The 57,671-nt window shown below is 36.2% G+C and carries 53 protein-coding genes and 3 tRNA genes (2 of these 56 only partly in view); 29 read left to right on the top strand and 27 right to left on the bottom strand.

Annotated features, from left to right (window positions below; genetic code table 11):
* The 4 genes from CSP5_RS03970 to CSP5_RS03985 all read right to left on the bottom strand — a co-directional run.
* A protein-coding gene (locus tag CSP5_RS03970) for a transketolase family protein (protein ID WP_148689692.1) crosses the window boundary here: on the bottom strand, nucleotides 1-288 show its 5' portion. 669 nt of this gene lie to the left of the window's left edge; the window shows 288 of its 957 coding nt (coding positions 1-288); its start codon is at nucleotides 286-288; its stop codon lies off the left edge, out of view.
* Nucleotides 278-1,144, bottom strand: a complete 867-nt coding sequence (locus CSP5_RS03975) for a transketolase (RefSeq protein WP_148689693.1) — start codon at nucleotides 1,142-1,144, stop codon at nucleotides 278-280. Before CSP5_RS03975 ends, CSP5_RS03970 begins: the two co-directional genes overlap by 11 nt.
* A gap of 71 nt (nucleotides 1,145-1,215) precedes the next feature.
* On the bottom strand, nucleotides 1,216-2,286 hold the full coding sequence (locus CSP5_RS03980) for a cell division protein FtsZ (RefSeq protein WP_021788648.1): 1,071 nt from the start codon (nucleotides 2,284-2,286) through the stop codon (nucleotides 1,216-1,218).
* 167 nt (nucleotides 2,287-2,453) lie between these two features.
* Nucleotides 2,454-4,058: a long-chain-fatty-acid--CoA ligase gene (locus CSP5_RS03985; RefSeq protein WP_148689694.1), complete on the bottom strand. Its 1,605-nt coding sequence runs from the start codon at nucleotides 4,056-4,058 to the stop codon at nucleotides 2,454-2,456.
* Nucleotides 4,059-4,387: 329 nt separating this feature from the next.
* Here CSP5_RS03985 and CSP5_RS03990 point away from each other — a divergent pair, with 329 nt between their 5' ends.
* The 4 genes from CSP5_RS03990 to CSP5_RS04005 all read left to right on the top strand — a co-directional run bounded on the left by CSP5_RS03990 (nucleotide 4,388) and on the right by CSP5_RS04005 (nucleotide 9,187).
* On the top strand, nucleotides 4,388-6,133 hold the full coding sequence (locus CSP5_RS03990; protein ID WP_148689695.1) for an APC family permease: 1,746 nt from the start codon (nucleotides 4,388-4,390) through the stop codon (nucleotides 6,131-6,133).
* Nucleotides 6,134-6,424: 291 nt separating this feature from the next.
* Nucleotides 6,425-7,351 (top strand): carbohydrate ABC transporter permease, encoded by a 927-nt coding sequence (locus CSP5_RS03995; protein ID WP_241869838.1) that lies wholly within the window; start codon nucleotides 6,425-6,427, stop codon nucleotides 7,349-7,351.
* On the top strand, nucleotides 7,341-8,168 hold the full coding sequence (locus tag CSP5_RS04000) for a carbohydrate ABC transporter permease (RefSeq protein WP_148689696.1): 828 nt from the start codon (nucleotides 7,341-7,343) through the stop codon (nucleotides 8,166-8,168). Before CSP5_RS03995 ends, CSP5_RS04000 begins: the two co-directional genes overlap by 11 nt.
* Nucleotides 8,165-9,187 carry an ABC transporter ATP-binding protein gene (locus tag CSP5_RS04005; protein WP_197685810.1) on the top strand — a complete coding sequence of 341 codons (1,023 nt, stop codon included), beginning with the start codon at nucleotides 8,165-8,167 and terminating at the stop codon, nucleotides 9,185-9,187. The genes CSP5_RS04000 and CSP5_RS04005 overlap by 4 nt, the downstream gene beginning before the upstream one ends.
* 451 nt (nucleotides 9,188-9,638) lie before the next feature.
* Here the strand turns inward: CSP5_RS04005 and CSP5_RS04010 are convergent, their stop codons facing one another.
* From CSP5_RS04010 to CSP5_RS04025, 4 genes are all read right to left on the bottom strand, one after another.
* Nucleotides 9,639-11,054 carry an ABC transporter substrate-binding protein gene (locus CSP5_RS04010; protein ID WP_148689697.1) on the bottom strand — a complete coding sequence of 472 codons (1,416 nt, stop codon included), beginning with the start codon at nucleotides 11,052-11,054 and terminating at the stop codon, nucleotides 9,639-9,641.
* A gap of 102 nt (nucleotides 11,055-11,156) precedes the next feature.
* On the bottom strand, nucleotides 11,157-13,016 hold the full coding sequence (locus CSP5_RS04015) for a glycoside hydrolase family 15 protein (protein WP_021788655.1): 1,860 nt from the start codon (nucleotides 13,014-13,016) through the stop codon (nucleotides 11,157-11,159).
* A gap of 216 nt (nucleotides 13,017-13,232) precedes the next feature.
* Nucleotides 13,233-14,792, bottom strand: a complete 1,560-nt coding sequence (locus tag CSP5_RS04020; protein ID WP_021788656.1) for an APC family permease — start codon at nucleotides 14,790-14,792, stop codon at nucleotides 13,233-13,235.
* Between the two features lie 78 nt (nucleotides 14,793-14,870).
* Nucleotides 14,871-15,287 (bottom strand): metal-dependent transcriptional regulator, encoded by a 417-nt coding sequence (locus CSP5_RS04025; RefSeq protein ID WP_021788657.1) that lies wholly within the window; start codon nucleotides 15,285-15,287, stop codon nucleotides 14,871-14,873.
* Nucleotides 15,288-15,373: 86 nt separating this feature from the next.
* Between CSP5_RS04025 and CSP5_RS04030 the strand changes: the two genes are divergently transcribed.
* The 4 genes from CSP5_RS04030 (at nucleotide 15,374) to CSP5_RS04045 (ending at nucleotide 19,042) form a co-directional block, all read left to right on the top strand.
* Nucleotides 15,374-16,189, top strand: a complete 816-nt coding sequence (locus tag CSP5_RS04030) for a sulfurtransferase (RefSeq protein WP_171970432.1) — start codon at nucleotides 15,374-15,376, stop codon at nucleotides 16,187-16,189.
* Nucleotides 16,190-16,272: 83 nt separating this feature from the next.
* Nucleotides 16,273-17,439 carry an acetyl-CoA C-acyltransferase gene (locus CSP5_RS04035; RefSeq protein WP_077076164.1) on the top strand — a complete coding sequence of 389 codons (1,167 nt, stop codon included), beginning with the start codon at nucleotides 16,273-16,275 and terminating at the stop codon, nucleotides 17,437-17,439.
* Nucleotides 17,436-18,284, top strand: coding sequence for a 3-hydroxyacyl-CoA dehydrogenase family protein (locus CSP5_RS04040; RefSeq protein ID WP_077076165.1), 849 nt, complete (start codon nucleotides 17,436-17,438; stop codon nucleotides 18,282-18,284). Before CSP5_RS04035 ends, CSP5_RS04040 begins: the two co-directional genes overlap by 4 nt.
* Nucleotides 18,281-19,042 (top strand): enoyl-CoA hydratase/isomerase family protein, encoded by a 762-nt coding sequence (locus CSP5_RS04045; RefSeq protein WP_077076166.1) that lies wholly within the window; start codon nucleotides 18,281-18,283, stop codon nucleotides 19,040-19,042. Before CSP5_RS04040 ends, CSP5_RS04045 begins: the two co-directional genes overlap by 4 nt.
* Here the strand turns inward: CSP5_RS04045 and CSP5_RS04050 are convergent.
* A complete protein-coding gene (locus tag CSP5_RS04050) occupies nucleotides 19,031-20,041 on the bottom strand; it encodes a cysteine synthase family protein (protein ID WP_021788662.1) in 1,011 nt (336 codons plus the stop codon). The genes CSP5_RS04045 and CSP5_RS04050 overlap by 12 nt on opposite strands.
* An 87-nt stretch (nucleotides 20,042-20,128) precedes the next feature.
* Here CSP5_RS04050 and CSP5_RS04055 point away from each other — a divergent pair, with 87 nt between their 5' ends.
* Nucleotides 20,129-21,208: a tetratricopeptide repeat protein gene (locus CSP5_RS04055; protein WP_021788663.1), complete on the top strand. Its 1,080-nt coding sequence runs from the start codon at nucleotides 20,129-20,131 to the stop codon at nucleotides 21,206-21,208.
* Here CSP5_RS04055 and CSP5_RS04060 read toward each other — a convergent pair.
* From CSP5_RS04060 to trxA, 3 genes are read right to left on the bottom strand one after another with little or no spacing between them, the layout of a single operon-like run.
* A complete protein-coding gene (locus CSP5_RS04060; RefSeq protein WP_077076168.1) occupies nucleotides 21,198-21,563 on the bottom strand; it encodes a Rieske 2Fe-2S domain-containing protein in 366 nt (121 codons plus the stop codon). The two genes, CSP5_RS04055 and CSP5_RS04060, sit on opposite strands and share 11 nt — an antisense overlap.
* Nucleotides 21,529-22,503 carry an NAD(P)/FAD-dependent oxidoreductase gene (locus CSP5_RS04065; protein ID WP_021788665.1) on the bottom strand — a complete coding sequence of 325 codons (975 nt, stop codon included), beginning with the start codon at nucleotides 22,501-22,503 and terminating at the stop codon, nucleotides 21,529-21,531. The genes CSP5_RS04060 and CSP5_RS04065 overlap by 35 nt, the downstream gene beginning before the upstream one ends.
* Nucleotides 22,504-22,914, bottom strand: a complete 411-nt coding sequence (gene trxA / locus CSP5_RS04070; RefSeq protein WP_021788666.1) for a thioredoxin — start codon at nucleotides 22,912-22,914, stop codon at nucleotides 22,504-22,506.
* 101 nt (nucleotides 22,915-23,015) lie between these two features.
* On the opposite strand from trxA, the gene CSP5_RS04075 reads away from it, so the two are divergent.
* Nucleotides 23,016-23,399, top strand: coding sequence for a helix-turn-helix domain-containing protein (locus tag CSP5_RS04075; protein WP_021788667.1), 384 nt, complete (start codon nucleotides 23,016-23,018; stop codon nucleotides 23,397-23,399).
* A gap of 3 nt (nucleotides 23,400-23,402) precedes the next feature.
* Here CSP5_RS04075 and CSP5_RS04080 read toward each other — a convergent pair whose 3' ends face one another.
* Nucleotides 23,403-24,359, bottom strand: coding sequence for a Gfo/Idh/MocA family protein (locus CSP5_RS04080; protein ID WP_148689698.1), 957 nt, complete (start codon nucleotides 24,357-24,359; stop codon nucleotides 23,403-23,405).
* A 101-nt stretch (nucleotides 24,360-24,460) separates the two neighbouring features.
* On the opposite strand from CSP5_RS04080, the gene CSP5_RS04085 reads away from it, so the two are divergent.
* On the top strand, nucleotides 24,461-25,273 hold the full coding sequence (locus tag CSP5_RS04085) for a DUF929 family protein (RefSeq protein WP_021788669.1): 813 nt from the start codon (nucleotides 24,461-24,463) through the stop codon (nucleotides 25,271-25,273).
* A 19-nt stretch (nucleotides 25,274-25,292) separates the two neighbouring features.
* On the top strand, nucleotides 25,293-26,345 hold the full coding sequence (locus CSP5_RS04090; protein ID WP_021788670.1) for a hypothetical protein: 1,053 nt from the start codon (nucleotides 25,293-25,295) through the stop codon (nucleotides 26,343-26,345).
* A gap of 104 nt (nucleotides 26,346-26,449) precedes the next feature.
* On the opposite strand, the gene CSP5_RS04095 is transcribed toward CSP5_RS04090, so the two are convergent.
* Genes CSP5_RS04095 through CSP5_RS04105 form a run of 3 tightly spaced genes read right to left on the bottom strand, consistent with a single transcriptional unit; the run spans nucleotide 26,450 to nucleotide 29,156 of the window.
* Nucleotides 26,450-28,279, bottom strand: a complete 1,830-nt coding sequence (locus CSP5_RS04095; protein WP_083705254.1) for a chloride channel protein — start codon at nucleotides 28,277-28,279, stop codon at nucleotides 26,450-26,452.
* Nucleotides 28,280-28,327: 48 nt separating this feature from the next.
* Nucleotides 28,328-28,585 (bottom strand): PRC-barrel domain-containing protein, encoded by a 258-nt coding sequence (locus CSP5_RS04100; protein WP_021788672.1) that lies wholly within the window; start codon nucleotides 28,583-28,585, stop codon nucleotides 28,328-28,330.
* A gap of 4 nt (nucleotides 28,586-28,589) precedes the next feature.
* Nucleotides 28,590-29,156 (bottom strand): GMP synthase subunit A, encoded by a 567-nt coding sequence (locus CSP5_RS04105; RefSeq protein ID WP_021788673.1) that lies wholly within the window; start codon nucleotides 29,154-29,156, stop codon nucleotides 28,590-28,592.
* 207 nt (nucleotides 29,157-29,363) lie between these two features.
* On the opposite strand from CSP5_RS04105, the gene CSP5_RS04110 reads away from it, so the two are divergent.
* Both CSP5_RS04110 and CSP5_RS04115 read left to right on the top strand, forming a co-directional pair.
* Entirely contained in the window at nucleotides 29,364-29,579 is a 216-nt protein-coding gene (locus CSP5_RS04110; protein ID WP_021788674.1) for an H/ACA ribonucleoprotein complex subunit GAR1, read from the top strand.
* Nucleotides 29,580-29,588: 9 nt separating this feature from the next.
* Nucleotides 29,589-30,521, top strand: coding sequence for a transcription initiation factor IIB (locus CSP5_RS04115; protein WP_021788675.1), 933 nt, complete (start codon nucleotides 29,589-29,591; stop codon nucleotides 30,519-30,521).
* On the opposite strand, the gene CSP5_RS04120 is transcribed toward CSP5_RS04115, so the two are convergent.
* Complete coding sequence (locus CSP5_RS04120; protein WP_172399400.1) at nucleotides 30,512-30,751, bottom strand: hypothetical protein; 240 nt, start codon at nucleotides 30,749-30,751, stop codon at nucleotides 30,512-30,514. The genes CSP5_RS04115 and CSP5_RS04120 overlap by 10 nt on opposite strands.
* Nucleotides 30,752-31,206: 455 nt before the next feature.
* Between CSP5_RS04120 and CSP5_RS04125 the strand changes: the two genes are divergently transcribed.
* Nucleotides 31,207-32,790 (top strand): YncE family protein, encoded by a 1,584-nt coding sequence (locus tag CSP5_RS04125; protein ID WP_077076172.1) that lies wholly within the window; start codon nucleotides 31,207-31,209, stop codon nucleotides 32,788-32,790.
* A 308-nt stretch (nucleotides 32,791-33,098) separates the two neighbouring features.
* The gene (locus CSP5_RS04130) at nucleotides 33,099-33,869 is read left to right on the top strand and encodes a GNAT family N-acetyltransferase (protein ID WP_148689699.1); all 771 of its coding nucleotides are present in this window, start codon (nucleotides 33,099-33,101) and stop codon (nucleotides 33,867-33,869) included.
* Here the strand turns inward: CSP5_RS04130 and CSP5_RS04135 are convergent.
* From CSP5_RS04135 to CSP5_RS04145, 3 genes are read right to left on the bottom strand one after another with little or no spacing between them, the layout of a single operon-like run.
* Entirely contained in the window at nucleotides 33,866-34,909 is a 1,044-nt protein-coding gene (locus CSP5_RS04135) for a zinc ribbon domain-containing protein (protein ID WP_077076174.1), read from the bottom strand. The two genes, CSP5_RS04130 and CSP5_RS04135, sit on opposite strands and share 4 nt — an antisense overlap.
* Nucleotides 34,906-36,396 carry a hypothetical protein gene (locus CSP5_RS04140; RefSeq protein WP_077076175.1) on the bottom strand — a complete coding sequence of 497 codons (1,491 nt, stop codon included), beginning with the start codon at nucleotides 36,394-36,396 and terminating at the stop codon, nucleotides 34,906-34,908. The genes CSP5_RS04135 and CSP5_RS04140 overlap by 4 nt, the downstream gene beginning before the upstream one ends.
* 42 nt (nucleotides 36,397-36,438) lie before the next feature.
* On the bottom strand, nucleotides 36,439-37,614 hold the full coding sequence (locus CSP5_RS04145) for a hypothetical protein (RefSeq protein WP_077076176.1): 1,176 nt from the start codon (nucleotides 37,612-37,614) through the stop codon (nucleotides 36,439-36,441).
* Nucleotides 37,615-37,790: 176 nt separating this feature from the next.
* On the opposite strand from CSP5_RS04145, the gene CSP5_RS04150 reads away from it, so the two are divergent.
* A tRNA-Leu gene (locus CSP5_RS04150) sits at nucleotides 37,791-37,875 on the top strand.
* A 239-nt stretch (nucleotides 37,876-38,114) separates the two neighbouring features.
* Here the strand turns inward: CSP5_RS04150 and CSP5_RS04155 are convergent.
* A complete protein-coding gene (locus tag CSP5_RS04155) occupies nucleotides 38,115-39,131 on the bottom strand; it encodes a DNA methyltransferase (RefSeq protein ID WP_197685811.1) in 1,017 nt (338 codons plus the stop codon).
* Between the two features lie 180 nt (nucleotides 39,132-39,311).
* Between CSP5_RS04155 and CSP5_RS04160 the strand changes: the two genes are divergently transcribed.
* From CSP5_RS04160 to CSP5_RS04180, 5 genes are all read left to right on the top strand, one after another.
* Nucleotides 39,312-39,593 carry a hypothetical protein gene (locus tag CSP5_RS04160; protein WP_021788682.1) on the top strand — a complete coding sequence of 94 codons (282 nt, stop codon included), beginning with the start codon at nucleotides 39,312-39,314 and terminating at the stop codon, nucleotides 39,591-39,593.
* A 46-nt stretch (nucleotides 39,594-39,639) separates the two neighbouring features.
* Nucleotides 39,640-40,683, top strand: coding sequence for a type IV pilin (locus CSP5_RS04165; protein ID WP_148689701.1), 1,044 nt, complete (start codon nucleotides 39,640-39,642; stop codon nucleotides 40,681-40,683).
* 68 nt (nucleotides 40,684-40,751) lie between these two features.
* Nucleotides 40,752-42,101 carry an adenylosuccinate lyase gene (gene purB, locus CSP5_RS04170; RefSeq protein ID WP_148689702.1) on the top strand — a complete coding sequence of 450 codons (1,350 nt, stop codon included), beginning with the start codon at nucleotides 40,752-40,754 and terminating at the stop codon, nucleotides 42,099-42,101.
* Nucleotides 42,098-42,673, top strand: a complete 576-nt coding sequence (locus CSP5_RS04175) for a hypothetical protein (protein WP_148689703.1) — start codon at nucleotides 42,098-42,100, stop codon at nucleotides 42,671-42,673. The genes purB and CSP5_RS04175 overlap by 4 nt, the downstream gene beginning before the upstream one ends.
* 68 nt (nucleotides 42,674-42,741) lie before the next feature.
* Complete coding sequence (locus CSP5_RS04180) at nucleotides 42,742-43,800, top strand: radical SAM protein (RefSeq protein ID WP_148689704.1); 1,059 nt, start codon at nucleotides 42,742-42,744, stop codon at nucleotides 43,798-43,800.
* Between the two features lie 20 nt (nucleotides 43,801-43,820).
* Here the strand turns inward: CSP5_RS04180 and CSP5_RS04185 are convergent, their stop codons facing one another.
* The gene (locus tag CSP5_RS04185; RefSeq protein ID WP_077076180.1) at nucleotides 43,821-44,468 is read right to left on the bottom strand and encodes a diphthine--ammonia ligase; all 648 of its coding nucleotides are present in this window, start codon (nucleotides 44,466-44,468) and stop codon (nucleotides 43,821-43,823) included.
* Between the two features lie 43 nt (nucleotides 44,469-44,511).
* On the opposite strand from CSP5_RS04185, the gene CSP5_RS04190 reads away from it, so the two are divergent.
* Nucleotides 44,512-44,985: a peroxiredoxin gene (locus tag CSP5_RS04190; RefSeq protein WP_021788688.1), complete on the top strand. Its 474-nt coding sequence runs from the start codon at nucleotides 44,512-44,514 to the stop codon at nucleotides 44,983-44,985.
* 317 nt (nucleotides 44,986-45,302) lie between these two features.
* On the opposite strand, the gene CSP5_RS04195 is transcribed toward CSP5_RS04190, so the two are convergent.
* Nucleotides 45,303-48,374: an MMPL family transporter gene (locus CSP5_RS04195; RefSeq protein ID WP_172399401.1), complete on the bottom strand. Its 3,072-nt coding sequence runs from the start codon at nucleotides 48,372-48,374 to the stop codon at nucleotides 45,303-45,305.
* A gap of 332 nt (nucleotides 48,375-48,706) precedes the next feature.
* Here CSP5_RS04195 and CSP5_RS04200 point away from each other — a divergent pair.
* Nucleotides 48,707-48,791, top strand: a tRNA-Leu gene (locus CSP5_RS04200).
* 61 nt (nucleotides 48,792-48,852) lie between these two features.
* On the opposite strand, the gene CSP5_RS04205 is transcribed toward CSP5_RS04200, so the two are convergent.
* Entirely contained in the window at nucleotides 48,853-52,017 is a 3,165-nt protein-coding gene (locus CSP5_RS04205; protein ID WP_021788690.1) for a fibronectin type III domain-containing protein, read from the bottom strand.
* Between the two features lie 50 nt (nucleotides 52,018-52,067).
* On the opposite strand from CSP5_RS04205, the gene priS reads away from it, so the two are divergent.
* The 4 genes from priS (at nucleotide 52,068) to CSP5_RS04225 (ending at nucleotide 55,265) form a co-directional block, all read left to right on the top strand.
* Entirely contained in the window at nucleotides 52,068-53,198 is a 1,131-nt protein-coding gene (gene priS / locus CSP5_RS04210) for a DNA primase catalytic subunit PriS (RefSeq protein WP_021788691.1), read from the top strand.
* 67 nt (nucleotides 53,199-53,265) lie between these two features.
* Entirely contained in the window at nucleotides 53,266-53,691 is a 426-nt protein-coding gene (locus CSP5_RS04215; RefSeq protein WP_021788692.1) for a rubrerythrin family protein, read from the top strand.
* Between the two features lie 5 nt (nucleotides 53,692-53,696).
* Nucleotides 53,697-54,263, top strand: a complete 567-nt coding sequence (locus CSP5_RS04220; protein ID WP_021788693.1) for a DUF3501 family protein — start codon at nucleotides 53,697-53,699, stop codon at nucleotides 54,261-54,263.
* 102 nt (nucleotides 54,264-54,365) lie between these two features.
* The gene (locus tag CSP5_RS04225; protein ID WP_021788694.1) at nucleotides 54,366-55,265 is read left to right on the top strand and encodes an ABC transporter ATP-binding protein; all 900 of its coding nucleotides are present in this window, start codon (nucleotides 54,366-54,368) and stop codon (nucleotides 55,263-55,265) included.
* 8 nt (nucleotides 55,266-55,273) lie between these two features.
* Here CSP5_RS04225 and CSP5_RS04230 read toward each other — a convergent pair.
* The 3 genes from CSP5_RS04230 to CSP5_RS04240 all read right to left on the bottom strand — a co-directional run bounded on the left by CSP5_RS04230 (nucleotide 55,274) and on the right by CSP5_RS04240 (nucleotide 56,534).
* Nucleotides 55,274-55,345: transfer RNA gene (locus CSP5_RS04230), tRNA-Arg, on the bottom strand.
* A complete protein-coding gene (locus CSP5_RS04235; RefSeq protein ID WP_021788695.1) occupies nucleotides 55,344-55,829 on the bottom strand; it encodes an adenosine-specific kinase in 486 nt (161 codons plus the stop codon). The genes CSP5_RS04230 and CSP5_RS04235 overlap by 2 nt, the downstream gene beginning before the upstream one ends.
* A gap of 48 nt (nucleotides 55,830-55,877) precedes the next feature.
* Nucleotides 55,878-56,534: a hypothetical protein gene (locus tag CSP5_RS04240; RefSeq protein ID WP_021788696.1), complete on the bottom strand. Its 657-nt coding sequence runs from the start codon at nucleotides 56,532-56,534 to the stop codon at nucleotides 55,878-55,880.
* A 133-nt stretch (nucleotides 56,535-56,667) separates the two neighbouring features.
* Here CSP5_RS04240 and CSP5_RS04245 point away from each other — a divergent pair, with 133 nt between their 5' ends.
* Nucleotides 56,668-57,671 carry the 5' portion of an NAD(P)/FAD-dependent oxidoreductase gene (locus CSP5_RS04245; protein WP_021788697.1) on the top strand. It continues 43 nt past the right edge of the window, so the window shows 1,004 of its 1,047 coding nt (coding positions 1-1,004); its start codon is at nucleotides 56,668-56,670; its stop codon lies off the right edge, out of view.

The following is a 57,671-nucleotide window of genomic DNA, read 5'->3' on the forward strand; positions in this document are numbered from 1 at the left end:
ATTATTGTAACAGACTGACTGCCTTATCTGTTCATATGTCCTTGTCAAAAAAATTGCGAATGTTGAAACAAATGGCTTCAAATCACTGAGAGCCATCCCTGCAGCTGTTGTAACCATAGACTGTTCTGAAATTCCCATATTAAAGAATCTATCAGGAAACTCTTTTCCGAATGCCTGAGTCTTTGTTGAACTTGACAGATCTGCATCAAGAACAACAAGATCCTTTTGAACCCTGCCAAGTTCAACCAGTTTCTTTCCATATGCTTCTCTTAAACTTTCACTTTTCATAAATTCTAGCACCTATTTCACTCAAAGCTTGTTCATACTCTTCATTTGACGCAGGGGGAGATCCGTGGTATTTTGGATTATTCTCCATATAACTTACACCCTTACCCTTTACAGTATTGGCTATCAAAAATACTGGCTTATCTGTACTCTTTCTTGCAAAGTCAAAAGCCGCATGTATTTCATTAAAGTTGTGTCCATTAAATTCCATAACATTCCAGCCAAAAGATTTGACCTTTTCGTAAACATTTCCCATAGGCATTATATCCTTGGTGAAGCCATCTAGCTGAACTCCATTCTTGTCAAGTATGGCAACCAGATTATTCAGCCTATACTTACTGCCTGCCATGAGTGATTCCCAAATGCTTCCCTCCTCTATTTCTCCATCCCCAAGAACGGCAAAAACTCTGTAATTTTCCTTTTTGAGTTTTGAAGCAATGGCCATTCCCACTGCCACACCTAATCCCTGTCCAAGGGACCCTGTGGATGATTCAACACCAGGGACTCCTCGATGAACATGACCTTCAAGTTTTGAGTTTAGCTGTCTAAAATCCATTAAAAGTTCCTGAGGAAAATAACCCCTTAATGCAAGAATACTGTACAGTGCTGGAGATGCATGTCCCTTGCTCATTACCAGGCGGTCCCTATTTGGCATCTCCGGATCTTTAGGATCTATAACCATCTCTTTGAAATAAAGGTCTGTAAGAATATCTATTATACTGAGAGAACCACCTGGATGTCCGCTCTTAGCGCTGTATACCATTTTTATTATTAGGGATCTAGCTGACTGTGCGATATTAAAAAGTGTCTTATTATCCAGTTTTTTATCCTGGATTTCCATATCACTAGGAAATTCCATTTTTCACATTGCCCCGAATTACTTTATAGAAAATGAAATTAAAACTTTTCCTATTTTTACAAACTAAAAAATTATGAAATTTCATGTTTGTCTTTTCTTATATGAAACTCCTCTCCTTCAGGTATAATTCCGGTCGCAAAGAATATGATCTTTACCTTTCCTTTAAATGTATTATCGGTTTCCTGTCTGACAATAATGTTTGCACCCGGTGATACTTTGTCCTTCATGAATTTCATTGCTTTTTCCCTTTCTTCCACGGTTAAGGTATCATCTCCGGAAATGCTTAGAAGGAGACCCCTCGCCTGGGAAATCTCTGAAGAGTTAAATGGAGAATTTAATGCAGATTCGCAGGCTTCCATTACCCTCTGCTCAGGTGACGAATCAGAAATCCCCACTCCAAATATACCAAGCCCACCAAGTTCAAGAATTTTTTCAAGATCTGAAAGCTCTGTATTCACAGTTGCACTCTTTGAAACGCTTTCAATCAATCCTTCAATTGCATTCATCATGATGGAATCAGCAAATTCAAGGGCAACGTTGAACAGCTCCCTTGGTGCATATTTTCTTATCCGGTCATTCTCGAAGAGGATAAGGGAATCGCAGAATTGAATCAGTTCTGATTCTCCTTTTCTGGCATTCTCCATACGTTTTTTCCCCTCGCTTGCCATTGGGAGGGAAGCTATACCTATAACTATGGAATTTCTTTCCTTTGCCTTCATCGCAAGAAAGGGTGAGGAACCCGTTCCAGTCCCGCCACCAAGTCCAGTTACAATGATCGCGATTTTAACCCTGTCCAGGCTTTTTTCAATCTCTGTTTGAGACTCTCTGGCTGCAGCATTACCAACCTGAGGGTCGGCTCCAGCCCCTCTTCCCTTTGTGAGTTGTTTTCCAAGCACAATCTTCTCTTTCACTCCAATCTTACTGAGATGTGATGCATCTGTATTTGCTGCCGCAAATGAGATTTCGCAATATGGTGAGTTAAAACTTCTATTTACCATTCTCTTGATAGTGTTAGAGCCTGCCCCGCCCATTCCAAAGATCTTTATCCTTAATTTATTCTCCTCAACAAGTTCTGTGAGTTTTTCCTTTGAAGTACCGTAATTCTCCTCTTCTTCATCAATGCTGGGATTCCCAGAAATCATAATGAATAATAGTATAGGAATATATAAGTTATCTTTTTTGTTTCCTGTATAAATTATAAGTTATCAAAATTAAAACTCAGAAATCTTCTAAAACATTAAGTATAAAATAACAAAAATGAAAGAATTGTGGCTAAGCAGATCAAATTAAGATAAAATTAGTATTAAAACTAACTGTAATACTTCTCTCTCAATTTCTTTTTATCGACTTTCCCTGTGGAAGTCATATCGAAGGAATCAACTTTCACATATTCGTCTGGCATCCAGAATTTTTCAATTCTCCTTTCTTCTACAAACCTTTTCAGGAATTCATCCACTTCCTCTTTTTTAATTGTATTATTTGAAGTGTAGAAAGCAACAGGTCTTTCCCCCCACTTCTCATCTTTCTTACCGATGATAGCTACTCTGTCAATGCCATCATACAAACTCACTACATCTTCTAGTATCAAAGTCGGAATGAATTCACCACCTGATTTAACAGCATCTTTTTCCCTATCCACTATACAAAGGTATCCTTTTTCATCGATATAACCAAGATCACCTGTATGAAGCCACCCTTCAGCCCATAACTTTTTTGTAGCCTCGGCATCTTTATAATATTCTTTTGCAACATATGGAGACCTTACGAGGATTTCGCCAAATTTCTTCTTTACTTCAGTACCTACATCTGATTTTGACTGTAATATTTTAATTTCGACAAAGGGGGCTGGAATTCCTGCCTTAATCTCATACTTTTCTCTTTCTTCATCATCAAGATCCCAGGTCTCACTATTGAGCGTGGAGAACGAAACGAGAGGTGCTGTTTCAGATAGACCATAAGCTCCAATGCTCGTAACATTAAACGATTTGGCTCTGTTTTTCAGTTCCATGGTTAAAGCCCCACCTCCAATTATACATCTCAGGTTAAGTGATGGCAGTATATTACTGGAATTTTTCGCAGCCAACAACATATATAGTATGGATGGAACCATTGCAGTTGTACTGACCTTTTCACTCTTCATAAGTTCAAGTATCTTTTCTGGATTATATCTACCAGGAAGTACATATTTAAGACCTTTAAGAAGGAAAAGTTGAGGAAGACCCCATGCGTGAACGTGAAACATTGGAACAAGAGGCATTAAAGTATCACCTGACCCAAGGGATATAGGGTAATCAGACACAGTATTAGCAATCGAAAATGCATGAAGCACAATATCCCTATGGGTAAAAGAAACACCTTTCGGCATTCCAGTAGTTCCAGATGTATAGAAAAGTGTTGCAGTGTCGTCTTCTGATATATAAGGGAGAGGTGTATTTTCATCTGAATTTAAAAGGTCTTCGAAATTTATCACGTTATTAAATGGTAAGTTAATTTCTTCCTTAGAAGTCCTATAAATGATCCATCCTTTAACAAAACCAAAGAGTTCTTTGTATTCAACAAACATCTTGGCTATCTCATCTCTCAGTATCAAGTACGAGTCTTCAGCATGCTGAATGGTGTAATATATAAGCTCTGTTGGGTATCTTATATTAACTGTGTGCAATATGGCACCAGTCATTGGAACAGCATAAAAAGACTTCAAGAAATTAATCGTATCCCAGTCAAGAATTCCTATTTTGTCCCCAGGTTCAACTCCAATTTTAACCAATCCCTTTGCCAGAGAAGTTACATCGGTGCCAAATTTACTGAATGTTGTCCTTCCAAATTCTGAATCTACTATTTCTTGACCTGGATTTCTAACTGTACTACTTTTTAATAAATTTCCAAGTGTTAGTTCATATTTTACGTAAGCCATTGGGAAATAAATATTACCAATCTAATTTAAACTTCCCAAATTTTCATTTCACTTATATAGGAAATTATTCTTTTTCCGTAGACTTTCCTAACCTAAGTCTTATTTAGGTGAATAAATATTATTATACATTGCTTAAAATTTATATATAATTAATTTAATTTTAAAGTAGAATTATAACATCATCTTCCTTTTATATCGTAATTTTCTGCTTCACCATTCTATCATATTTAAAAAGTAACGATTTTTACAGGCTCCTCATGCAGTTTATTCTTATTATTTAAAAACGTTTTGGAGTAAGACTTTTATGTTATAGTGCTGATATTCCATTGATGGATTCTTCAGAAAAAGTAACAAAAAAAATAGCTAGAAAACCTCGATTAAAGAAAGAGCTAGGGTTCTATGAACTTTTGGTTATCGGAATAGCTGGATCTCTTGGAAATGGTGCTCTTTTTGGAACAATTGATATGGTTGCTGGAGCAGGGCCAAGTGCGATTTTGGCATTTGTATTCGGAGCTTTTATTTACTTAATGGTCGCGTTTACATACGTGGAGCTTAGCAAGGTCTACCCAGAAGCTGGTGGTCCAACGAGGTACAGTATCTATACCCATGGAAGATGGACTAATTTAATAAATTCAATGGCAGATATACTCTGGTATTTATTTATTCCGCCAATAGAAGTAGTTGCGATAATTATAGGTTCTGGGTTTTTTCTGCCCGGAGTTTTTGTGACAAATCTTGGATACCCAACAATTGATGGAGGACTTCTAGGTGTAGCCCTTCTTCTTACTTTTATTCCAATCAACTACTTTGGAATTAAGCAGTTTGGAAAAACAAGTAACTGGATCGGTTTGGTAAAACTGGTATTTTACTTAGCCATGGTGATAGGCCTAATTGGATTCGTTTTTGATGCTAAGAATTTATTTAAATATGGATTTTTCACCACACACACTCCTATCATTTCATTTCTATCGATCATGCCACTGGCTATGTATGACTTTGGTGCAACCAGGGTTATACCAGATCTTGCAGAGGAAACGAAGCATAAGAGTGATGTAACAAAGGCTATGATTTTTACAGTTGTTATAGAATCTCTTATCTATATTGGGGTGGCCTTTGCTATAATACTTGGATTCCACTGGAGTTCATTTGGTATTAAGCCTGGAGATTTTGGTGCATTGACCAGTGCGCATGCTCTCGTTGGGTTAAATCCATTCTTTGTGTTTACAAAAAGGTCCGGATTTTACTGGATTTTCATAGCTGCTTTAGTTACAGGATTCATGGCTCCATATGTAACAGGATACATTTACGCAGGAAGTGGCGCAAGGGTAATGATGGCTATTGGGAGATCTGGATTTATTAATAAGAAATTAAAGTCTATAAATTTAAAACATTCTATACCTCTAGTAGCACTTATCACATTCACAATGATAGGAGCTATTATTGTTTTCCTATCTGCTCCTGTCCCATCTATATACAGTTTTATAGACGACGCATCAGCTGCTGGATACCTAGGACTAGCGGTTACTCCAATAGCATTAATGGTATCAAGAAGACAGGGAGTAACTAAAGAAGAAGATAAATTTAAAGGAATGTGGTTAATTGCACCACTTTCAGTCGGTTTAAGTTCTTTGATTCCCTTTTGGGCAGGATGGCCTTCTGAGCCTTATGCAGTTTTCTTGATGTTTATAGGTTGTGCACTAATAGGAATTATTTCTAAGGTCAAGATTGGGGCAAAAAACGCCATATGGTATGTAGTTTATATTCTATTCCTTACTATTATGACACTAATAGGTAGTGATGGCTTTACTGGTACAATCACTTCACTGAACTTCTCCTCCATCGGAATCCATTACACTTTCTCTCTTACTCTTCCATCATCATGGGGAACATTAATTCCATTTGATTATGCAACTCTGATTATATTCATTGTAGCAATGGCAGTCTTTTACCCATGGGGAGTGCTTTCAGGGTTTAAGAAACAGTTCGATCATCCTGAGTTTACAAGACCTGTTCTTGATGATCTACGAATAGGGAATGTTGAAATGGTAAAGAATTCAGAGACAGTAGAAGAGTAATCAATTATAATTTCTAAATTTTCATTTAAATTACCACTATTACCACTGTATCATTTATAAATGGAGTTTAAACGAATAATTAAACTATTTAAAAGAGTAAAAAAACTAAATATTATTTTCAAGCTATGGTATTAATTTAACATTAAATTTAAAGAAGTTTAACTTCAGTACTGAGTAGTAAGTAATCTGGATAGATATTAAAAAAGCAGAAAGGGTGAATAAATCTTGATAAACGAAAAGCCCTCATAGAATAAGATAAATCAAAAAACTCGTAATTAAGCGTGATCCAAAATGGAAAATGAAAATCGTATGGATAAGAACAAATCTAAAGGCAGTAACGTAACTAAAGAAGACTTTCTTTCGAGACGAAATGTTTTCAAGAGGTCAGCAAAAAGGAATATATTCTATCTTATTTTTGCCATCCCCGCATTAGCTTATGTAATAGGTTTGGCAATAATTCCAGCCATAACTGTGGTCTACGATAGTTTTATAGGAAAGCACGGTTTTACCATAGCAAATTATTTAGCCTTGCCCAGTTATGGACTATATGGTGCTATAATTAATACTTTGCTTGTTAGCGTAGGGGCTCTTATGATTCAGCTTTTTATAGCGCTGGCAATTGCAATGGTACTGATAAAGCCATTCAAAGGTAAGAAAGCGTTTTCTACACTAGTTATTATTCCACTAGGTATATCCACTGTAGTCAGTGCCTTTGTGTTTTCTATAATATTTCAGGCTGTTGGGGGATATGCAAACTCGGCTCTTGTTTCAATCGGATTAAAACCTGTGGACTGGTTTAATACAAACAGTTCTTCACTTGGTGTTGTAATGTTTTCTGATTTCTGGAAGAATACACCTCTGGTTGCATTAATTCTTTACGGAGGTTTGTCCTCTTTACCTCCTACATTATATGAGGCAGCATCAGTGGATGGGGCTGGTGCAGTTAGTCGATTTATACACATTACCCTCCCAAACATTGCACCAATAATGTCAATTGCACTTCTCGTTAGGGGTGTAAGTGAATTTAATATTTTCGCATTGCCGCTGGTAATTATAGGGTATCATCCACTTATAATGAATACCCTAATCTTCGAAAATTACTCTTCGCTTCAGACAAGGAATATTTCTTACGCGGCAGCAACGATTCTACTTGCTATCATAATGGTGTATTCTGTCATAGTGGTAAGACTTGGAGGTGCAAAAGATCATGTCAGATGAGAAGGGAAAATGGACAACGTATATTGCAGTAATTATCCTTGCAATAGTTTTCATATATCCACTATGGATACTAATAATTTATGCCTTCCAACCAGCTTATTTAACCTTTGAAAAGATATACCCTGGGCAGATCCCACTTGCTTTCACACTGGGTAATCTTTTTGAGTCATTCAAGGAAGTTGATTTAATAGGTCCATTAACAAGAAGTCTGGAAGTAGCATTCATGGTTGGTCTTATTGCAATTGGTCTTGGAATACCAGCAGGTTATGGTCTTTCTAAGCTTACATCAAGTCTTTCAAACAAGCTAATTGTCTTCCTGTTCATAATCAATATGATGCCAGGGCTGGTCATCGCTATACCAATATCAGTTTATTTTCTTAATGCGAATCTTGACAACACGGTGTTTGGCGTTGCATTTGCACAGGAACTGGTCGTATTGCCACTTTCAGTTTTTATCATGTTGAGCGGATTTAGAAGTTTACCACATGATCTGGAATATCAGGCAAGGGTGGACGGGGCTTCTTTTTCTTCCACATTTTTCAGACTTTTAATGCCAATGATAAGAGTACCAATTATGGTTGCATTTTTACTCGCATGGATGACATCATGGGATGAATTCACTTATGCTGTGATCATTGCCCCAATAGTGCCAACAGATTCTACATTCCCTGTAACATTGTATAATTATGTGTCAAGGAACCTTCCACTGGAATCTGCAACATTTGCATTGGTAGCAACTATACCAGTCATAATATTAGCAGCTGTGCTTCAAAAGTACCTAAAAGGACAATATTTATCAGGAGGTTTAGTCGGATGAACGTAAAAATGAGTTATGAAAATATTTATAAATTATATGGAAAGAAAAGGGTATTAAATAAGCTAAATCTAGAAATATATGACGGTGAGTTCTTAGTCGTACTCGGGCCATCAGGAATGGGGAAAAGTACTTTATTAAGAACAACAGTAGGAATTGAAGAGTTGACTGCTGGAAAAATAATCCTTGATGGAAAGGACATAAGTAAATTACCTCCTAATAAGAGAAATATAGCAATGGTGTTTCAGAACTATGCTCTCTATCCTAACATGACAGTTTATCAAAACATTCAGTTTCCATTGAAAATGGCAAAATATGAAAAGAGTAAAATAAAAGGTAAAATAGAATCAATTGCAGAAACTCTGAAGATTGGAGATGTCCTAGAAAGAAACATTAACCAGCTAAGTGGAGGACAAAAGCAGAGGGTTGCTCTGGCCAGGGCACTTGTAAGGGACCCAAAAATTTTTCTTCTTGATGAACCTCTAAGCAATCTTGATGCAAGAGTGAGATATACTGCGAGAGCCGAACTAAAGAAGATTCAAAAGGAACTTGGTCACACCTTTGTTTATGTTACACATGATCAAACTGAGGCTTCTACACTTTCTGACAGGGTCGCCGTGTTGAGAGATGGGAAGATTGAGCAAATAGGCGTTTATGACGAGATCCTAAATGAACCAAAAAGTAAATGGCTTGGGGACTTTGTCGGAGAATATCCAATGAACTTCATAAGTGGAGATAGTATAAACAATTCAGGTAAAATAATTGGATTCAGAGATCACTGGATAAGTGAGGGGGATGATCTAACTGGTACCGTAGAATGGTGCAATCAGGAGGAAGATAGTTTTCACGTAAGCTGCAGGCTTGATAATAAAAATCTGGAAACTGATTCAGATGAAGAAGGTGGGCACCCAGTAATATTAAAAACCAACAAAAGGTATGAGTTGGGAGCAAAGATAGGTTTCAGTCTCAAGAGATATAATATATACAATGAAGACGGATCACTGCTTCAAATAGTTAAGTAAATACAAATTAAATCTTCGTTCCATTCTAAAGTTACATATTTTCATTTGAGAAACTGTACTTTGATTGATTTTAGATTTACCTCAGTCTTACGTGTGATGATAATACACAATGGTTTCTATTAAAACTATTATTAAACACCACCACGTGAAAATAGCGCTTTATGCGCACTATCACATAATTGATTGAACAAGATAAAGGAAAAATAAGATCAGCAACCTTCCCGATGAATGTCCCCATACTTTGTTTCATTTTAAACCTTTAAAATTTAATGTTTTACTCCAAATCCTGTCTTCAGGTTTAAGATACTTATTTAATAGAAACAAAGACCAGAGAACAGTTATCGCAAAAACCTAATAGAGTTTGAGATAATATAATTTCAATTTTCTTTATACTTGCAAAAGTTTGATTGTTTTATCATTTAAAAAAATAAATATTTGGTAGTTTAAAAACTTACTGCCCCTCTATTGGCGCGTATGTACCATTTTCATACTGATCTGCAACGTTTTGATTGTAATTAGTCGCCAGGAAGCTTTTTAAAGCGCTGTTTTGACTAGCAAGTATTGATGGTATACTAGAGTATGATGAGTGGTCGACTACAATACTTGTCCATGCTTTGTCCATTAAAGTTTGCCATTCTCCAATCCATGAAACTGGTGATCTAAGGAACACCCCACCGTTAATTGCTGCTAGCGATTCATTGGTTACAGTGTCTGTTGAGTTATAGGATTTCATTCCAAGTTTTGTAAGGTTGACAGAACCTGGCCACTGATAGTACATTATTGAGTAAGTGTTAGATGCAAGTCCGGTATAGGTTGCCCAGTATGATGTTTTGTAATCCGGTGAAAAGTATGCACTCAGGTTATATATGTATTCCATAGCATGTATATCCCCAGTATCATTGAACATCATTGGGTTTCCACCGAATTGGACCATCCACTGATAAAGTTCTGTGGGTGTGCTTGCTCCTCCATGTCCCTGCATGTTAATTTCTCCAACACCATACTTCTTATCGAGGATCTTTGCGTCATTATAGAGTTGTGTATATGTTGTAGGAACCTTAGTTATTCCTGCACCCTGAAGTGCTGTATAATCAACCCATACAAGAGGTATATTGACAAGCTGTGTCAGGAAGTATACTCCTCCGAACTCTGATACTTCGTAGTTGTTAAGATTTGAAATTGAACTTATAACTCCTTCTCCGGCAGTAATCTTTGCGGCATTGATTGATGCTAGATAGCCATCATAAAAGAGAACTCCAACATCAAGATTATCAATAGTCATAACAACATTTGCGTGAGAATTTCCAGTTACAAGTGATGAAATCTCCTCAACCATGGATGCAGCGGTTATGAAACTAACACTCACTTGGATGTTTGGGTATGCCTTCTCAAAATTGTTTATAACCCCAGTAACATAGGACTCATCCGCTGTGCTTATACTCGTGTAATATGTAACAGTCGCTGTCGCATTGCTTGAAGCGTATATTGATGGTACTGTTGTACTTGGTGAAGACGTATATGCTCCCTGATCAACAGGTATAAATCCAGTATGGGCTTCACAGGCCTTCTGGATCGCAGGGTTCATCAGATAAGCCATTAACTGCGCTGACGCAGCTGGAGTCGATCCTCCCTTCATTTCAGCTATTACACAACCTCCAAGCAGATGCTCAGAATTGACCGGGCCACTCACACCAGTATAGACATATAACACATTGTTAGACGTGGTTGGAGTGGGCGTTGTTGTTTTCACTAGATTTTTGTAATCTAGTCCAACAAACGACCCTACAACAACTATCACCACAACAATTGCTATTATGGCTATCAGTTTATTTCCTTTTTTTTCTTTTGGTTCTATAGGATTATCCATTTTTAATCTTTACTCCATCTAAATCATTTTATTTAAATTTAAAAAATGCTTAAATACTACAATTAGGAGAAAAAAATATATGTATTAATCTATAAATATTATTTAATATAAAGTGAACTTTAACTCATGTTCGATTTTCCCGTAATTTTTGGAAACTCTATTCAATCTTACTGCCGCTCTGACCATGCCAAGGTGACTCAACGCCTGTGGAAAATTGCCAAGCAATTCGCCTGTTTTTAAATCAATTTCTTCTGACATTAGACCAAGATGATTGGAATGTGAGACAATTTTGCCCAGGACTTCCCTCGCTTTTTTAACTTTTCCAGTTACTATAAGGTCTTCTACATACCAGTAGGATAAAAGAACAAACGCGTTATCATCTGAAACAAAATTGTCCTTGTCATTATACCTTTTGAAAAGGTACCCGTCCACCATTAGATCGGTCTCAATCTTCTTTATCGTTCCAAGAATATATGGATGATCAGGTGGTAAGAATCCTAGAAGGGGCATTCTTAAAAGAGATGCATCAGTACTTTCAGAGCCATAGAACTGCATAAAGGAGTTATGCTTTTCACTATATGCGTTTTCCATTACATCCTTTTTTATTAGATCGGCCTGAAGTTTCCAGTCAGAAATTGGTGCTGAAAGCTCCAATTTTTTGGACATTTCAATACCTCTTTGAAACGCTGACCATGCAATAACTTTTGAATAAGTATAATTTAATGGTTCTGATCTGAATTCCCAGATGCTGGAATCTCCATATTTCCATATCTCGGTTAACTTTGAAAGTATATTCCTCACAAAATCCCATAAGTATGTATTAATAGTTCCTTCATTCTTAGAGACATGGTATATGGCATTTATGAGGCTACCATATTCGTCAATTTGTAACTGGCTCGCAGCCAGATTTCCTACCCTTACAGGAGATGATTTCCTATAACCTTCATAGTTGATAAGTTTCTCTTCAAGATTCTGGTATTCGTTTATTGTGTATATTGTCTTGAGGTGACCCTCCATTTTTACCCTTTCCATTACATCATAAAGAAACTTTACCGATTCATTTTTATAACCAAGCATTGAAAGTGATTCTATAACATATGCCACATCTCTAACCCAGCAGAATCTGTAATCATAATTTCTGTCTCCGCCGATAGCCTCGGGTAAGCTTGTTGTAGGGGCAGCGACCATCAATCCAGTCGGTTCATATATCAAACCTTTTAGAACCAGAGCAGATCTCACTACTTCATGATTGTATATAAGTGGAAAATTTCCTTCAGATACCCACTCCTTCTGAAATTTTGCGGTTTGCTCCATTAGATCAAATGACTTAAAATCGCTTGTTTTTTGTACATGCTGCATACCATAAAAAACAATGATCCATCCACTCCCATTCTTATTCGTTTTAAAATTTGCAGCAATCTTGTTACCATATACCTTGAAGTTAAAATCTGAAGATACCCCAACATATTCATCCTTGTATTTGAATATATATCCGTTTTTGTGTTTAACCACGTCTTCAGGTAAATTACCGAAGTGGAACGAGAGTTTTATCTCAGAACGAATTTCCACACCTTCAACAGGGGTTTCGACATATCTATGAATCTCCGGGAAATTAATCGTACTGTATTTTGAGGTTGGAATGAAATCTGTAACTCTAAGTATTACCTGATTTTTTTTCTTAAATTCTGTTACAAGTATGTTTGTATTATCAATGTAATACTGGCTGGATTCAACATTCTGAAAATCAACAGGCTGAATTGAAAAACTGCCTCCTTTTTTACTGTCAAGGATCGAATCAAATATAGGGTCGGAGTTAAAATTCGGAAGACATGCCCAGTCAATTGTTCCATTCATTCCTACCAGGGCAGAAGTTCTGTTGCTTGCAATTATTCCGTGGTGTGAAATTTTGAGATATTCCTCAGCATTTAGTTCAGAAAGTAAGATGGATCTGCGTGATGGCATTAATGCCCAATACAATAAAATATAAATTTTTTGTTTTAATGTTCTCTATTTTTGAAAATATATAATAGAATGCCGAAAGGGTTGGGTAGCAATAAATAAACTTCTGTTAATGGTAGAACTTATCAATGTTTAAGGAGTTAAATCACAACGCAGATATTAACTCCAATAAAAAACAGTTATTAATGGAAAAAGTCAACTATTTACGAATTAATTAGTCTATTGGCTTTTTTTCTCCAATTCCACTAATTTTTCTTCTTCAACCAGATTTACGGACTTACCGGCACGGGCTGCAACTTCCGGCTTTAATTTTACTGTTCTGATTGCATAAAAGATGGCAAATACAAGATAGGCAGAAGCTCCTATTACAGCCTCAGTAATTGGAAATACAGGGGGTATTATAGATTCATACAATACCCATAGAAATATTACAGTTGCAATTATGGGTAAGACATAGTGCTCTGTGATATGTACTACTATGTAAATTCCATGGTGCTTTTCCTTCAGTCTGATGAATAAGGTCATTACGCTTGTATTTAGCAGAATGTGAGTTATGATGAGCCCAAATAGGGCAAGAGTTGTAAGAAAGTCAAAACTATTCCCTAGAGAAGAGGATACTACTAAACTTGATGACATATTTGTTAATAAGGAAACAAATGTATGCCCCATCAACCCATTAATTAACATAGTTCCACCAATTGCAAGAATGGATGCCATCGTACCAATAAACAATAATGCTTTGTGAGGTGTAACGTATTTTTCGTGTAATTCTGCAAAGTAATGTGGGAGCACTCCATCCCGTCCCATTGCAAAATAAACCCTGCCTGCATTGGATTGCATTGCGACAGAATCCGAAAAAGCTGAGTTGAAAGCCACAAGGGAAAGCATGACTCCACCTGCTACACCTGTATAAGCTGTTGCAACTATTATACCAGGGATGTTAGCCTGAGCAAATGATGACATAAGAGAAACGCCCCATCCAACAGTTAAAGCATAAGCAACCTCGGTTAAAACAACTCCAACTATTATAAGACCAAAGACTAAACTTTTAGTTATCGCTCTACTGTTCACTGCCTCTTCTCCAAGTGGTGCAGAACCTCCGTAGCCAATAAAACTCGTCAAACCAAATATCATTCCAAGTCCAAGACCACTTAGCGGCCCCCCTACCTTATTAAAAATTTGGGATTTTGTAAAAGGGTCAAAAACTGCAAGCGTATTGTCCTTTGCCTCAATTATTATAATTGCTGATAGTACTCCCAGAAATATAACTTCAAAAAAGGCAGCTATCCTTACATATTTCATCTGTGGCCTTATTCCAAAAATGGATAAAGCTATAGGAGCCAGGATAAATAGGAGAATGAATGGAATCCATATCCAACCAGGTAGTGACATTCCAAGGAAATAGGATAGAACTCCTGGGAGTACAACGCCCCCAACATATACCGGTATAGCCGCTGTACTTGCTATCTGATACATAACATATAGCAATCCGCTCGTTATGGCTGGTGTTGGACCAAATGCTGTTCCTATATATCCATAATATCCACCAGCGCTTGCATGTCTTGTCGACAAGTGATAGAGAGTATTAACTTCGAGAAACATGGTTAGGGTTGCAATGAGGAAGGCAAGTGGAGTTAAAAAAAATGCAAAAGCTGCAGCAGATGTAATGAACGCAACTGTATCACATGCTGGCGCCATAGCTGCAATTTCCTCAGCAATAGCACCCCAGACACCTACCTGATTTTTCATCAATCTATTTGGGTTTTTTCCAGAATCCATATTCAATCAACTTAGTATTAGGTTAATGCAATTAGTATTATACTAATGTATTTAAAAATTACTATACGAGTCACATTTCTAATCGTGTATCTGTTCTATGGTTCTTCCATGTGGACATTTTCCGGGTTTTCCGAGCTTTAGAAACATTGTGTCAATCGAATCATGGTCCACCAGATAATCTATTTGTTCTGAAATTAAGCACGCACGATCGATATCCATACCATAAGTAACCATAAGCGTCTCGATTATTCTGTGGTTTTCCTCTATTTCGTGATAAAAAGATTTTCCCTTATTAGTTAAATGAATCATTCCTTTTACATGGAGTACAAGTTTTTTCCCCTCGAGTCTCTTAATAAGATTTAATGTTGTTGGTGGTCTAACGTTTAACATATCTGACAAATCTATAAGTCTCAGTGGGAATTCATCTACTTCATGATCCCCGATTGTAATCAGGCAGTCCCGTTCTTTCTTTGTTAGAAGTTTAAGGTTATTCATTTAGTAGATACCTAATTAAATTCGCATTATAATAGTTTTTCTTTGAAGGCCAACAAAGGTTTTATTAAAACTTACGATTAATGGTTATGGAATCTAAAGTACTAATTTCTGTAAAAGAGCTGAAACAAATTCTTAATAAAGTTACACTTCTAGATTGCAGATACAGACTTACAGAACCAGATTATGGATTTAATGAATTTGTTAAGTCTCACATTCCAGGAGCATTTTTTATGGATCTTAATAGTCATCTCGCATCTGAAGTTAAATTAACTGGAGGTAGACATCCACTTCCGGACATTGATATTTTAAAAACAAGACTGGAGGAGGTAGGTATTACAAACGATACCAGTATTGTATGTTATGATGATAATTTATCTGGAGCTGGCAGATGCTGGTTTTTATTAAAATATATGGGTATTTTAAACGTAAGGGTTCTTAACGGAGGCTTTGATGAATGGAATAAATTTGGATTAGTTGTCGAGTCTGGTCCAGAACGAAAAGTTCCACCGGGCCATATTGATGTAAAATTAAATTCAGATTTGATTGCAACACATGAAGACATATTGAACCAATCAAATAAACATAAAATAATCGATGCACGTGAAACATACAGATATGAAGGAAGAAAAGAACCAATTGATAAAATCGCTGGCAGGATTCCTGGTGCTATTAATATACCATACACAGAACTGATGAATGGCACTGTTATGAAGAGAAAAGATGAACTAAAAAAACTATTGAACGGTTTACAGGATGGAGACATTTTATACTGTGGCTCTGGAGTCACATCATGTGTAAATTTTCTGGCAATGGAATATATAGGTATAAGACCAAAGCTATACGTTGGAAGTTACAGTGACTGGATAAGCAGGGATCTTGATGTAGAAAGAGACCAAGATTAAGTTATTAAAGCATGTTCCATAATTTGTATTATTAAGTATTGCAAAGCATATTAACAAAATTGCAATATTGACATTAGATAACGATGAAAAACATTTATATTATTTCTGCAAAGAGAACGCCTCACGGAAAATTTGGAAAATCTCTTTCAGGCATTAGTGCAACCAAACTTGGTGGGATAGCAATAAGAGGAGCACTGGAATCATCTCAAATAGATCAGGAATTGGTAGATGAGGTGATATTTGGAAATGTAATTCAGGCAGGAAATGGACAAAACCCAGCCGGTCAATGTAGTACACATGGTGGCATAAGATCGGAAGTTACGAAAAATACTGTTAATGTTGTATGTGCATCAGGGATGCTGGCAATGGAAAATGCATACAGGGAGATAGCTTTAGGAGAAAGAGATGTGGTTGTTGCAGGAGGTACAGAAAGTATGAGCAGAGGACCATACCTGCTATCGAGTAATTTCAGGTACGGTGTAAAAAACATGTTTTCTACACGGGAAACCCTCACAGATTCCATGTACAATGACGGTTTAATGGACGCATTTTACCAGAATTCAATGGGGTTTTACGCTGATAAAACTTCAAATAAATTTAATCAGACCAGGGATATGGTTGATGACTATGCATTTCAGAGTTATACGAGAGCCATGAAAGCCACAAGAATGGGTTATTTCAAAGATGAAATTATCCCAATGGATGTATTAAATTTTGATGAGGGAATTAGGGAAACAAGCATAGAAACTCTTTCAAGGCTTAAGCCTTCCTTTAGCGACAATGGAATTCACACCGCGGGAAATTCATCGCAAATTTCTGATGGAGCATCGGCGCTGGTTTTAGCTTCAGAAAAAGCCGTAGACCAGTACGACCTCAAGCCCATTGGAAAGATAAATGGATTCTGGTCATCAAGTATGGACCCTAGGGATTATATTGAAGCACCCATAAAATCAACCAGGGAAATGCTTCAGAAATACAACTGGAATATAAACGAATTCGACCTTGTTGAGCACAATGAGGCATTTTCAGGAGGATGTATTCTTTTAAGGGATCAGCTGGGTATTGATAATGACAGATTCAATGTGAATGGAGGGGCTATCGCTTTTGGTCATCCTCTGGGGAGCAGTGGTTCCAGAATAGTGGTAACATTACTTCATGCCTTGCGACAGAGAAAAATGAATAAAGGTATTGCTACCTTATGTCATGGGGGAGGAGGAGGTCATTCTATGGCAATAGAGGTGGTTAATTGAAGTTTTCTGTTGTTGGTTCGGGAACCATGGGTCGTGGAATAGGACAAATTTTTGCACAAAGTGGCTACAATGTTGTTCAGGTAGATGTAAGCAAACAGGCTCTTGACAATGCAAGGGTTGCAATTATTGATTCACTGAATAAGCTTGAAAGGAAAGGATCACTTAAAGATACACCCGATCGGATAATTTCAAGAATGGAATTCACGGATAATATGGATTCCATTAGTGAAAGTGACATGGTTATAGAAGCGGTGTTTGAGAGATTAGATATTAAGACTGAAACACTGAAAAGAATTGGAGCAACAGTTGGCAAAAATACAATTATAGGGTCAAACACCTCATCCATATCTATAAATTTACTATCGGCATATGTTGATAATCCTGAAAGATTCATGGGGATTCATTTTTTTAATCCAGTACCTGTTATGAAGTTAGTGGAACTTGTATCCGGTGAAAAAACTTCATCAGATTTGATGAAGAAAGTGTATGAATTACTTGTAACAATTGGCAAGGATCCAGTAACGGTGAGAGATTTTCCAGGGTTTGTTTCAAACAGGGTACTGATGCCATTAATAAGAGAAGCAATACTTGCTTTTGAAGAATCTGTTGCAAGTGCTTCGGATATAGATAAAACATTTAGACTTGGTATGAATCATCCAATGGGCCCACTGGAACTGGCAGATTTCATAGGTCTGGATGTATGCCAGGATATCATGGAAGTATTATATACCAACTACGGAGACCCAAGATTCAAACCACCCATCACCCTTAGAAATCTGGTGAATTCAAAAAAGCTTGGCCGGAAGACTGGTGAGGGTTTTTATAAATATGAGGTAAAAAAATGAAAAATATAATGGTTGAAAAGGAAGGAAGATTGCTGAAAATATTCATAAATAGAGAAAAGAAATTAAATCCACTTGATATTGAAACAATAGAAGAGATTGGAGAAGCCCTCAAAGATGAAAAATATATAGGAATTATATCAGGGATGAATAAAGCTTTCAGCGCCGGTGCAGATATTAATGTTTTTTTGAACCTTGATCCTGTTACAGCTTTCGATTTTTCAAAACGTGGTCACCAGGTCATGGATTTCATAGAAGAAAGGCAAATGCCAGTTATAGCAGCAATACATGGGTTTGCTCTGGGAGGGGGATTTGAACTTGCGCTTGCATGCGATATAAGAATTGCTCATCCAGACACCTATTTCGGATTACCAGAAGTTACCCTGGGAATTATACCGGGATTTGGAGGAACTCAAAGACTCAGGAATCTTGTGGGCGATAAGATGGCATTCCAGCTTGCTTCGCTTGGAACAAAAGTTGATTCAAACAGGGCACTCAATCTTGGAATTATTAGTGAAATAAACGAGAAATACATGGAAAAAGCCATTGAAATAGGCAAGCAGTATGAAGCGCTGCCATATGAGTCACTTGCATACATAAAGGAGCTTACAAGAGGTAAGAATAGAGATTTATTTGACAGGGAAAAAGAATATTTCGGAAATATGTTCAAAACAGAAAATCAAAGAGAAGGTGCCAGGGCATTTATTGAAAAAAGGAAGGCAAATTTCAACACAAAAATAAATAATAGCCTATTTGAATGAAATAAATCCATCTCTCATTTCTCTAACAGTTGTACTTAGATCCTCAATTTCCATCCCTGTCAATATGCCACTATTGTGGTAGAATTCACTGTATTTTACGCCACTGTCAGGAAAAACAGTATATACATTTATATTCTCTCTAGATTCTGCAATCTTCAGCGCGCCCATAAAATTTGCACCAGAAGAAAATCCAACAAAAATTCCAAGTTCTCTGGCCAGTTTTTGAACACCATCACTGGCATCTCGCTCATTAACATTTATCATTTTATCTACCAGAGATATGTTCTTTTCTATGATTGTCTTATCTTTTGCCTTTAGAAAATTCCTTATTCCCTGAATATACGATGTTTGATCTGACTGAAGCATATAAACTGTTATGGTTGGGCTTCTTCCCTTAAAATATTTAGCGTTCCCAATTATTGATCCTCCTGTTCCCATTGCAATAGCAACGGCATCTGGCAATTTGCCCATCTGCTTTTCAGATTCAGGGGCAGTAGTATAAACATGAGATAGATAATTGAACTCGTTTCCATGCTGATGGAGGCAAACATAAGTCTCTGGTTGTTTCATCGCAATATCAATTGCAGAATTTATAGCAGTCTCAGTGCTGGTAGTATCTTTTGGTTCATTTGTTTCGATGACAGTTGCTCCAGATTTAATTAATTCTTTCTTTGTCTCTTCAGAAGTCCCTGGAGGAATAAAAAGCATGGACTTAATCCCAAGTTTCCTGCAGATATTCCCTATGGCGATTCCTGTATTGCCGGACGTCCCTTCTACAATGATCTTGTTTTTAATAGAGTCATCTGTATGAATCAGATGGTCGATCATGAAAAAAGCTCCCCTATCCTTAATAGAGCCAAATGGATTGAAATACTCAAGTTTAGAATAAACTGCGGAACCATTAGGCGTTTCATACTTTAGCATAGGAGTATTACCAAAACCCTGACTGTAAAAGTCATTTGTGATTGTTCTGCACAGTTTTTCCTTATCTTCGCTCATAATTCCCCATGTAATTTTTCGATATTATTGTTTCCTGAATTTATCAGTAACATATGAATAGTTATTTTCAATGAGAGTAAGATTAATTTGTCTGACTACAACAAAGAGATAGCTGAAGGGTTTGAATTATTAACCCAGGGAGAATTCGAGAAAAGCCTTGAAAAATTCATTACAGCCATAGAGATTGATTCAACCAGGCCTGATGCCTTTTCACTGGCTTCAGAGGCATTTGCGCAAATTGGCGATATTGAGAATGCAAAATCTCACGCTGAGCAAGCGTATAAAATGGACTCTGGAAAACCAGAATACGTGCTTCAGTATGCCTCCATGCTTTATGCAACAGGTGATAGCGAGGAGAGCTTAAAACTCGCAAACGAGGCCCAGAAGAAGGGTGAAATGCCTGAGATACATCTTTTGAAAAGCAATATCTATATGGATATGGAGGAAGCCCAGAAAGCTTTAAAGGAAGCTAAAATAGCATTTGAAATGGATAAGAACCCCATATACAGGACAAATTATGCCATAGTTCTCAAGGAAAGCGGCAAGATAAAGGAATCGACTGAAATTCTTACTAAGATGATACAGGAAAAACCAGATGATCTGGATGCGCTTTACTTACTCTTCCAGAATGAACTGGCAGAAGAGCATCTAGATGAAGCAATGAACTATATTACAAAATGTATATCTCTTAATGATTCTGAGCCCCTGTTCTATTCAGAACTTGCCTCAATGATGGAAGATTTCGAAGATAATGAAAAGGCTGAAAAATATTATAAAAAGGCATTGGAGGTCTCCGACAATGATCCAGAGATGGCAATGCAACTTGCAGAATTTTATCAGTCCATGGATAAATTTCAGGAGGGAATTGATGTTCTGGAAGGGGCACATAGCGATGAAGATCCAGAGTATTTTTTAATGATGGGAAAACTTCTCCTTGGAAAGAAGGAATACAACAAGGCCTTATCTCATCTGGACATAGTAATTGAAATGGCAGATGACCCAGAGGCTAAAATTGTAAAAGGGACCTGCTTGATGGAAATAAACAGGTTAAATGATGCTCAATCCATTCTGAAGGAGGCACTAAAGCAAGATTTTCAAACCGAATATGTTGAGTCTTTGTTAAATCAGATCTGGTGGAAGGAGAATAGCAAGAAATTCAAACTATAATCTCCAGCTCTTCCCCATTTATTTTAACTTCGTATGTTTTCAGCTTTGAACAATTTGCATAGTCTCCCATTGTTTTAGGAATAGGATTTTCAAGAACATCTCCATTATTTAGATTGAAAATGATATGATGGGAAGGACACATTATTCTATCATCAGAAAGGGTTCGACATAGAAACAAAGGCCCACCTTTATGAGGGCATTTTGATTCAAACGCAAAGTATTTTCCATTCTGCTTTAGTATTGTAATATCTTCCCCGTCAAGTTGAACTCTTTTCCTGTCCTTGGAATCAAATCCATCATTATGTACACTTATCATACTTTTAGAGAGAGATTTTTGATTTCTTATTAAGATCAACGAACTTCCAGTCACTTCTGACGGATCCCATTCCCCGTTTCTTGTGAACGTAGTTAATTGCACTTAAAGCAGCTACAGAACCCTGTCCTGCTGATATGACTGCCTGTTTATAGGGGATATTTGTCACATCTCCTGCAGCAAACACTCCCTCCCTACTTGTTTTTCCGTTCATGTCTATAATGACTTCATTTTCTTTGTTCATTTCCACAAATCCCTTCAGCATTCCTGTTTTGGCGATATATCCCATTTCAACAAAAACTGCCTTCACCGGGATCTGTTCAACAGAACCATCTTTTTTCTTTAATGACACTGCATTCACGGTCTTATCTCCAAGTATTTCATCCACTTCAGATTCATAAAGGAATTTTACGTTTTCCAGCGATCTTGCCTCTGCGATCATGTCCTCTGAACCTGAAATACGATTTGCCTTCTGAGTTACATAAACCTTAGAAGCTACAGTCCCAAGATATAGGGCTGCCTGCAGTGCGTGATCTCCTGCTCCAGCAACGAGAACATCCTTGTTTTTATACAGTGGCCCATCGCAGATAGAGCAGTAGGAAACACCTCTTCCCTTATATTTCTCCTCTCCTTTACTACCAAGATCTCTCGGAGTTTTACCAAAGGCAAGTATGAGTGCATCGCATTCATACTGCTCTTCTACACCTTTCAAGATGAACTGATTATCAGACTCAGTAACAGTTCTAATTTCATCATATGAAAATTCCGTACCGTACATCTGAGCCTGTGCCTGAAATTTAGAAGCTAAGTCAAATCCTGAAATGCTCTCAAAACCTGGATAATTTTGGATGTCAGTTGTAAGCAATCCCTGCCCCCCTATATCTTTTGTAACCACAAGTGTCTTCATCCCCTGCCTTGATGAATATATGGCAGCGGATAACCCAGCAAAGGCACCACCTATTACAATAATATCGTATTTCATTCAGTTCAACAGCTTCTTGAGTTTAGCATCCAGCATTGTCTTTGGTACTGCACCTATGCTCACATCGGCTACCTTTCCGTTTTTGAACATTATCACAGTTGGAATACTGGTGATATTGAAGGACGAACTTACTTCAGGGTTTGCGTCCACATCAACCTTTCCAAAAGAGATTTTGCCACTGTACTCATTGGCCAGTTCTTCAACTATGGGAGAGAGAAATCTGCATGGAGCACACCAGGATGCCCAGAAGTCCACTACCATAATTTTATTTTTCTTAACCTCATCATTGAAAGTTGCATCTGTTAATTCTACCGGTTTCATTACTTTTACCTCCTTTTTCTTATTCTCATCTTGAATTCTTGCCATTAACTTTTTCCTTATGTTTTCTAATTCCAAATCGTCTTCTGACATAATTGAATTCTACTGGATATTATACTGGAGTTAATCAATGTTACGGTTTTGTCAAAAGCATACAAAACCATATATATAACTCCATAATATCATAGTAAAGTATGAAAATAACATCGAAATTGAATTCAGATATTGCATGCTGTTCCGATTTATTAGAGTCTGTTTTTAACTTTGGAAAAACAGATGTGGAGATATTTTACGCACTTACACCAGGGAAATGGTTCAGAATAGAAAAAATTTCAAAGGACATAAAAAAAGATCAAAGCACCGTTTACAGATCCTTACAAAAGTTGATTAGCATGGGTTTTGTAATGAGGGATTCAAGAATTATTGAAAATGGCGGTTACTATTATGAATATGCACTATCAGTTTCTTCAACGCTGGACAAGGTAATAAGAGAAAAAATCGATGAATTAACTGATCGTTTGAGAAGTCTTTCAAGAGACCTTATTAGGGAGTTGGAATCGAGAGAAATGATACAGTAATTCTTATCTTACCATTGATATAAATCTTTGAGCTTCTTCTACAATTCTTACTACTCTATATCCATCATTACCCGTTGCTATTTTGCTTTTTTCTCCCCTAGTATATTTTTCGAATTCTGCCACTTCCTCTGCATATAGGTTTCCTGTTTTGAATTCCTTTGTCGTTTCATCGTTAATTTCAATGGTTGCATTTAGAGTTGTACCGAAGAAATTTTTACATCTTATTTTCCTATCAGAAGTTAATAAAGTTAAATCATTTGAAAATCCCTCCATTTGTCTGGAAGATAAAGCCGTAGCAAATCCCTTTTCAAATTGCATATTTACAACCATTGATTCGTCAATTATTTTTTCTTCTGGCATTCTGAATGAAGTTACCTTCCTGGGGAATCTGTTATGGAATGAAATCAGTGTATCAATGACGTGAACACCAGTCCCCATCACGGATCCACCACCTACTTTATCAGGCTCGTTCCACCATTTACTATCCGCAGTTTGTTCCCTTGGAATAGAAAGATGAGTCCATATACCTGATTCATAAATTATATCCTCATTTGGCTTTAGTAATTCACCTCTTATGTATTCAAGAGCTGGGTGCATTCTGAGGTGGAAACCAATGCCCAGTTTAACCTTTCTTTCTGTTGCAAGAGAAATGAGTTCTTTAGCATCAGCGGATCTTAGGGTCATCTGTTTTTCCAGTAAAACGTGTTTACTGTGATTTAATGCTTTTCGTGCATGTTCATAATGCATGAAATTCGGTGAACCGACATAGACAGCGTCAATATCATCGGAAAGCATTTCACCATATGTGGAATAATACTTGCATGAAAATTTCTCAGCTGTTATGGCCCCTTTTTCCTTATTAGCTGTAGTAATTCCAGAAATTTCATTACCACTTTCCAATATGGCAGGCATCATTCTGCTTATTGCATGATTACCGATACCGACTATCCCAAACCTCATAATCAAATATGGTGAGTCTGTTAATAATATATTCTATTATCTTGTTGAATTTGTTCATCTTGTGTCAAATCTTTAAATATGCAAATTCGATATTATTCAGAATGGCTAATCCCAAAAAAACAAACAGGCAAAAGGAAGAGGAATTAAGACTTTTAATCCAGAAAAGAAGGAGATTATTAACAACGGCAGTAACAATAGTGGTTGCTGTCATAGTAATTGTAGCAGTACTTATTTTTTCAGGGGTACTCAATTCATCATCCACCGGTACAGGTTCCACTGTAGTTCAAAGTGGAACTTTTATAAAGATTAGCAATTCAGACGTTTCTTCTGATGGAGGAGTGAACATATATTTCCTTTCATGGCAGGGTTGTCCCATTGGTGCTTCTGATAGCTGGATAATTTATAACTACGTTCACTCGCAAGACCCATCTCTGTCGAATTCAACTATCTATAAAGAGATGCATTTTAGTGACCCTGACGAATCACCAACCAACATACCAGGATTACTTTTTAATAATTTCTCATACACTCTTAGTGGAATAAATTACCATTTCCACGTAATCTATGTTTACGGAGAATATCTCCCACCAGATGGACCAAGTTCAGTAAGTCAGGGATCATCTGTACTAAAAGCAAACTTCCCATCCTCGGTATCATCCTTATTCCTTAAGTATGAAACACAGTACCCAACTTCTGGACTTAACGGTCAGGCAATAGCTAATTATGCAGGCCACCTAACATCGAGTCTGATAATTACCGGCCCATCTGGAACATACTATGCCGAGGGAGAATTATACAATCCATCAACCATAGCCAACATACAACCAGGAGTGCTGATAAATGAATTATCACAATACTCTGGAATAACAGGAGGAACAAGTGAACTTGGTACTGCCATAAATTCCGTAATCTGAACAGTGTGAGAAGAAATAGATGGATATTTATGCTGACTTTCATAATATAAAAAAAATCATTCTCTCCCTAACCATCCTCTTTTGTCTTCTTATAATGTGGCATTATGGCATAGTGGCAATTTTTTATGTATTATTGTTTTCAATAGTTTTATCAGGCGTTATTGCAGTAATTTATTCTCTTTGGATGGATTCTAATTCGTATCACGAAGCCTCAGGTGTATGGGTTTTTCCTTTCATCGCATATCTTTTTCTTCGGTTGGATTTTTCCCGAAACATAACAAATATGATCAAATTGATAGAAATACCATTTTTGTCAGATTCTATAATATGGATTCTGGTTGGAATATTTATCATTAACTTTGTGATTCACCTGGAGCCTCATAATGCTATTCAGAATGATTCAGCAGATCAATATGAATCCTATGGATACTGGTTATCCATTTCAACAATAATAGGAATGGGAATAACGATTATTCTATCAGGATTAACAAAAGGCTATATATTTATTCTTCCAGACACATACATGATTCCCATATTTTATGGTTCCATAATACTATCTTCACAATTTAGATTCCCAGTGACAGGTAGGAGAAGTATAAATGGGATAGTAATTATTCTTTTACTGTATTCTACTATGGCTATCTACGAAAATATTATAAAAGGGACATTTCCACCAATTATTCCCATATTAATAGAATTAATTTTACTAATATCATTCTTCTGGATGGCAATGAAACCTGAAGAAAGAGAAGGAAAATATACAGGTTCAGTAATATCTTATCCACATTATAGAATAAAATTCTTTCTAGTTGTCGTGTGGTTTCTCATACTTTATTTCACCATACCAAAGGAATATCAGTTAGTTGAATCTGTTCTCATATTTCCTCTAATATTCTTTTCAGAATTTATAGTTGATCTTTTCAAAGGAATAAGAGCATCATCACTTTCGGGAAAGGGGGGCATAATAGGAGGAGCTGGTCCCTTTGATAGTCTTTATTCAACATTTTCGTTCACTATATTTGTATATCTTGTTTTTGAGATAATATTAATGAAGAAATTTTCAGGGATATAATCTTGAGACGTTCTTTGAATCACACCAAAGTTCTTGCACATTTGGATTTCCCTAATATAGTCATTTGGAGTTTAATAATCATAACCTATCACTTATACAAAATGTTATGACTTCTCCATTCTCTGGGCATCTTTAATTCTCCTGATCTCCATGTTATAAGCTTCTGCCACTTCAACAAGCGTCAGTGTTCCGACAACAATACTAGGTGAACTTTCGTTATAAACGATAAGTTTCCCGGAAGGTTCTTTTGTAAGCTTATTCAAAGCATTATGTAAGTTATCATCACTTTTTATGAGTGGAGGATCTTTCTGCATTACGCTTTCAATTTTCTCATCATAATTAGCATTTACCGGGATATCCTCAATGGAAAGGTATCCTTCAAGCCTACCATCGTCTTCAACGACAATTCCCTTCGTTCTGCTTTCTCTTATCATGTTGATTCCAGATCTCAAAGATTCATTCTTACTTATCTTGAGATAATCTTTCTTCATGGCAGTATAAACTGGAATATCGTCCATAATTGGATTTTTATATTCATCTTCATGAGCAGGTGATTTACTTCTGTCCAAAACCTGAGACCGATAAATAGAAAGATTTCCACTAACAAAGTAACTTACAGTAGTCGCAAGCATTAATGGGATAAATAGAGCATAAGATCCTGTCATTTCAGTTCCCATTATTATGATTGCAATTGGAGCTTTGGACGCTCCTCCAAACATAGAAATCATTGATACTATTATAATTTCATCCATGCTAAGATAGGGGAAGATAACTCTTAGGGGAATTGCGATTGCAGCGCCCAGAAATGCGCCTATAACCAATCCTGGAGCGAATACACCTCCAGAACCTTCAGATCCAATGGTGAATGAAGTTGCTACGGTTTTTAAGAAAAAAAGTGTAATAAATATCAGGAATAAATCAAGGTATCCAGATCCGAAAAGAGTCATATTTCCATCAAGCATCTGCTGTACCCAGCCATACCCTAATCCGAGTATTTGTGGAAAGAAAATCGCTATAATCCCAACTACTGCTCCGCCAATTGCGGGTTTTGCGTATGGTGTTATCTTTTTGGATATTTCAAAAATTCTGCTTATCCCGTAAAATACCTTAATGTACATTATTGCGGACAAACCTGCTAAAAATCCTATTATAAGATAGGCGAAAAGAGACAGTGGATGAAAGAAGCCAATTACTGTTGATGTAGGAATTAGAAATATTGTCTTATATCCTGTGTAATAACCAAAAATGGAATATCCAACAACTGACGCTATTGTAGAGGGTATTAAAGCTTCCGTTTCGAAATCCCTCTTATATAGGATTTCAGTACTGAGAATAGCACCTCCCAGTGGAGCCAGAAATATACTCCCAATACCCGCTCCAATTCCCGAAGCTACTGCGATACGCCGATCATGTTCATCCAGATGAAACATATCCGCCAGGAACGAACCGAAACCAGCAGCAATTTGTGCTGTTGGGCCTTCTCTTCCAGCACTTCCTCCTGATCCTATTGTTATGGCAGATGCGACAGTCTTTACCAGAGGTATTCTTCTTCTAATTTTTCCTCCGTTATTATGAAAAGCACTTATTGCCGCATCAGTTCCATGTCCTTTTGCTTCAGGAGCAGTTTTGTTTAGTATAATACCTACAAGAATCCCACCTATAACTAGTGAAATGGGTATGAATAAGTAGTGAATATTGGGCGAATATTTATAAAAAGAAGTCCCTGCAAGCAATCCTGATCTGGGAGGTGAGAAACCAGTCAATCCAGTTAGAAGGTAAGTGGTTACCAGTTCTATTGAGATGTACAAGGCAATAGCACCCAGACCAGCTATTATTCCAATCAAAGTACCCATCAAAGCCCATTTACCTGTTGCTGTGGACATCATCTTTTTGTAAAGACGTGAGGCAACCGGAAAATGACTATGTGATAACATTGTTTTTCGGTAGTAAATTATTAATAAATACCTTTACTCAAAAAATCATCAATTCACTTCTCTTCTATTATAACTGACCTTTTCAGGAAAAGTAAGAAGAAGTATGGCATCTCCAATTGATTTGATCCATCTGAACGGGATTGAAATTGGAATACCCTCACTCACAACATTACTGTTCGTATCTTTAATTAACAACCCGTAGACGTTGCCACTTTCAAAATCAAGAATAACGTCGTAAACATTACCAACAAGCACTCCTTTTTCTGTATATACTGGTTTCTCTATCAACGCATCAGTAGAAATCATTAATTCACCTTCTACAATATTCTATAAAGGATTTGAACATTTCTGTACCGTATTGAGTGTTTTCAACCTCTGGATGAAATTGCACACCAAACATTGATTTTTTATCAGAGTAAAAAGCTTGTACTTTACAGTTTTTTGAGTTTGAACATATTTTGAAATCATCTGAAATAGATAGTATTTCATCGTTATGATTCTCCCACACAACTATTTCAGATGGAATCTCTTTAAATATTCCTCCCTGATTGAAAAAATTGACCTTTGTCTTTCCGAATTCCGGTATGGGTGAAGCTCTTACCTCACCCTTGAAATGAAGAGCCATAAACTGTGCTCCAATGCATATTCCAAAAACTGGAACGGAAGTTTTGTCAAGAATTTCAGATATCCGCCCAAGCTTAGGAATTTCATTTGTTATGCTTGGAGCACCTCCGGAAAGTACCCAGCCGTCAGAGTCCTTAATCTCTTCAAAGTTAATGTCATTGTCCACAATTTCAGAATCCACTCCCAACTTTTTCAGGACTTTCCATTCCTTGTGGGTCCACTGACCACCATTGTCAACCACGTAAATTTTCATAGATGATAATTCCTGATTTCCTTTTATAATTTCTACATATCGATATTTTTGCTAAAGTCTTCATTATAGATCCTTAAACAATTAATACTTTAGTCGGAATTCGTTATTTGCGTGCCTGTATTTCAATGATATATTGAAATAGGTTGAAAAGAGACTATTAAAAGTATTACGAATAGTTTATTAACTTGTTAACTATAAGGTAAATATATGCAAATTTCTCTCCCTATTTATCATGACCTAGGAAATGAGTTTGTAGTGCTTAACGTTTCTGAGGATTTGATTAATAGAGCTGTTTTTGACAACAAAGGTAACAAGGTAGGAAGAATAGTAAGAATTATTGGCCCCATTTCTGAGCCAATGGGAGTAGTAGTACTTTCAAAGAAATTTGATTCAGAAGATAGGAGAGTATTTGTTAAAAACTAGGTGATTTAGATGGAAAAAGAAAAAAGAAAAATTGAGCAGATAGAAAAGTGTCCGGAATGTGGTTCAACTGATCTTTCCAGGGATTACGAAAGGGGCGAACTGGTGTGCAATAAATGTGGTATTGTCATTGACGAAAGTTATATTGATCAGGGACCAGAATGGAGGGCATTCGACACAGAGCAGAATGAATCCAGAGCAAGGGCTGGTTCCCCAATGACTTTTACATTGCACGACAAGGGTTTATCCACAGATATATCATGGAAGAATAAGGATTCTTACGGTAAATCCATACCAACCAGAAATAGGGCGCAATTATACAGACTGAGAAAATGGCAGAAGAGGATAAAGGTATCAAATGCGGCAGAGAGAAACCTTTCACAGGCATTGCAGGAAATGGAAAGAATGGCATCTAATCTCAGTATTCCAAATGATGTTAGAGAAACTGCAGCTGTTATTTACAGAAAGGCAGTCAAACAGAACATGATCAGGGGTAGGAGTATTGAAGGGGTTGTAGCCGGCTCTCTATACGCTGCGTGCAGAATCACAAATGTGCCAAGAACCTTGGACGAAATCGCATCTATAACAAGGGTTAAGAAAAAGGAAATTGGTCGAACATACCGTATTATGAGCAGATATCTACAGCTTAACATAATGCCATCAAAGCCTGAAGACTACCTGAACAGATTCTGCAGTAAACTTAAGCTCTCCCTGGATACAAGAAAACAGGCAGCTGAAATAATTAAACTTGCACAGGATAATGACCTTACATCAGGAAAAGGTCCAACTGGAGTGGCCGCTGCAGCCATATACATTGCATCGATTCTTATGAATGAAAGGAGAACCCAAAGATCTGTAGCTGAAGTTGCAGGAGTAACCGAAGTGACAATCAGAAACAGGTATAAGGAGCTAACAGAGAAGCTTAACCTTGAGGTTCAGGAATAATCCTCAAATATTTTTTCAACAATTTCAAAAATTTTTAAAAATTCATCAGTTAAACTGTAAATTGATGAAAGTTTAACATTATTTATTTTAATAGTTAATTTTTCACTTTCCACCCTTTCCATGATAACAAAGCCATCATTTTCTGGTGACGCGCACTTTAAAAAAGTGTCTATTGTTTCTTTGGAACCACTTAATGATAAATCTATATGCATTAACTCAAAACAGTTCATATAAATGATGACTTTAATTTTTCTAAATTATGGAAATTTTTCAGTACATACTATCCATAACTGTTGAGTTATTTTGATCTCTTTTTAACCTTGAAATTTCAAATTAATGGTATTAATAATTTTATGAAAAGGGAAGCTTCCGTTGATATAACACGTTATAAAAACAGATATTGTCTAAATATGGTAGTCCTGCATTCCTTTAGGTTCAAGGAAATTCTGGATAAACTTGTTTTATTTCATTCTCAGAGAATACTGTATCTATCCTTTAAATTATTGTTTGATTAATTTCCTACCCTTTCTAATTGAAAGTTAATCTTCTTCGTTACTTAGGTTTTATCGTGAGATTTTCATAGGGAGCTTAGAGGTATTGAATTTGGAACAAATCAACTATATGTGACAAGTTTACTAACGATAAAGTTTTAATAATTACATAAAATTGATAGAACAAGGCAATAATGAAAAATCACACGTTAAGGGTTATAACTATTCTTATAGTATTAGGATTTGCTGCAACATCATTTTCCGTAATTAGTAATTTCAGTGTGGAAAAAATATCATTAAAAGACAAGATAAAAATTTTGGACAAACCCATGTCATCCAGTATTATCATGGATACTATTTTAGTAGGTTCTACACCTGTAGCAATGGCTTACGATTCCATGAATAGTAATTTGTACGTAGTAAATCGTGGTTCAAACGACATCACCGTAATCAATAATACAAATAAGATCATTGGCAGCATTGAGGTAGGTTCTAGTCCAAATGATATTGCCTTTGATCCTCTAAATGGTTGTTTATATGTTACAAACACAGGATCAAACAATGTCACTGTGATTAATGACAAAAATAAAGTGGTTGATTCCATTTCCATTAAACATCCAGTCGCCTTAGCTTTTGATTCTCTGAACGGTGATTTGTATGTAACTTGTTGTGATTCAGCTAATGTTTCGGTGATCAATGATATAAACAATGTCATCGACACCATTCCTGTAGGCAAATTGCCAATTTCTGTTGCATTTGACCCTTTAAATGGATATATATACGTCGCGAGTTTTGAGTCCAAATATTTGACGGTGATAAACGATACAAATAGCGTAGTTGATAAAATTCCGGTATGCTATGAACTTAAATCTCTGGTTTATGACTCTTTGAATGGTTTTATGTATGTTTCCGAGAGGGGATCAAATAGGGTTATGGTCATCAATAATACAAATAAAGTTGTGGATACCATTCAGGTAAATGATCCAGCAGGAATGGCCTTTAATTCTGTAAACGGATACATCTATGTGGCTAGTTGTGATTGTAATAACGTAACGGTGATAAATAATACAAATAAAATTGTGGAGTCTATTTCAGTAGGTCTGGAACCAATTGCCATTACCGTAAATTCTGCAAATGGATATGTGTATGTTGCTAACGCAGCATCGAACAACATAAGTGTAATCAGTCCAATACAAGGGACATACCCTGCAGAATTCTCTGAATCTGGACTTCCATCAGGAACAGTTTGGAACGTTATTTTAGGAAATGGTACCTCTGAACAATCTCGCGGAAACACACTTACAATGTGTTTATCGAATGGGAACTATCAATATAGGGTAGTAACCTCAGATCATGAGTATAGGGCGCTTGAATATTCTAGCTCTGTTCACTTGGCAGGCGGAGCACAGCAAATAAAGATTCAATTCACTATGGTGACATATTCTGTTATGTTCAGGGAAACTGGATTACCTTCAGGTACAACCTGGTATTTGAACATAGAAGGTCATGATTCAGGTCCTATCTCAGATTCAAATTATACTATTTCCCTACCCAATGGAACATACTCATACACCATAATCACCGTTTCGGGATATAGTACTACTAAATCATCTGGGTCCGTAAATGTCAAAGGAAATGACACATCACAAACTGTGACATTTTATCCAACACATTCAAATTTATTCGATACTGAACTTTACATAATCATAGGTGCGATTGGAGCAATTATTCTTTTAGGAATGGTGGTACTTATATGGATTAGAAGAATTAAAAAATAATTCCTCTAATTTTTTGATTAGTGTATACTTTTATAAATTATATCTGGTTCACTCAAACAAAAGCTACATGGCAGACCATTTACTGATGTATACGAGTATTTAGTAATATATAAATTAAAATTGAAGTGGAGATTGTAATATTTATAAGTTTATTTTGTACCTCTTTCTGAAGTATTATTTAATTAAGTAATCCTAACTCGAAAGATAGTTTAAAGTTGTTATAGGTTTGAATTAAAATGAATTTTCGGAAATCATTTTGAAAACAGAACATACTATAAAGTTAAATGAAGTCAGGTAATTTAAATTAAATGGAAAAGATAAGAAGATTGGAAAGCTCTGAGTCAATTAATGATATAATAAAAATTAGCGAAATTAATAACTCAACCTTTGATCACTTTATCCCTTTATTTGTTAGACAAGCACTCGCTAGTTCAGGAGAAGTATTTGTGTCAGAGGAAGGTGGAAGTTTAAGGGGGCTATACATATACGATCCCATAGAGGAAACAGGAACGTGCTTTACCAATAGTACCAGTACGGCAAAGAATTTCTATTCCTTAGGATTAGGTGCAGAATTTTTTTCCGAAATAAAGTTCAAAGAAGGTGCCAAAATTGAAAAGATAAATTATTTGAATATTTCCAGTTATGAGAATAGTCTTAGCATTAAAAATCCAGTTGAAATTCTCAATTCTTCTAAAATTTATGACATTATAAAGTTTCTAAAAAAGGCATACCATAAAGTGAATGAAAAATGGGTAGCAGTGGCCATGGAAACCGGGGAAAAATGCTTTTGCTGTAAGGTAGACAATCACATTGTGGGCATGGGATGGATCTCTCCATTCATGAATTTGGCAAGATTGCACAGTCTGTACGTGGAACCTGAATACAGGTATATCTCCATAGGAAAAGATCTTTTGATATCTAGATTATATTATGCTGCTCATTCTGGTATAAATAAGGTTATATCTGAAATACCCGAACAAAGTATATATTCACAGCGAATTGCAACAGGCCAGGGTTTTAGAAATGATGGATTCATTTACAATTATCTAAGAACAGAATCAGATAACAATAGGGCTTAAGTTCTTGGTGCTCCACAGTATGGACACTTCTCCGCCGTAGAATCGATGAGCGCCCCACAGTACTGGCACTTAACCTTTACTACCTCCTTTATTACAACCTGTTCGGTTTCCTTTGATTCGGGGTTTAAGTGTATTTCAGTTTTATCCTTATCTTCACTATTTTCAGTCATTTTTAAATTCCCTCCATTAGTGGAATGTTTCCTGATCTTATTTTTGTTTCCATTACTGATCACTAAGGCTATTATTACTATTAATGCAAGAATAAATACTAGGGCTATTGCAAGATAGAAATATGGAAAAGGTGATGACTTCTGATGATTCAAATGTGTCGTTGAAATGCTTACTCCATAACTTGAATCCTTGACATATAGGGTATTTGAACATGTAAATCCGTCTCCCTGACCATTTGAATCAACTTCTTTGTAATTATAGGCAACTATGAATCCGGAAGATTTATCATAATAAGCATTCCAGGTATAAGTCGCATTAAAGATCCCGTATGAATCATTCCGTACATAGGTTCCATTTCCCTGAAGAAATATGGTTGTAATTTGCCCATTAGTTCCACCTGGTGAGTAACTGTAATCTGTTGATACAACTTTCATGTCAGTGTTCAGGACTTCTTTTTCAGAGTTTACAGGGATAGACACATTTGTAAAGAACCAAACATGTGGATTTATGTAACCAGTTTCATTATCTGTGCCATATGTATAGCTGCAGTTATTGGTCGAAAAAGTGAAGTTCCCTTTAGCCATCTGGTCATTGAAATAATTATAATCACTGGATCTGATTGCACATGAATAGTTGTAATTCATTGACACTCTATTATTGTTCAATAACTGTGTAACGGATTCAGTTCCGTTTATCCATGCATTTCCATAATAACCACTGTAATTTCCTTTACCATCACTTATTTGAATATATTCATCATAGTTGAAATAGGTACCCTTCTGTGGCGCTGCCTGTACATGCACAGCGGGAATAGCCAAACTCAAGAAAATAATGAATACCAAAGCTGAAATGATGTTTTTACGCATCATCCTGAAAATCCACCTACGGAGTGTATATGTGCTGGATGAACTCCTCCAATACCACTGAATGTGGAATAATAGCAACCCTGGACCATAAGCATTGGCATAAAGAACGGGAACAGAAATGGTGAAGGCATATAGTAGAAGTGGTATGGAGTGTTTATAACAGGTGCCTTTGAATCCACGTTAGTAATCAACTCATTCCTAATTCCATGTACCAGACTTACTGCAGCTGCCATTATCTCTGACCTTTCAAATCCTGGAACACTATTCTCCAGAATATTATATGCCTTTGAAAGAAGATCGAGTGTTTCATTTGATTCCATGACCGGAACTGTTGCAACAACAGTAGAGGCAACCAAAGGATATTCAAGATAATTTTTAATAGCATCAATTATGACCGAAAGTTTATCCTTTATTTCCTCGGGTTGTAATTCTGAAATGGCAACGTAAGCAGAAGACAATTCCATATCTTCTGATTCATCGTATCCCCATTGAGAAAAAATTTGCCTCATTTTCACAAACTTATTCTTGGTTTCACTGACATCCTTGTTAATTGAAGCCATAATTGCTGCTGACTCGTAGGAAGGCGTAAGTTTCCTGAATTCATCCAAATTTTCGAAGGGATATGTTCCATCATATCTTCTGGAAAGATACACTATTGCAGCTACTGCCGTTGCAGATTCTCTGGGAATGTGGCTTTCATGCCTTACTTTTTTGAAAACTTCTTTAAATTCTTCCATATCTGAAACAACATCCTTACCTGATCCTGTAAGTATTTCCGTGGCCATTAATCGGTTTTCTATGTTTTTAGTAAACGAACCCATTTCCTCATATATACTGTGAAACTTGTTTTCCATAGATGTTACATCATCTTTGAATTTGGCCAGTCCAATTGCAGTGCTAAGAAGTGTGGATTTCTGTTCAATATCAGGTACAATGCCTTCAAGATAAGTATAGTAAATTTTACCTGTTCTGACTATATCATTAAGCTGATTCAATGTTGTCGACATGTCCTTTTCATAACTTGTGAAATCCTCATCAGAAAATCTGTAGAGTCTTAATGCAAGATCATGGACACACACCTTTCCCTTATCAGTAAGGTAAATATACATTTCATTATAAGACACAAGATTATTGAGAAGCGATTTTTTAGCCATTAACTGATTGAGTTTTTCTTCCTCGGACTTTTCGGTATTATATATCCCCTGAATATCAGTTTCCTGTTTTTTGACTTCCTCTTCTAGTTCCTCTTTTTTATCTTTCTTCTCAAGATGGAATCTAATTGAATGTTCCTTTCGTTCTTCTTCTTCCAGTTCCGACCTTTCTTTCTGAAATTGTTCTTTTTTGGACAAAATCTCACTGGATAAGTTTTCCATTTGTGAGATCTCACTTTTCAATCTATCATAATCATCTTTGTTGTATATGTTAAGATAATTCTGTTCTTTTAAATAACTCAGACTTTGTGAATCTATGGTTGCATCCAATTTTCCCATGGATGCTTCTTTCAGAAAGTTGTAAATATCCAGAGATTTAATCTATTTCACCTTATTTAGCATAGTAAAACTGCTATTTAAATTATCATATTTTAGATCGTTCTTTATTATAAGGTCAACTCTTCCGTTGTTTTCATCAATTTCTATATATTTGTCTCCATCGGTTGCCATTTCGAGAATGGATTGTAACTGCATTCTTCTTTCTATTGGTGTACCAAATCTCCTTATTCTCTCTTCATCAATTCTTGTGTAAGCATACATCAATTCGTAAAGTGATCTGTAAAATTGATCTGTTATGGTCTCTCCTATTTTCTCTTCCATGACGTATCTTCTTTCTACACCCTCAAGATCAACGAAGAAGATGGTTCCATCAGATGATAATACTGCATCCTTATCAAGCCATACGTCAAAGAAATCAAGTCCCGAATAGATCCTGTCATCTTCCTTTTTAAGTGTCCTTGAAAAAGCTGTAAGGGCAGCCAACCCAGATTTCATGAAATTCACCATAAATTCTGTAGAAGCACGGTTATCATTAATGTTGAACATCTCAAAAACCTTGTTGATATTATTTCCAACTGTGCTGGTGGCATGAAAATATAATCTTATATTGGAAGGCATAAGTCTTATTTCCTGAACAATATCCCCATTATATCTTCTGTACCAGTAAAGTTCTCTTATTCTTTCCTGAAGTTCCTTCTCCATTGATACTATTCCAATAACTGGAGCTATTCTAAACCCATTAATGGAAGTTGGATCTGCCATTTCCGAAGTATTCATTGCAATTCTGGCTAGTTCCAGTCCCTGGCCGCCGTATGGAGACCCCCTAAGCCATGTCTCTCCTGTGATAAATCTATTACCACGATATCCAGAATTTTCTATCTTCTTCCTGTATTCAGGGTTTTCTGTGAGATCACTTATACTGTATGTATTAAGTGGTTCAAGCGAATATGGGTCAACTGTTGACCCAACACCCTTTATGGAAAGAAAAAAATCAGTTTGATCTACTGTACAAACAGGTTCAGGTCTTATGGCTCCTCTGTTATCATCCTCAATAAAGGAAACTGGTTGGATATTCTTATAACCTTCAATCTGGATTATAGATTCTGGCAGGTAGAATTTGTCAATGTCATCAAGGTTATAATTTCGGAAATTTTTACTTCTTATTTTATAGGATGGTTCCTGAGGATACAGAATTAAATCCTTACCAAATATGTTCATGATCCTGATGATGCTGGAAACGTTTAAAAATATTCCACACTATCATTAAGTATACTGATTAATGACTATTGTTAATCTTATTTTCGAATTGATTTCTACTGCTCCAAGGTCATCTTAAACAACTTCCTTCAAAAAGTCTTAAATTGGGAGTAAATATAACGGCTTGGGAAATAGAAGCGGAGGTTGCCGAGCTAGGTCAAAGGCGGCAGACTCAAGATCTGCTTCCGTAGGGGTTCGCCGGTTCGAATCCGGCCCTCCGCATTCTCTTAATTATGATCGTAAGAAGAGTAATTATTTTATTGTCTACGATTGAATATTTTAATCCTACCTTAGTGTGATTAATAATCTAAAATTACTAATGAAAATAGGTATTTTAATTGTAATCTATAATGTAGGTGAAGTGTAATCAGGTGAGTGGATCATACCAAATTCATGTAATAAGAGTCAATTTATACTTGAGAAAACAATACAGTTACTATAATAAAATCCTACAGAAAAAATTATTTTTTTTGAAAAATAAATATATACTCATGCTTGAAAACATAAAACCCACCCTTTAATGCTCTGTATCTCCAGAGATCTTTTTGCTCTCTCTTTCCCTTGGTAACTTCAAAATTCTTAACAACAATTGATTTAAGGATAAAGCCAGAATCAATAACTCTCTCCATTGCATGAAAACCAAGAGGAATCCAGTTGCCTTTGCTGTATTTATCCCCGATCACGAGTGCCATGTATCTCCTTTTTTCAAGAACTCTTGAAAGATTATTGATAACTTTCGTCAGCATATTCAGAAATTTTGATTCATCTGGAGCATTTGAAAGATCATTTTCTGAAGTCCCAAACTTTATTATATCCCAGTATGGAGGATGAAGAATAATCAGCTGGGCAGAGTTCACATTATGTGATTCAAGAATACTGGTTATATCAAAAGTCTGGCTATCGCCAATAACTATATCCTGAAAGTTATGTTCGCTGTTGACAGCCTTTGAAACATTCAACATAGCCATATTGGCAACATCACTTGAAATTTCTATACCAATTCCATTTCTGCCAAGTTTCGCACATTCAATAAGAGTTGTTCCACTTCCGAGAAATCCATCTACTACAACATCTCCCTTTTTTGTGTACCTTCTGAGAAGTTGATATGGAATTTGGGGTACAAAATTTCCCCAGTATGAAGCATTATGAGGGCCACTGCTGTCCCTTTTCTTAAAAATCCATAAACTGTCAGTTATAATATCTCCATACAGTTTCCATCTACTTAGGTTAATGTCATTAATTTTGGAGTTTTGTGGTTCACCGAGGTTTTTAAGAAACCGATTAATATAATATAAAGCACGTTCTCTGGTTTTGGAATCTCGTATCTGTTTTATATCTGAAATTACGATTTCTTTGATAAATTGAGGATCAAACGATTCCTCTTGATTATACATAAGCCTGAACATTTCATTGTCGGATTCTTCAAGGATAGTGAGGATTTTGTCCATTTCTCTCCTTATTTCATCTATCTTTGTCATATTTCTAGATAGCATCAGTATTTGAGTTAAATTCTCAACACAATCCTTAAATAAATTATCCTTTCCTGTCAGAATTATGAGATTAAGAGTCTTATATTATAATTTTCTATTTGGAAAAATATTTGATCGCTTTAGCATTAAAAAAAGAAAAAGATATTGAGTTTAAAGGAATTCAAATTTATGTCATGGGTTCCAATTAATGCAGCTGAAAGAACCGTTTTAAATTTTCTTTCCAAGATCGATGAAGATCACAAACTCACAGTTTTAAGTTTCAAAAAGGATAGAAAAGTAACATTCACGAAACACGGAAAGGAAATTCTTATCACAGAAGATGGATTTAAAAAGGAAAGTTTCCAGGTAAATGCAGAAGAGCTAAAGAAAAATGTTAAGGAAATAATTTCCAAAGAATTTCCAAGAAGTCATAAGGTTCAAATTTCAATGAAAAAAACTAGCGATGATTAAATTTAACGTCGCATTAGATTATCTTTATAAGTAACCAATAAATTGCATGGTATTGAAGCAGGTAAGATACAGGAAAGATAGGGCAGTCTCAGAACTTATAGGAACGCTATTGCTAATTGCAATAACAGTGATACTCATGACAACCCTTGGTCTTTTCCTATTTCAAAATGCTCCTAAGGGAAATCCAGAGGTTCCTAAAATGGAAATTTTGTTAACCCGGGATGATACAAGTTACAATAATGAATATCTGATGATTGTACAGAGCGTCACTGAGAAAATTCCAGTTGATCAAATTGACTTAGAATATGTTGTAAATAAATTGAACAATCCTGTTATCATATCACTCAATGGTGATTCAACTTATTCTAGCTTTCCCGTGATTATGAAGATGAGTTATACATTTGAAAGTGAAAAGAATTATGTAATATCTCAGTTCAACAGTTCAGTGCAAATAGAGATATATCTCACTCCTAACATGAATCTTTCATATGTTTCTGTTATTGATATGAGTACGGATTCTGTAATTGCTGGATCTCCAGTGACAGGAACATCAGTTGCTGGAAGTACTAACACACTTGAACCATTCGTAGCAGAGGAGATAAACACAAACGATCTCACATATAATGATTTAAATACATCAAATCCCACAGGAATAGCATATAACAACGAGACAATATTCTTTCCTCACAACAAAGTCAATGACACATTTGAGTTTAATTCCAGTAAATTTACAACTAATATACCAAAATATCAGATTTTCTGGAATTATAATAGTTCATTTCCATATACCCAGTTAAACTCGAGCACTGTTAAAAGTTACGGAATGTATGCAACTTCAAGTTTTCATATTTCAAATAAATCACAAATTAAATTTAATTTTGTTATATCGGAACCAACCTATGTTAAGGTTTATCAGGTAGGCAACCAGTCAAATACAATAGTTCCCCTTGATAAAACAGTATATAACTATAATTATAGCGGAGGAATTCTGAATATAACAGAAAAATTCACGCTTGTAAGTGGTTATTATATTGTCCAAATTTATTATTTATATAAGTACAGTAATGGAATACTAGCAGTAGAATTCTGAATACACTTGTTCTATAACCTGAGATGGCAAATAAGAAAATTTTTAACTACTAACAATATAACAGACCTGTGACCATCTCTCCCATTGAAGAACGTTATGGAAGGCCAGCTGTAAAATCTATTTTTGAGCAGAGTTACAGGTTAAAATGCATGTTGAAGGTTGAAATTGCTGTTGCTGAGGCTCAGATGAAAAACCACGTCATACCTGAAGCAAACCTGGAGCCACTTAAAATGGTATTAAAGTCAGGTATTGACGAGCCAAGAATGAGGGAGATAGAGAAAGAAACAAAGCACGACATAATGGCATTCATTCGAACGGTAGAAGAGCAATCGAATCATGCATTTAAGTTCCTTCATTTTGGTCTCACTTCAAATGATGTGATTGATACAGCAATGGCATTGCAATTGAAAGAGTTCTACACATTCCTCATGGAGGACCTTAAGGATATACAAGAGTCTCTTATGGAAAAGGTATCAAAGTTTAAAAAGACGGCCATGCTAGGAAGAACACATGGCCAGCATGCAAGTCCCATAACATTCGGTCTTAAGATGGCAACCTATTTATCAGAGTTCAACAGGCACACTGAAAGGCTGATGGAAGTTAAGGGTAGAATACTGACAGGTAAGGCAATGGGGCCGGTTGGAACTGGGGCGTCAATGGGAAGGGAGGCAATGAATGTCAATAAGGACGCAATGCGCTCGCTTGGCCTTAATTACGAACTGGCCACGGGTCAGCTGGTTGATAGGGACAGATATGTCGAATTCATTGAGATACTGGGGAACATTGCAATGACCTGTGAAAAAATTGGAACAGAGATAAGAAACCTTCAGAGACCTGAGATTTTCGAAGTAATGGAATATTTTGAATCGGCAAACCAGGTCGGTTCCTCATCCATGCCAAGCAAAAGGAACCCAATTGAGTCAGAGAATGTATGCAGTCTTTCAAGAATAATAAGATCATTCGCAGTACCTGAGATAGAGGGTGCAATCACATGGCATGAAAGAGATCTTACAAACAGTGCACTGGAAAGGTTCACCATGCCTTATACATGTATTCTTACAGATTTTATTCTAAACAAGTTATCCAAAATTATCAAAAACCTGTATGTGAATGAGAAGAATATGAGAAATAATTTACTGGCATCACCCCTGTGCATATCAGAAAACCTGACAACACAGCTCACACTAAAGGGCATAGGAAGAACAGAATCTCATGAACTGGTAAGAGAAGTTTCAATGAAGTACTTTGAATCATCTGAAAATCTTCAGGAGATTCTAATGAAATCTGAATTTGGAAGTCTATTTTCAAAAAGTGAGCTGGAAAAGATGTCTAACCCTCTGGAATTCACAGGTTCTTCGGAAGAAATATGTGACCTGGTATTAGACCAGACAAAAAAGTTGATAGGAGGGATAAGATGAATCAATCCATTCAAGGACAGATAATTCAGATTCTCAAAAAAGATGAACAGTCAATTTCGGGAATTAAGAAAGAACTGGATCAGGTGGGTTTAAAGTTGCACCGTTTAACTCTTGCAGGTTATCTCAGCGCAATGGTGGACGCCGAAACACTAAAGGTCAAGGAAATAAAACCTGCAAAAGTTTATTCACTGAATCAGAAGGGAACAGTATCCCTTTACCGCAAGATAGGAAAGGCAATAAAGGATACCTATAACGAAAATCACGGAGATATATGCCTATCATTTCTTTATTACACCTTCCAGAGACCAATTTTCATCAGGGAGTTTGAACTCTGCGATATAGATCTTCCAAGGAATTACAGAAAGTCATTTTCAACTAAGAAGCTCAATTACATAAAGTCATTTCAGGAGGCAGGCATTGAGATACCTGAAAATGAAATGTTGATAGAGCCTGAAAGTACTAACAATACACAGCTACTGAGGATAATGCGGATATTGTTGCTTTCTCAAAATAATCTAATGCTGGAGTCTACACTCATTGACATGGAACAAAAAACTCTGGAGGATATCTGACCATATAATTTCATCGTTATAATAGAATTAAATGTAATGTTTTAATATTCATCTAGTATGGAGATTTAATGAAGAGTCTTCCCGGGAAGTCAGTATACAATGGTCATTTACCATTAGGTTGCACCATGTGTGCAAAGGGGGCAAAGATGGTACTTTTCGTATCAGGGATATGTGATGCGAAGTGTTTTTATTGCCCATTATCAGAACAAAAAAAGATGAATGACGTGATGTTTGCAGATGAAATGCCACTTGCAAATATGAAAGATGCCATTTTTGAAGCAAAGATGATCCAGGCTACCGGTACTGGAATCACGGGTGGTGATCCACTAAAGTTCTATGAGCGAACGGCTGAATATATCAAAATTTTGAAGGAGGAATTTGGAGATTCTCATCATATTCATTTATACACAATAAGCGGTTCCAAGGAAGCTATAGAAACTGTAGCAAAGGCATGTCTTGATGAAATAAGATTCCATCCTCCAGAGGAGATATGGCGTGTTATGGACCGTTCTATTTTCAAGGACAGGATAAAATGGTCCAGAGATATGGGAATGAGTGTTGGTATCGAGGTTCCAAGTCTTCCAGGAAGGTTTGAGGACACAAGAGCATTAATCGATTTCAGCAGGAAAATGGACCTTGATTTTATTAATCTCAATGAACTGGAATTCTCAGAAACGAATTATGAAAATCTTCTTGGCAAGAACTACAAAATTAAAAATGATGTAGAATCTGGTGCGAAAGATTCACAAAAACTTGCCATAGATATGGTGAAGGAAAATCCTGATTTTACAGTTCACTACTGCTCCGCTTCTTTTAAGGATGGAGTTCAGCTCAAGAATCGTCTTAAGAGGAGAGCAAAAAATGTGGCAAAGCCATATGACATAGTTACAAAGGATGGAACCATAATTAGGGGTATAATTCAGGGCGGTCCTGTGGAGGAGATGGCTGAGGCACTTTTAAATATTGGAATTCCCAAAAATGAAATGCAGATAAATAAGATAAAGAGAAGAGTTGAGATAGCACCATGGATCGTTGATGATCTTAAGGGAAAACTTGATTATGAAATTTACCAGATAGAAGAATACCCAACGTGGGATGCCATAGAGGTCGAGAGGGTAAAAATTTAATAAGTTAGTGAAAACAGGATTTAATCCTGTAGTTCTATTTTATCTATTTTTCTGTATGCCATTGAACCATCCATTACATCTTCAAATTTTTGAATTTTGAGGATCTTTTTATTAAATCCAATGACCAGAGATTCATATTCTCCCCCCTCTCCAGCAATGTTGATTCTCAAACTATTTCTCAGTTTTATCAGTTCAGAGATCATGTCCTGGTCAATCACCTTCCCAAGATTTTCATGTCCAAGGCCTTCCGCCGAAACGCTCACTATTATGGGTCTTATCCCTGAAAGAATTACGCTTCTTAATTCATTTTCCTGATCCATAAGCCACAGCGGTGAATAGGATAGAAGGTTATTTTCAGTACAGAACTTTTCTATTCTAGTCTTCTGGAAATTTGATGCTATTGCCCCACTAATTATTGCCCTTGCACCTAACTTTTCCGCAAGACTTAGTAAATCTTTATAGAAATTGGTTTCGCTAATAAAAACTGTATCAAGTCCAATCAATTTTGCTACATATTTGGCAATTTTGTAATTAGGCACATGAAACATTTCAGAATACTTTACAGGCTCGACAGTTACACAGCATACTACCTCTAGACCCTGTTCCTGAGCTATAACTGTGGAAAGAAATGAATCTTTTCCACCTGATAATAATGAAATAGCTTTCATATTAAACTTAAATATCATTCTCATATATCATACTGGTGAGAAAATGGTAGTAAAAGTCGGAGATATGGCACCAGATTTCGAATTGCCAGATGCAAAAAACAAGGTTAGAAAGTTATCGGAGTTTAGAGGAGGGAACGTAGTTCTTGCATTCTTCCCAGGAGCATTTACGGGTGTTTGCACAAAGGAAATGTGCGCATTCAGAGACTCTATGGCGGCATTCAATGATATGAAGGCAAAGGTCCTGGGAATTAGCGTTGATACTCCATTTTCACTTGCGAAGTTTGCAGAAACAAACAATCTAAACTTTGATCTTCTCAGTGATCACGGAAAACATGTAATCACTGAATATGGTATAGTCCACAAGAACTTTATAGGTCTTCCAAAGCTGGATGTTTCAAAAAGATCTGTATTTATACTTGATAAGACTGGAAAGGTAGTATATGCATGGGTTTCAGAAGACCCTGGAAAGGAACCAGATTACCAGGTAATAAAGGACAAGCTTAAAACAATGAACTAATTTTAATCCATACCATTCTATTATTTTTTTTAAATTCTAATACTTTTGGATAATATTCTAATAATCAGTTTTAATCAATTTTTTATATGTTCTTACATAAATTAAATACCGTAATAATTAATGCAAAAACGAGTGATAAAACAATAATCTATCCTGATAGTTATTAGCGAGGACAGATATACTGTTAAAACAAGTTTGAGAAAATTAAATTGAAGAAATTTATTCTCCATCGAGTCAGTATTTTAGAAAAACCTAATTTAGATACTATAAAGAAGTAAAAGTTAGGTAATTATATCAGATTTATTTAAAATAAATGTTTATGGTTTGTCTGAAAGTTTTGATGGCCACCAGTTATATTTCTTTATTATGGTCATGATTGCTGGAATGAAGAATGGCCAGCTAATGAATGTGTCTATCAACACTCCTAGCCCAACTCCAATACCTATCTCCTGGACGAGTGGAATTGCACTGAAATAAAGCGCTGCGAATGTCACAAATAGTAATGTTCCAAGTAGCATGATCACGCTTCCATTTTCAGTGACACTGGTTACCACAGCATCTCTGAGACCGGATCCTTTCATTACTTCCTCTCTCACTCTTGTGATCATAAATATGTCATAATCGAGACCTACGGCAAGTAAAGTTATAAAAACGAACACTGGCATGAATATAACGACTGGAAATCCCTGGAGATAGTGGAAAATAACATAGGAAACGGAAAGGGAAGCGAGTACAACTGCCATAACCATTATAATTAGCCTGAGAGGTGTAAGGACAGATGAGAGCTGTATTAGCAGTATTAAAAATATGGTTATAGCCAGAATTGGAAGGATTTCAGAAAATGATACCTGTGTTGTGTGCAAAGCATCTGATAAGCTCTGTGTTAAACCACCAACCGCCACACTGTATGTCGTTTTCGCATCAGGTACAGCTTTAATGTTCCCATAGAGATTGGTTACAGTGTTAATTGCCTTATTGCCCCATCCTATATTGTATGTCTGAAATACTATCTCGACGTAATTTGGGTTTGTGGTACTTATAAAAGTATTTGTCTGATTAATGTAAGTAGCAGCCGCTGCAGATGGAACATTGGATGGAACGTAACCGGTGTAGTATCCAAAAGGTCTTCCAGGTCCAAGTACTTCTGAGATACCTTTTGTATTAATAGTTGCGTTTTCTATTTGAAGAACAGTCGACATTTCTGCAGTGTTGAGAACTCCATTTGACACCAAAGGTTGTGGGAGCTGTACGATTTCAAAATCTCTATCGAAGAAATCTCCATTAAAGCTATCATTAACAACCTGAATGGCAGATGTTGCGGGACTTTGAGGTAATAGTTTAAGTATGTCAATTCCCGAAGGCGTAACTTCATAAACAGTTAGTCCAAGTATTGATACTACCACAAAGATAGCTACCATTGCTTTAATGTGTTTCGTTGAAAAAAGACCGATTGCATGTAGATGTTTATGACTACCTTCATGAAATTCTCCATTAGCAGTTTTCTTGAATATTTTTGTTCCATACCTGTGAAGAATGGAAAGTAGTAGTGTATTGGCTACTAAAAGTGTAATTGTTACGCCTATTGCGTTAGCAAAGCCTGAATCGCTAAAAAAGGGTATATTTGCAAGCCAGAGAACAACTTCAGAAAGGATCACTGTGAGACCGGAAGTAAAGACAGCGTGACCAGCCCATCTTGCAGACATAACTGTTGGTCTTTCCGTTTTCTTTCGAAGCTCTGATCTGTATCTGGCCATTATGTAGACAGTATAGTCACTACTGAGCCCAAGGATAAATATCAATAATAGCGTGGGCGTTATGAAAGAGGCTTCAGTGTGTAAAACATAGGTATAGAGATATCCTACTATTCCAAGGGATACTACGGTAGAAACCATAAACATGAGTATGGGTATAAAGGCAGCCTTTACAGACCGGAAGAACAGTCCAACTATCAGAATCGAAATTAGTATACCAGCTCCCAGTGCTTTTATTAAACCAGAAGTAACCTCTCCTGATAACTGACTTGCGAGCTCATTTGATCCTGCTACCAGAAACTTGCTTCCTTTATACAGGGAGGAGGCATTATTAGCAATGGACTGAATTTTATTACCAACCCTAGCAGAATAATTCCCCTTAAAGGTATAAATGAATATGGATGTACTGTGATTATAGCCCACAAAGTTATGATAAAGATACGGTGTCGGAACCAGAGGCAAATCCTGTAATGGATAAGAGGACATAAACTGGTTTACAACCGCCTTTACGGAGGTTGAATTAATAACTGAGCTAAGATAAGTCGATAGGAAGTTTTTATTCGCCTCAAATAGTGGGTTTCCTGCAAAATCTTTTAAACTAGACCTTACTGAAAGAAGATTTGCTATTGAATCAAGCTGTAGCTTAGTTGCTGGCTGGCTGAGGTTATATGCCATACCGGCAAATTGAATTATTGAAGTATTATCCGTAGAAACAATTAAAGTCTTAATTTTAGAAAAGGAATTTCCCGATTCCTCCTTAAGAAGTTGGATAGAAAGGTTTACATTCTCACTTAAAGGGCTTGATACGTATCTGGTTAGATTCTGGTGAACTATTATAAATTGACCTATTGGGTATAGACCATAACTACTTAGGGATGCATTAAAAGATGAATCCTTAAGACTAAGTTCTGAGCCGACCTGCATAATGGCATTTAATTGGTTCACATTGCTTGATGTTAATGTCGAATTCACATATTTCGAGAACAGGTTGGTGTATGCTTTCTGTAAATTGAATACAGGACTATTCGAGGGCAACTCCTGAATCACTGTATTATATGCTAGGGATTCGGATTCAGTCACGTTTCTTCCATTAATATAAGCGTTATTTAAGGACAGAAAATAGATCTCTTCCGGACCCAAAAATATAGGGCTTGTTTTGTTTATTCCGGATCCAAGTTCGTTCATATTCTTTGTAATATTATAGTTGGCGGAAATCAATTTAAGTATCCCGTTAGTGTAGTTTTGTAGCGTATCTCTCTCAGTGACAATAATGTTTTCTGTTCCTGTATAATTTTTAGTTGTTTTCAGATACTTATTCATTTCACTTTGAAAACTTATAAGTGCATTCATTCCCTGAGAGGTGGTTGTTGTAATATTTTGTGAAACAATTATTAATTCTGATGTGTTGGTAGACTGTCCTGCGGCAGATGGACTAAAATATTTAGATACTTCAGAAGTGGCGTTACCAGACATTGTTTTACTAGAACCAAACCCACTGGTAATATCGAAGCTAGTGTGTGAAAAGACTAGAAGCGCACCATAACCCATCAACACGATCAAAACTATCCATATAACAATAATTTTTCCGCTATTCTTTGATACACCTTTGCCAATCCTCTCAAAGACGGACTCAAACATACACCCTAATTTTATTAACATATTAATGATTTACTAATTAAAGAAAATGGAGACATTCAGTGGAATATTTTTAGAAGTCTTCAAAGAAGTTATCTATAAACTTGATTGATATTGAATTCCCTAATCAAATTTTAAAATTTGGATTTTCTATGGAAAAACATTAGACTTAATTTCATCAATTATTGCAATCTTTTTCTTAAAGGTTAATTGCGGAAATACACTTATTATGTGAAAAATATCTATAATCAGGCAATGTTAAAAAATATTTTTCACTCACCTTCCAGCAAGCTTTAGTATGTTTTATGTATTACAGATCAATAACACTTTGTTTTGCGGAGGTTGTCGAGCATGGTCAAAGGCGATGGATTCAGGGTCCATTCCTGCAGGGGTTCGCCGGTTCAAATCCGGCCCTCCGCATCTGATTATAAATAAAAATGTGAACATGAGTAGTTCTATATTATATTTAGAAATCTTATTATTACCATTCACGGAAGGAATCTTTTAATTTTTTTCTGCGCCTTCTTCCTCTGAAATATGAAATCATTGCATAAATGTAGAACAGTATTCCCATATAAATTAATATGTTAAGGAAAAGGTATATTGGAGATTCATATGAAATTGTTCGCACATTAGAGTTTACAGTAGCACCGCCATCCAGCACTGCTATTACCTTAAAGTAATATTTTGAATCTGGGTAAATTCCATTTATGAATGCAATATTATTTGAATGTCCGGACATTCTGACCTTGTTCCAACTTAATTGACCTGATGTACGGTATTCCACTATATAGTAAGAAACGGTTGAAGACGAAAAAGAGATTGACCAAGAGATAAATGAAGTAAAGAAAAATAACGGAATCAATCTATCAATAGTTATTGATAGGGCGGATTCTAGGAGAGAGCTGATATTTGGCTGAAGCAATATAAGCTGATCTACCTTATTCTGTTCCAGTGTATAATTAGTTTTTGTTGAATAGAAATATCTAGCGTCAGTAGTTACCTGATCTTTTCCAGTTGGTAACCAAATGGAAAAATACCCAAATCTATCAGAAGAAGCATTAATATCACTGTAGGATATCTTTGCGGAAGCTATAGGTATAGTGATGCTGTATTCCGCGTCATAATAACCGTTTGCAACTGTTCCATTTAGGTAATAGCCATTTCCATTTCCACCTAAGGAGAAGGGAAGGTAAGTCACATTGAACCCTGGTTTTAGTCTCAGGAATCCTGATGTGTTTTTATATCCATTTTTTGTGGATTTAATAGTGAAATTAATAAACTGAGGGATCACCGAATAAACTATTATTCCATTATGGTCTAATATTTCTGATCCATTTGACAGACTTAACTTGGCTCCAATAGGCGATATATCAAATGATAAATTGACTGGTATTTCCTGTTCTCTAACTTTAGTATCAGAATTCGCAAAGTGAGATGTATTTGTTCTAAAGCCCATTGAATTAGTTGTGAGATTGGTACAAGATCCTAGTGATGAAAATCCAGTAGTATCGTTTAATCTGAGATTGGAAGTGTAATCAATGATTGATGTAAAGTTGTTGCTGTAATTAGAGTCTGCAGGATAAGAGAAATGTAAATGCAAAGAGCTGACGGATGGTAAATCTATATCAAACTGAAATGTCATTTTTAGTTGACGGTAAAACCTTATTTTCAGGGATTCACCAGAATTTACCTGAATTGTCCTGGAATTTTCTATTTTTCCATTAAGAGTTACAGTGTTACCGCCAGTATTGGAAATATATATAAACATCGGACTTGATTGATTTAACTCTATGGATGGATAAGCGCCACTATTTTTCTCAAATGATCCTGAAGGATTGGATGAATTATAAGAGAATTCTATGGAGTTACTGGTATTTTTAATTTGTAGAGTAGAACATGCAGTTTCATTAAAAGGATAAATTGGTTTACCTGAAACTGGTTGAGTTACTGATAAATATCCATTGTTGAAGACATTTTCAGATGAAGAAGCAGTTCCACTGTTGAGAGGCTTTCCTTCTCCACTGCTGAACTCAAATATAAAACTGGCATTGGTACCATAAATTGACTGTGGAAAGACCTGCAAATCCTTTGTCGTATTACCTACTGTTATCGTCAGTTTATCCACTTTGAGCTGAACCACTACTTTTTTTGATAATATTTTTTCTGTACCCAAATTTCTTAAATAAATATAATTTCCAGCCTTGAATGATTCATATATTGAATTACCTATCTGGCACAGTCCTGCTCTGATAGTAGAACCGTAAGAACCAATGGTAAGCCCAGCGAAGGAGATGTATTGGCTGGAAGCAGATGTTAATGGTGACATCGAAACTTCTGTGTTGAAGTTTACATAAGATGTATTAATCTGGCCATATGTCACGCTGTAGCCATAATATGAATAAATTTGTGATATATCTTTTGCAAGTAATCCAGCATTAATAGACCCAAGGCCTGTTACCGGATTCCATCCGTATGTTGCTGTGTAATAGCCATTACTCCCACCTACTGCAGGAATTATAGCCTTTCCGTACTGGTTAGTTCTTGAAAGGTTAAAAAGTAGTGGATTTATGAAACCAAGTTTTCCATGAAGATCCTGATCTATTAGTATAAAAGAACCTGCAGTAATCGGTGTTGCGAGGCTAGTACCTCCAAGCGTTATAGCATTTCCCCTTGAAAAGACAGTCACCCCACCATCATTAGGATTAGCTACTGCAGATATATCTGGTACCCCTAAGGATTGTCCGTGAAAACCGGTCGCATTCTGATAATTAGGTGCTGAAAAGGCTGTACTGTAACCACCACCACTTCCGCTCCATGATGTCTGTGTATATTTTCCATCTGCATAATTTAAAGTAGTACCGCCTACTGATGTTACATATGGATCTCCGGCTGGAAAGTTAACTGTCAAAGCTTTTGTTGCATCATAGGCTCCCTGATCACCCGATGCTGCAAATATGTGAATGTCCTTTTTGTTTGCTTCAAGAAATGCTTGATTATAGGTATACATTAATCCATTAGAAAGAGAGGACTCTGCAATTCCCCAGCTCATACTTAGACCATTGACGTTACTGATATTATTTATTGTATCGTTTACCCCACCTTGAAGATATCCAACTTCAGCATTTGGAACTATGATTAGATCTATATGTGCTCTTGGAGCTATCGCATGAAACCACTCAACGTCAGTTGCGGTTTCAAGGGACCAGCTGGAATTAAGATTCTTAGGTGACCCATATGGATAGTAGTAGGATATGTTCGCAGTAGGTAGATTATATAGGGAATTGAATGATTCAAGGTCATAATTGAGGGATGGGTCTCCGAAAGCATCAACAATAGCAATTGTAAAACCCTGGCCACATGTATCGTTTTGGTAAAATCCGGTTAGATTATAAGCTTGTCTTATTTGAGAAACATTATATGGAAAACCCTGGCCTACCAGCTGTGGTTTCTGTTTTAAAATAGCAAGCTGTGGTGAGGCATTAACATTCCATGCGAGACCACTGCGACTTGTGTTAGTAGTTGTTAGATTTTTGTAATTATATTTTGCATTATCTACAGAGGAAGTGCTGGATAAAGATATGACGGTAAATCCTGAAGCAATCATCAGGAATATAATTGAAATGACAACTAGTTTTCTGAACATGATTTTCCCGTATTGGAAATTTTATTAATATATGTATCACTTTCTGTTTATTGGACGAAAAAAAATTTTTGACTAAAAAATTCAGGGAATATTACTATCAGAATAAACAGGTATATACAGAACAGTTAAACAAAAGGGAAATCGGTTTCATACCATTCGAAGGAACAATGATTAGACATAGAAAAGTTGAAGATTTACTGGATCTACAGAATTTTCTCATGGATAACATTCCAAGACATCTTTATCACTCTGTTGCTTACTACAAGTACCCTGATAAAAGGTCAATGCAGGAAAAAGAGTGGAATGGGGCAGAATATGTATTTGATCTGGACGCAGACCACATTCCGGGTGCAGATCAAATGTCCTATGAACAGATTCTAAGGGAAGTGAAAGATCACACCTTGAGGCTTTTGAATAAATTTCTTATTGGATATTTGGATTTAGATCCTGAGAGTCTTAATATTTATTTTTCGGGGGCAAGGGGTTACCACATTCATATAAAAAGTGATAAAATTTACCAGATGAACTCTGATCAGAGAAGGGAGATTTCTAATCTTGTCAGGGGAGAGGGCATATCAATCAAATCCTTTTTAGGCATAGCATCGAAAACTCCCATTACTGGAAAAGGTTGGATATCAGATATAAACAGCGAATTGATAGATACACTTAACAAAATCGCACAGGGGGAAAAAACGGAATATGTAGACAGAGTCGGGGAAGATAAGATAAAGCAGTTGCTTGATAGGACTATATCAGCAAAGGATAAGAGGAAGTACAGACAAATCTATATGGAACAGGGGATTGAAAAGTACAGTAACACTAACATAAAAATGATTGAAAATCTACTTGAGAAAATTATAAGTGAATATGTTAAAAAAAATTCAGTAGAAATTGATGAACCCGTTTCAACTGATATTCATAGACTGATCAGGTTTCCATATAGCCTTCATGGAAAAACTGGGTTAATTGTAAGAAAAATAGATATAGATTCACTTAAAACATTCGAACCCCTGAGTGAGGCAATTCCAAATATATTTGGGGATGATCCGATCGGAGTAAGGATGAAAAAACCTTTTGAAATAAATTTCAATAGAATTCATTATAAATTAGAAGAGGAAGATACAGTTCCATCCAATCTGGCAATATTTTTATCTCTTTCTGGAAGAGCTAATATATATTAATTATTATTTGATAGTAAATTAAAGAAAATTAAATATACGTAAACTCAATGTAGAAAACGGTGGAAAAATGGAATTAAAAAATACCAAGACTTTAGAAAATTTGAAGGCAGGTTTTGCTGGAGAAAGTCAGGCTAACAGAAGATACCTTTATTTTGCCCTGAAGGCAGACGAAGAGGGACAGCAGGAAATAGCACAGGTTTTTAGATCAACAGCAGACGGTGAGACTGCACATGCTTTCGGTCATCTTAAATATCTGGCACTCGTAGGGGACCCAGTAACCAACGAGCCAATTGGAACAACCGAGCAAAACCTAAAGTCAGCCATAGCTGGAGAAACATATGAATACAGTCAGATGTACCCCGGCTTTGCAAAGGATGCAAGAGAAGAGCATTTAGACGAAATCGCCCACTGGTTTGAAATACTATCGAAGGCCGAAAAATCACACGCAACAAAATATGAAAAGACTCTCGCCGAAATGAAGAAAAGCCAGTGATTGGAATGCAAAAAATTACTGAAGGGGAAATTATCCCCCCTGAAAAATTTTCAAAGATTTTAACAGAAGAAAGAAAAAAAATTATAGCAGTTAAAAGACACAGAAGAATCGCAAGTAAAACTTTCAGTTATCTATTCGAAAACAGGGATACTGTATTGAATCAAATCAATGAAATGATACTTATTGAAAATGTTCACGATGCCAAAGAAAAAGATCATATTCTAAAAACCTATAATGAACTGATACCAGGAGATAAAGAATTCAGCGTTTCCATGTTCATAGAAATCAGCGATGAGAAAAAATTATTAAAGGAGATGCCCAGACTGACAGGAATCGAAAACAATGTTTACCTGGTATTTGCAGATACTGAACTAAAGGGAATACCTGAAGAAGGAAGATCTACAGCAACACTTGAGTCAACTTTGCAGTATTTGAAATTCAAATTTGATGAAAAGAAGGCTGAAAGCTTTAAGAAAACAAAAAACGCATTCGTTGTAACCAGGCACTCCATATATAAGGAAAGTGCTGAAATTAATGAAGAATTACTTTCAGACCTGAAAAAAGAACTTTAACCCTATTCATCTTATCTCTTTTTTAAAAAACTATATAATGCCAGGCTCCATTAATATGTCGTTTCGGTAAATTTTAAATAGACTTGGAAATTATCAATTCCAATGATAGATGTAAGTGGAGTGTTCTATTCATACAAAAAGAACATAATCACATTAAAAAATATTACTAAGACTTTCGAACAGGGTAAGATATATGGAATTGTTGGTCCAAATGGCGCAGGGAAAACTACACTTTTGAACGTGATGTCCGGGGTTCATACGCCAGGAGCTGGCAGAATTCTTGTAGATAGTTATGACATAGTAAATGATAGGGAAAAGTCCATCAAAAAAATAGGTCTAATGCCAGACGGCTCGTTTCTTGATCCTGATGAGAAGATAATAAACCAAATGATGCATTTTGGCTCATACTATGATTTATCTATAAAAGAGGCAAGAGAAAGAGCATTGAGTCTTATGAATAAATTTGGTCTTTCGGAGGAATTTTCAAGAAAATCCATGAGAAACCTGTCACTTGGGCAGAGAAGGAGAGTTGGATTGACAATGGCTCTTCTTCATGATCCGGATAACATCCTAATGGATGAACCGTACAATGGTTTTGATCCTTTCGGCATAAAGATGGTGACAGATATAATGCTCGAAGCCAGAAATAGTGGTAAAACGGTCATAGTTTCATCCCACATACTTAAGGAGGTACAGTCAGTGGCAGACGAGTTTGTATATCTTGAAAATGGACAGCTACTAAAATCAATAGATATAGAAACGATGTCAAAGAATATTGGTAAAATATGGGTAAAAGTTTTGAACCCGGACGATAATCTTTTAAGATTGCTTCAGACCTTTGGAACAGTCAGGAGGATTAACCAGGCATATGAAATTACAACACCATCGGATAATAAGGTTGAGACTTCTGAAATTAACAGTGCTCTTGTAAAGGAAAACTACAAAGTAGATTCAATCTATTATGAGAAAAGAACAGTTGAGGATGAATTTTTCTCAAAGTAATAGAATAGCAGGTCCACCGGGAATTGAACCCGGATCATGGGCTCCGGAGGCCCATATGATATCCTTTACACCACGGACCTATCTTTTGTAGCCTATATTCCTAAGAAATTCTCTTCTCTTTCTTTTATCTTCCTCTGTTTCAACTCCCAGGGGAGAAAATCCATCAATAACTCCAAGAATAGCTCCACCATTTTTACCTCTGAATACGATGGCAGAAATAGGATTAGCAGTTGCAGCAAAGACACTGCCTACTTCCTGGCAATTTTTTATGGCATTTAAAACAGTTATGGGAAACGCATCTCTTATTAATATGAGGAATGTGTGTCCGCATTTTAGATTTAAAATGTTTTTGATGCCAGTTTCTTCCAGTTCAGGATCGTTAGATTCAAATCTAACCAGTCTGTCTCCGGAAGCCTCTGAAAAGGTGATGGAATAGGACGCTTTAGGGATGTATGTTTTTATGATTTCTTCCAGATCTTCCACAGTTTTTATGAAATGTGAATAACCTAGTATAAGGTTGCAACCCTTTGGATTTTCCAGATCAACTACGTCAATGTTTTCCATAGCTTACAATGCAATTATAATCTTAATATTTTTCTAAATTGTATATTGTTAGTTGAGAAGTTTTAAGACTATACTTCCGTAAATTATAAGCACAAATACAACAAGGATATCAAGCAATGAATCCGGTACTATATACACCAGCATTAAAAGTCCGATGAAAAGTGCGGAAGTTGGTTCTTTTCTGTAATAATCACTCAACGTTGAGATTATACTTGTCATGTTTCTTATTAAACCTTTCCTGTTAAGATTAATAAGAATCACTGAAACATATGCCACTATGGTAAAGAGTGCGCTAATGTAACCACCCACAAATGGGATATAGGCAAAAACTAGTGAAATAAATGAAATAAATGCGGCAATGAGAAATATTTCACCCTTTGATGATAGAGAATCTGAAAGTGATGTCCTTATGGAAAAAGAGCCCTTATCAACGAGATCTGAGACTGAGAAAGTTTGCCAGAATATAGCAAGAACAAGGAAAAAATCAATTATTATATTCCCAATAAAGTCCACAAGAAATAAATCAACATGATAAAGTGGATGAGCGGTCTTTAAATAAACCGATGTTATATCAAACTCACTGGCGTCCACTAAAACAGCAAACACAGCCAAAATTATGTAACCAAATATAAAAGGTAAAACTATGGATGGTTCCTTTTCAATGAAATCCATTGCCTTCTTCAGTGAATAAGATTCATCAGGCATATTCAACTACATTTTGATCTTTGATATATATTTTTATACAAATTTTTCCATTTTTCCCATAATTATCTAAATAATATATTCATATAGATAATAAGTTAGGATAATTTTTTAAACTATTTCGCATAACAAGGTAGTGGATAAAGATTTTGATTATGAGACCGTAGTCATAGGTGCTGGCACGGGTGGTCTGTCAGCTGGTTGTATATTAAAAAATCAAAAGAGGGATTATGTAATTCTTGATAAGAAGGAGGAGATAGGCTTACCGGTAAGGTCTACGGGAGCAGTATCGCTGGAATGGGTAAAAAAAATTGGCATGCCAACAGCAAAAGAAATAGTCGCTTCTAACATTTATAATATGTCATTCAGAACGGAAAAAGGTAAGAGAATTGATCTAAACTTTGATCATCCAGTAGGAATGGTCTATGATTTCACCAAATACGAGAAATACCTTTCCTCAGGTTTTGCAGGAAAGCTTAACATTAAGATGAAAACAACAGTTAGTGAAGTTAAGGGGAATCAGATTAAAACAAATGATGGTATTTTAACAGCAAAAAACGTTATTATGGCAGCTGGACCACAATCAAATCTAGGTTCCAAACTCACGAAAACACAAGCGCTTGTGGCATATGAGGAAACAAGGGAGCTTGATGAAAGAAAGGACTTTCAAATGATACTCTGGTTTAGTGATCTTGCCCCAGGTGGATATTTTTGGGATTTTGCTGACTCAAAAAATACCAGAAAAATTGGAGTTTGTTATTATCCTCTTAGTGGTGAGGCACCAAAAAGTGTACTAAAAAAATTTACAGAAAAATTTCCAGAGCTTGATGGCGAAATAGTTCACACAATGGCACATCAGATCCCGCTGACAAAACCTTCTGATCAGGTTGTCAGAGAAAATCAGCTTTGGGTGGGAGATATGGTTAATGCAGTCCTTAACACAACGGCGGGGGGTTTGCAGGGCGCATTTTGGTCCGGAAAGGAAGCAGCTATCGCAACTGTAAACAATGATCTACAACAATATCAGAAAGTATGGGATAATCAGATAAAACCATGGCTAATGAAGCATAATGAATTGCATTCCAGAATTCATGCAAGGGGTGAGAGAAGCGTTGGAACATATATCACGCTGGCAAAACT

Source organism: Cuniculiplasma divulgatum (assembly GCF_900083515.1).
Lineage (GTDB): Archaea > Thermoplasmatota > Thermoplasmata > Thermoplasmatales > Thermoplasmataceae > Cuniculiplasma > Cuniculiplasma divulgatum.

Coding starts and splice junctions, on each gene's coding strand:
- CSP5_RS03975 (WP_148689693.1), bottom strand. CDS start 1,144: ATGGAATTTCCTAGTGATATGGAAATCCAGGATAAAAAACTGGATAAT.
- CSP5_RS03980 (WP_021788648.1), bottom strand. CDS start 2,286: ATGATTTCTGGGAATCCCAGCATTGATGAAGAAGAGGAGAATTACGGT.
- CSP5_RS03985 (WP_148689694.1), bottom strand. CDS start 4,058: ATGGCTTACGTAAAATATGAACTAACACTTGGAAATTTATTAAAAAGT.
- CSP5_RS03990 (WP_148689695.1), top strand. CDS start 4,388: ATGGATTCTTCAGAAAAAGTAACAAAAAAAATAGCTAGAAAACCTCGA.
- CSP5_RS03995 (WP_241869838.1), top strand. CDS start 6,425: ATGGAAAATGAAAATCGTATGGATAAGAACAAATCTAAAGGCAGTAAC.
- CSP5_RS04000 (WP_148689696.1), top strand. CDS start 7,341: ATGTCAGATGAGAAGGGAAAATGGACAACGTATATTGCAGTAATTATC.
- CSP5_RS04005 (WP_197685810.1), top strand. CDS start 8,165: ATGAACGTAAAAATGAGTTATGAAAATATTTATAAATTATATGGAAAG.
- CSP5_RS04010 (WP_148689697.1), bottom strand. CDS start 11,054: ATGGATAATCCTATAGAACCAAAAGAAAAAAAAGGAAATAAACTGATA.
- CSP5_RS04015 (WP_021788655.1), bottom strand. CDS start 13,016: ATGCCATCACGCAGATCCATCTTACTTTCTGAACTAAATGCTGAGGAA.
- CSP5_RS04020 (WP_021788656.1), bottom strand. CDS start 14,792: ATGGATTCTGGAAAAAACCCAAATAGATTGATGAAAAATCAGGTAGGT.
- CSP5_RS04025 (WP_021788657.1), bottom strand. CDS start 15,287: ATGAATAACCTTAAACTTCTAACAAAGAAAGAACGGGACTGCCTGATT.
- CSP5_RS04030 (WP_171970432.1), top strand. CDS start 15,374: ATGGAATCTAAAGTACTAATTTCTGTAAAAGAGCTGAAACAAATTCTT.
- CSP5_RS04035 (WP_077076164.1), top strand. CDS start 16,273: ATGAAAAACATTTATATTATTTCTGCAAAGAGAACGCCTCACGGAAAA.
- CSP5_RS04045 (WP_077076166.1), top strand. CDS start 18,281: ATGAAAAATATAATGGTTGAAAAGGAAGGAAGATTGCTGAAAATATTC.
- CSP5_RS04050 (WP_021788662.1), bottom strand. CDS start 20,041: ATGAGCGAAGATAAGGAAAAACTGTGCAGAACAATCACAAATGACTTT.
- CSP5_RS04065 (WP_021788665.1), bottom strand. CDS start 22,503: ATGAAATACGATATTATTGTAATAGGTGGTGCCTTTGCTGGGTTATCC.
- trxA (WP_021788666.1), bottom strand. CDS start 22,914: ATGTCAGAAGACGATTTGGAATTAGAAAACATAAGGAAAAAGTTAATG.
- CSP5_RS04075 (WP_021788667.1), top strand. CDS start 23,016: ATGAAAATAACATCGAAATTGAATTCAGATATTGCATGCTGTTCCGAT.
- CSP5_RS04080 (WP_148689698.1), bottom strand. CDS start 24,359: ATGAGGTTTGGGATAGTCGGTATCGGTAATCATGCAATAAGCAGAATG.
- CSP5_RS04085 (WP_021788669.1), top strand. CDS start 24,461: ATGGCTAATCCCAAAAAAACAAACAGGCAAAAGGAAGAGGAATTAAGA.
- CSP5_RS04090 (WP_021788670.1), top strand. CDS start 25,293: ATGGATATTTATGCTGACTTTCATAATATAAAAAAAATCATTCTCTCC.
- CSP5_RS04095 (WP_083705254.1), bottom strand. CDS start 28,279: ATGTTATCACATAGTCATTTTCCGGTTGCCTCACGTCTTTACAAAAAG.
- CSP5_RS04100 (WP_021788672.1), bottom strand. CDS start 28,585: ATGATTTCTACTGATGCGTTGATAGAGAAACCAGTATATACAGAAAAA.
- CSP5_RS04105 (WP_021788673.1), bottom strand. CDS start 29,156: ATGAAAATTTACGTGGTTGACAATGGTGGTCAGTGGACCCACAAGGAA.
- CSP5_RS04110 (WP_021788674.1), top strand. CDS start 29,364: ATGCAAATTTCTCTCCCTATTTATCATGACCTAGGAAATGAGTTTGTA.
- CSP5_RS04115 (WP_021788675.1), top strand. CDS start 29,589: ATGGAAAAAGAAAAAAGAAAAATTGAGCAGATAGAAAAGTGTCCGGAA.
- CSP5_RS04120 (WP_172399400.1), bottom strand. CDS start 30,751: ATGAACTGTTTTGAGTTAATGCATATAGATTTATCATTAAGTGGTTCC.
- CSP5_RS04125 (WP_077076172.1), top strand. CDS start 31,207: ATGAAAAATCACACGTTAAGGGTTATAACTATTCTTATAGTATTAGGA.
- CSP5_RS04130 (WP_148689699.1), top strand. CDS start 33,099: ATGGAAAAGATAAGAAGATTGGAAAGCTCTGAGTCAATTAATGATATA.
- CSP5_RS04135 (WP_077076174.1), bottom strand. CDS start 34,909: ATGATGCGTAAAAACATCATTTCAGCTTTGGTATTCATTATTTTCTTG.
- CSP5_RS04140 (WP_077076175.1), bottom strand. CDS start 36,396: ATGGGAAAATTGGATGCAACCATAGATTCACAAAGTCTGAGTTATTTA.
- CSP5_RS04145 (WP_077076176.1), bottom strand. CDS start 37,614: ATGAACATATTTGGTAAGGATTTAATTCTGTATCCTCAGGAACCATCC.
- CSP5_RS04155 (WP_197685811.1), bottom strand. CDS start 39,131: ATGACAAAGATAGATGAAATAAGGAGAGAAATGGACAAAATCCTCACT.
- CSP5_RS04160 (WP_021788682.1), top strand. CDS start 39,312: ATGTCATGGGTTCCAATTAATGCAGCTGAAAGAACCGTTTTAAATTTT.
- CSP5_RS04165 (WP_148689701.1), top strand. CDS start 39,640: ATGGTATTGAAGCAGGTAAGATACAGGAAAGATAGGGCAGTCTCAGAA.
- CSP5_RS04175 (WP_148689703.1), top strand. CDS start 42,098: ATGAATCAATCCATTCAAGGACAGATAATTCAGATTCTCAAAAAAGAT.
- CSP5_RS04180 (WP_148689704.1), top strand. CDS start 42,742: ATGAAGAGTCTTCCCGGGAAGTCAGTATACAATGGTCATTTACCATTA.
- CSP5_RS04185 (WP_077076180.1), bottom strand. CDS start 44,468: ATGAAAGCTATTTCATTATTATCAGGTGGAAAAGATTCATTTCTTTCC.
- CSP5_RS04190 (WP_021788688.1), top strand. CDS start 44,512: ATGGTAGTAAAAGTCGGAGATATGGCACCAGATTTCGAATTGCCAGAT.
- CSP5_RS04195 (WP_172399401.1), bottom strand. CDS start 48,374: ATGTTTGAGTCCGTCTTTGAGAGGATTGGCAAAGGTGTATCAAAGAAT.
- CSP5_RS04205 (WP_021788690.1), bottom strand. CDS start 52,017: ATGTTCAGAAAACTAGTTGTCATTTCAATTATATTCCTGATGATTGCT.
- CSP5_RS04215 (WP_021788692.1), top strand. CDS start 53,266: ATGGAATTAAAAAATACCAAGACTTTAGAAAATTTGAAGGCAGGTTTT.
- CSP5_RS04220 (WP_021788693.1), top strand. CDS start 53,697: ATGCAAAAAATTACTGAAGGGGAAATTATCCCCCCTGAAAAATTTTCA.
- CSP5_RS04225 (WP_021788694.1), top strand. CDS start 54,366: ATGATAGATGTAAGTGGAGTGTTCTATTCATACAAAAAGAACATAATC.
- CSP5_RS04235 (WP_021788695.1), bottom strand. CDS start 55,829: ATGGAAAACATTGACGTAGTTGATCTGGAAAATCCAAAGGGTTGCAAC.
- CSP5_RS04240 (WP_021788696.1), bottom strand. CDS start 56,534: ATGCCTGATGAATCTTATTCACTGAAGAAGGCAATGGATTTCATTGAA.